Below are 54042 nucleotides of genomic sequence, written 5' to 3'. Positions count from 1 at the left end.
CAGCGAAATGTCGACATGCTGAAAATCGTGGATAACGATATTCGCTATAAAGCAGACAGCTTTATCTTCAACGTGGCCGGGGCACCGGAAGAGGTCAAACAGTTCAGCGGCATCTCGCGTCCGGAATCCTGGGGGCGCTGGTCTAATGCGCAGCTGGGCAGTGAAGTGAAGATTGAGTACGCGCATCCTCTGCCGGAAAAATTCGACCTGGTGATCACCGCCCGGGCCTATGGTCCAAACGCGAACCGTCCCATCCCGGTGCGTGTGGGCGATAAAGAGCAAACGCTGACGCTGGGAAATGACGTCACCACCACCACGCTGCATTTTGATAATCCTTCCCGCAGCAATACGCTGGTGATTGTTCCGCCGGAACCGCAGCCGACGAATGAGGGAAATATTCTTGGCCATTCACCGCGCGAGCTCGGCATCGGGATGGTAGAGATAAAAATTGTCAGTAAAGAGAGCTGATCCCTTCTGCGCCCGGCGTTCTGCTGGGCGCTTTATGTAAATATATAATCCTATAAAATCATTAAAAATAAGACAGAGACACCATATATCCATCATTTCTATTTATAAATTCACCAGAAAGAAATCATATCTCAGAATGTGTAACTCCTTACACCCAGAGAGAGTTACCCACTTTTTATCATGCTAACCGGCAATACGTTCGAATCCACCCTGGCACAGCGCAGCGGAGTACGACCAGCGCTACCAGGGGAAAAAACCCTGATGCCGCAGACACTGAATGCCGACTATAAGGTCATCGTTTTAAGCGGCAATGCCTTCTTGTGGCTGGGCCTGAAGACGTTCATCTCGCAGAGTGTGGACCCCTGCCCTGAAATTTTCTGGATTAACGACGTGAGCCCTGAGGGGATCCTACCCCTGCGGCAACTGATGTTGAATATCCGCGTCAAAAAAGGGTGGCTGGTATTCACCGATGCGTCCCGCGTCAACGATATTAAAATCATTCTGGGGGGTGAGCGTGTCCACGTGGTGGCGGGAAACCTGTCACTCGCGCAGCTCAGCCGCTGTTTTCAGAACACGCCGTTCGCAAGCGTAAAAAACGCCACGCTCACCTGCCAGGAGCTTCGGGTTTGCATGCTGTTCCGCAACGGGTTCAGCCCGGTTCGCATCGCGCAGATCCTGAATAAATCCCCGAAAACGATCTACACCCACAAGCGTAACGCGATGAACAAATTTCACTGCCAGAACCTGGCGGAATTCCATCGCAAACTCTTCCTGCTCGACTACCCGGCATCGTGTTTGTAACTGCACGGCTAATCACGTCGGGAAATAAGATCATGCGGCGTCATCTTCCCTGTCTCATTCTCTGGCTGTTGATGCTGGCGCTGCTGTCTCGCTATGCCCTTCCCGCCACGTTGGGATGACGTGGTAATCCGACTGCACGAGTAAATTGCTTTAAATCTTGTCTGGATCAATGTTATCGGTAACAATGGCGCTAAAATAGCCAGCGTGTTATGTCCGACAAGGCACAGCCTTATCTTCTTTTTTGTTATTTTTTCTGTATTACAATAACTTATGAAATACCTGCTTGCTGACGCCATCGTCTATAACGACGAAGACGGTTCTGTTTCTCTTATCAATGCACCCGATCTGGACAGACAAATCCTCACCTGTACCGCCAACGCCATCATGAAGCTGCTGGTTCAGCATCACGGCAACGTCGTCGAACGTGACACCTTTCTGAGTGATGTCTGGGATCAACGTGGGCTCCAGGGGTCCAACAATTCGTTAAATCAATACATCAGTATTGTGCGCAAAATGCTGTCGAGCCTGCTGCCCGACACCCTGTTTATCGTCACCGTGCCGAAAACGGGCTTTATGCTCAGTGCTGATATCGCGGTAACGCCCCTGGAGGACGATTTTCCCGTCGTGGAGTCGGTCCCGGCCTCACGACGCATTCAGCCAGAATGGCTATTCTGCGGTGTACTTACGCTGATGGTCGTGGCGCTGTGCATCGGCGCCTGTTTGACGAAACAGGCGCACCAGTACAGTGACACTCATCTGCTCACCCACATTGGCACCTGTCCGGTCTACACCTTCGCCCCGCTGGCAGATGTGTTTCACACTAAGGCCATGGCGCTGGCGCAGACGCTTCAGCGGGAAGGTAATCTGCCCTGCCTGAAAAACTCTATTTTCTATATGCACATCCAGAGAACACTTTTCTATGGCCACGAAGGGCGGCTGGTCCTTTCCCAGTGTTCTCTCACGGACGGTAAAGCCAGCGCCTGCCGAACGCTTTACTTTTACGAGTGGTGATATGAAACAAAAAAAAGTGTGGCTTATTCTGGCGCTCAATCTGTTGCTGATTGGCGTGACGCTGGCGTGGTACGTCTACACGCCTCCGCTGTCCGGAACCTGTGCAGGAAACCTGACATTTTCAGCCCGACATGACGATCATGATTTCTCCTTTGAAGGGGAGGTTACGCTGCGTTTTCAGCCCGACAACACAGGGTACCTTACGCTTAACGGCGACGTGGTTAACGAGCCACATCACTGGGATGTTTCCCGCCAGGAGATGTTCACGTGGCGGCACGTTGAGGGTTCACTCTATGAAATATTCATACAAAGCGTGGCGCGCTTTAGCCATGACACCCTGCCACCGGGAGTCTTTGAAAAGTACGTCGCCGGCCTGACGCCGGGGAACAAAAGACTTCTGAAGATTGAACGCACGCCGGAAGACGCGCTGGTGATCAGCAATTTCTATGCGCCGGTCCTGATTTGTTCAGAATAGGCGCGGCTGGTCGGGGTATACTTTCCGCCATGAACATTCTCTTTCGACCGACGACGCCCAAAGATGTTGCTGCCCTGCCCGCCATCGAGCGCGCGGCAGGCGAGCGTTTTCGGGACGTCCCCAAACTGGCCTGGCTTGCAGACGGCGACGTCATTTGCGCGGAACATCATCTTGATTACGCGAAACGCGGGTTAAGCTGGCTGGCGCTGGCAAACGACCTGCCCGTCGGGTTTATCCTTGCAGAAGCCCATCCGTCATCGCTGTTTATTGTCGAACTCTCGGTTCATCGGGAGTGGCAGGGAAGAGGAATAGGTCGGCGACTTATCGCCTGCGTCGCAGACCATGCCCGCACGCTGGGGCTGACATCGCTGACGCTTACCACCTTTTGCGAGGTGCCGTGGAATGCGCCGTTTTATGCGCGACTCGGGTTTGAAACGGTGACGATGCTAACGCCTGAACTGCGTCAGAAAAGAGAGGAAGAAGCGGCGCACGGTTTCGCGTATGACTCCCGCTGTGCCATGCGCCTGCCTCTTTGATATCGGCCTGCAAAACGCCCCATTACAGGCCGGGTCAGGCGTAGCCGCCCCCCGGCACTGTGGCAGGATTAAAACGTTTCCCAGTTTTCGCCCGCATCGGTGGTCGCGGCTTTACGCGCCATCATAGGGGCCGCAGCGGTTTTCGCTGAGGCCTGCTCGCGGGCTTTCATCTGCTCCTGCTGAATGCGGAACACGGCCACGGCCTGAGTCAGACGGCTCGCCTGCTCTTCCAGTGCCGCTGCCGCCGCGGCAGACTCTTCCACCAGCGAGGCGTTCTGCTGGGTCACGCGATCCATCTCAGCCACCGCCAGACCCACCTGATCGATACCGCGGCTCTGCTCATCAGACGCAGAGGCGATTTCACCCATGATGTCCGTCACGCGGGTTACCGCATTAACGATTTCACCCATGGTTTCGCCGGCGCTTTCTACCAGGGTAGACCCGACTTCCACGCGGCCAACAGAGTCTTCAATCAGGCTCTTGATCTCACGTGCTGCCTGGGCGCTGCGCTGTGCCAGGTTACGGACTTCCCCCGCAACAACGGCAAATCCGCGGCCCTGCTCGCCCGCACGTGCCGCTTCTACCGCGGCGTTCAGTGCCAGGATGTTGGTCTGGAACGCGATGCCGTCGATCACGCTGATAATGTCGGCAATTTTCTGCGAACTGCCCGCGATGTCACGCATGGTTTGCACCACGTTATCCACCACTTTACCGCCTTTCTGCGCGGTTTCAGACGCGCTCAGCGCCAGGTTGCTCGCCTGACGGGCGTTCTCGGCGTTCTGCTTAACGGTCGCCGTCAGTTGCTCCATGCTGGCAGCGGTCTCTTCCAGGGATGCGGCCTGCTGTTCCGTACGGGAAGAGAGATCGTTGTTACCCATCGCGATTTCGCTCGCGCCGCTGTAGATGGCATTAGCACCGTTACGCACATCGCCAACGGTACGGACCAGCTCGCCCTGCATATGACGCAGCGAGTCGGCCAGTTCACCCATCTCGTTAGCGCCCTGCACCTCGATGCGCTTCACCAGATCGCCGCTGGCGATATGACGAATGTTGTCGATAAGACGGGTAAGTGGCGAAATCAGCGCCTGCTTGATACCCAGCCACACGGCCACGATCACCACCAGCACCGCAATCAGTACGCTAATCAGCACCCAGATTGCCTGGCTGTAGGAGCTATTGCTGTTTTCCACCGCCATCTGATACAGCTTGTCGTTCTGCTGCAGATAGTTCACGTACTGCTTCTCAAAACCATCCTGATAGCTCTGGGTAGGTTGATCGAAGAAGGCGTTGATTTTGCCCGCGCCCAGCAGCTGGATCAGCTCCGCCAGTGCACCGTGGTAGATATCGTAGTTACGTTTGATCTCCGTCGCGTCGGCGTCGTTTTGACGCGGATCGCGTGGCAGGGCTTCGTATTCAGCCCAGTTTTTTTCTGCCTGTTTCAGGGAAGCCGCCGCAATTTGCATCAGATCGTTCACGGTCGCGCCGCTGCCGATATTGCTCTGATCCATCATGTAGCGGATACCCGCACGGTTCAGGGTATTACGGGTTTGCAGCAGGGCAACCCAGCTGGCGTTCAGCGTGGACTGTTGCTGGCGAATGGTTTGCAGGACGGTGAAATTCTCTTTGTCATGCTTGAGGGCATTGAAGAAAAGACCACCGGATGTGAGTTGTAAAAGGCCAAATATCGCTAATACCAGCATTAAGCTGGTGACAATCTTGATACGGTTTAACATGTTTTCGCTTTCCATCAGACAGATAACAGGATTTTCGGCCTGGAAAGGGAAAACTTTACGAAAATCATCCTTAAATTTGTGGTTTTTACTCTTCTTCGCGCGCTGTGATATGCCGGTTCCCCAGTTCAATAAACTCTTCCAGCAGCGCTGTCAGCTGTTGCATCTTCGCCGGCGTATATTCGGCCTCGATTTGCTGATACGCCTCTTCCACCTGCGCCTGGGCACGCTCGTATAGCCTGTTCCCCTCTTTGGTCAGCGACACGTACAGCTTGCGCTGATCGTTTACGGGCTTAAGGCGCAGCACCAGACCGTCACGCTCCATGCGCGTCAGAATGCCCGTCAGGCTGGGGCGCAAGATACAGGTGCGAAACGCCAGATCGTGAAAATCCATCGACGGATGTTCGGCCAGCACGCGCACGATGCGCCACTGCTGCTCGGTCAGGTTATGCCGTTTCACAATCGGGCGGAAGTAAGACATCGCCGCTTCCCGCGCCTGTAACAAGGCGATAGTTAATGAATCATGCATAGCCTCTCCCGGTAATCATTAACACATGAACAATTCAGTTCTGCTGGTTTTACACACAACGCGTTTTACGACAAAAAGTCTAACAGAAACAAGCCTGATTTATTAACGCAATGATAAATATAGCCTTTAATCTCTTTATGTAAATTTATTGTTATTCATATCACAAATTATTCACTTCTGGTTGCGAAATAAACAGCAAAGGCATACAACCAGATCATTAACATATTAATGAAATCACAGGCCGGACGTCCGGCCTGAGGAGTAAGTGAATGAAAGGTACTGTTTTTGCCGTAGCGCTGAACCACCAGAGCCAGCGCGATGCCTGGCGCGACGCGTTTGAAAAAGCCCCCTACAACACGCCGCCAAAAACCGCCGTGTGGTTTATCAAACCGCATAACACCGTGATCCGCACGGGCGACCCCATTCCCTTCCCGCAGGGAGAAACCGTGTTAAGCGGAGCCACGGTTGCGCTGGTTGTGGGTAAAACGGCGCGTAACGTTCCCGTGGACGAGGCGGCGGAGTACATCGCCGGTTACGCGCTTGCCAACGAAGTGAGCCTGCCGGAAGAGAGTTTTTATCGCCCGGCGATCAAGGCCAAATGCCGCGACGGCTTTTGTCCGCTGGGAGAGCTGGCCGCCCTCGACCACGTTGATAACCTGACCATTGTCACCGAAATTAACGGCCGGGAAGCGGACCACTGGAACACCGCTGACCTGCAGCGCAATGCCGCCGAACTGCTGAGCGCCCTGAGCGAGTTCGCCACCCTCAGTCCGGGCGATGCCATTCTGCTCGGCACCCCACACTCGCGCGTCCCGCTGCAGCCGGGCGATCGCGTACGCATTCTGGCGAAAGGCTTCCCGTCCCTGGAAAACCCGGTGGTTGATGAACGCGAGGTCGCCCATGCGCAAGGCCCACATCCGCACGCCACGCTGTTCGCGCTTGGTCTGAACTACGCCGATCACGCCAGCGAGCTGGCGTTTACGCCGCCAACGGAACCGCTGGTGTTTATCAAAGCCCCCAACACCGTGACCGGCGATAACCAGACCTCGGTCCGCCCGAACAACATTGAGTACATGCACTACGAGGCGGAGCTGGTGGTGGTCATCGGCAAAACGGCGCACAAGGTCAGTGAGCGCGAGGCGATGGACTATGTCGCGGGCTATACCGTCTGTAACGATTACGCCATCCGTGACTACCTGGAAAACTACTACCGCCCGAACCTGCGGGTGAAAAGCCGCGACGGATTGACCCCCCTCAGCCCGCATATCGTGCCGAAAGAGGCCATTCCCGACCCGCATAACTTAACCCTGCGTACCTTCGTGAACGGAGAATTGCGCCAGCAAGGGACCACTGCCGATCTGATCTTCAGCATCCCGTTCCTGATTGCCTATCTCAGCGAGTTTATGACCCTGCAGCCCGGCGACATGATTGCCACCGGCACGCCAAAGGGTCTGTCTGACGTACAGCCAGGCGACGAAGTGGTCGTGGAAGTGGAGGGCGTGGGCCGCCTGGTGAACCGCATTGTCAGTGAGGAGACTGCAAAATGAAAAAAATAAACCATTGGATTAACGGTAAGAACGTCGCAGGAAGTGATTACTTCCACACCACTAACCCGGCCACCGGAGAGGTGCTGGCGGAGGTCGCGTCCGGCGGTGAAGCTGAAATTCATCAGGCCGTGGCGGCGGCCAAAGAGGCATTCCCGACGTGGGCTAACCTGCCGATGAAAGAGCGCGCACGCCTGATGCGTCGCCTCGGAGATCTTATCGATCAACACGTTCCGGAGATTGCGGCCCTCGAGACCGCCGACACCGGCCTGCCGATCCACCAGACCAAAAACGTGCTTATTCCACGCGCGTCGCACAACTTCGCGTTCTTCGCCGAAGTGTGCCAGCAGATGAACGGTAAAACCTACCCGGTTGACGACAAGATGCTCAACTACACCCTGGTGCAGCCGGTGGGGGTCTGCGCGCTGGTGTCGCCGTGGAACGTGCCGTTTATGACCGCCACCTGGAAGGTTGCGCCGTGCCTGGCGCTGGGCAACACCGCGGTGCTGAAGATGTCTGAGCTCTCCCCGCTGACCGCCGACCGTCTGGGCGAGCTGGCGCTGGAGGCCGGTATTCCGGCGGGCGTGCTGAACGTGGTGCAGGGCTATGGCGCAACGGCGGGCGATGCGCTGGTACGTCATCACGACGTGCGCGCCGTCTCCTTTACCGGCGGCACCGCCACCGGGCGCAACATCATGAAAAACGCCGGACTGAAGAAATACTCCATGGAGCTGGGAGGGAAATCTCCGGTGCTGATTTTTGAAGATGCGGATATCGAACGCGCGCTGGATGCCGCCCTGTTCACCATCTTCTCCATCAACGGCGAGCGTTGCACCGCTGGCTCACGCATTTTCATTCAGCAGAGCATCTACCCGGAATTCGTCAGGCGCTTTGCCGAGCGCGCGAACCGTCTGCGCGTGGGTGACCCGACCGATCCGAACACTCAGGTTGGCGCGCTGATCAGCCAGCAGCACTGGGAAAAAGTCTCCGGCTATATCCGTCTTGGCATTGAAGAAGGCGCGACCCTGCTGGCGGGCGGCCCTGACAAACCCACCGATCTCCCTGCTCACCTGAAAAACGGCAACTTCCTGCGCCCGACCGTGCTGGCAGACGTCGACAACCGGATGCGCGTGGCCCAGGAAGAGATCTTCGGGCCGGTTGCCTGCCTGCTGCCGTTTAAGGACGAAGCCGAAGGGCTGCGTCTGGCTAACGACGTGGAGTACGGCCTGGCGTCATACATCTGGACCCAGGACGTCAGCAAAGTGCTGCGCCTGGCGCGCAATATCGAAGCCGGAATGGTGTTTGTAAACACCCAGAACGTGCGCGATCTGCGTCAGCCGTTTGGCGGCGTGAAGGCTTCCGGTACCGGGCGCGAAGGGGGCGAATACAGCTTCGAGGTGTTCGCTGAAATGAAAAACGTCTGCATCTCCATGGGCGACCATCCGATTCCAAAATGGGGGATCTGAGTATGGGCAAGTTAGCGTTAGCGGCAAAAATTACCCACGTTCCGTCAATGTACCTCTCTGAACTGCCGGGAAAAAACCACGGCTGCCGCCAGTCCGCCATCGACGGACATAAAGAAATCAGCAAGCGCTGCCGGGAGCTGGGCGTCGATACCATTATTGTGTTCGATACCCACTGGCTGGTGAACAGCGCCTACCACATCAACTGTGCGGATCATTTCTCCGGCATCTACACCAGCAACGAGCTGCCGCATTTTATCCGCGACATGACCTACGACTACGACGGTAACCCGGCGCTCGGCCAGCTTATCGCCGACGAAGCGGTGAAACTCGGCGTACGTGCCAAAGCGCACAACATCCCGAGCCTCAAGCTGGAGTACGGCACGCTGGTACCAATGCGCTACATGAACAGCGATAAGCACTTCAAAGTGATCTCTATCGCCGCGTTCTGCACCGTCCACGACTTCGCCGACAGCCGCAGGCTGGGCGAGGCCATCGTCAGCGCGATTCAGAAATATGACGGCACCGTGGCGGTGCTCGCCAGCGGTTCGCTGTCGCACCGTTTTATCGACGACCAGCGCGCCGAAGAGGGAATGAACAGCTACACCCGCGAGTTCGACCGTCAGATGGACGAACGCGTGGTGAAGCTGTGGCGTGAAGGCAAGTTCAGGGAGTTCTGCAGCATGCTGCCGGAGTATGCCCACTACTGCTACGGCGAGGGCAATATGCACGACACGGTGATGCTGCTGGGGATGCTCGGCTGGGACACATACGACGGCAAGGTGGAGTTCCTCACCGAGCTGTTCCCCAGCTCCGGCACCGGCCAGGTTAACGCCGTTTTCCCCCTGCCCGCGTCCGCGTAAGGAGCCACCATGCCGCACTTTATTGCTGAATGCACTGACAACATCCGCGAGCAGGCGGACCTGCCAGCACTGTTCGCCAAAGTGAACGACGCGCTTGCCGCCACGGGAATCTTCCCACTCGGCGGTATCCGTAGCCGCGCGCACTGGCTGGACACCTGGCAGATGGCCGACGGTAAGCACGATTACGCCTTTGTGCATATGACGCTGAAGATTGGCGCCGGGCGCAGTCTGGAAAGCCGGGAGGCGGTGGGAAAGGCACTGTTTGAGCTGATTAAAACCCACTTCGCCGACCTGATGGCATCGCGCTATCTGGCGCTCTCTTTTGAAATAGACGAGCTGCACCCGACGCTCAATTACAAGCAGAACAACGTGCACGCTTTGTTTAAGTAGCGCCCTTACCGGGCCGACAACGGCTTTGAACGCAAGCCGGGTGAGCAGCACGCCACCCGGCAACAACAGGAAATCGCCATGCTCGATAAACACACCCATACCCTGATCGCCCATCGTCTGCATCAGGCGGAGCAGTCCCGGGAGCAGATCCGCCAGATCTCGCTCGACTACCCGACGATCACCCTTGACGACGCCTACGCCGTACAGCGCGAATGGGTGAGCCTGAAAATCGCCGAAGGTCGCGTGCTGAAAGGCCACAAGATTGGCCTCACCTCCAAAGCGATGCAGGCCAGCTCGCAGATTAGCGAGCCGGACTACGGCGCTCTGCTCGACGACATGTTCTTCCACGACGGCGGCGATATCCCTGCCGACCGCTTTATCGTCCCGCGCATCGAAGTGGAGCTGGCCTTCGTGCTGGCAAAACCCCTGCGCGGCCCAAACTGCACCCTGTTCGACGTCTACAACGCCACGGATTACGTCATCCCCGCGCTGGAGCTGATCGACGCCCGCTGCCACAACATCGATCCCGAGACCCAGCGTCCACGCAAGGTGTTCGACACCATCTCCGATAACGCCGCCAACGCAGGTGTGATCCTTGGCGGTCGCCCGATTAAGCCCGACGAGCTGGATCTGCGCTGGATCTCCGCCCTGCTCTACCGCAACGGCGTCATTGAAGAGACCGGGGTCGCCGCGGGCGTGCTCAACCACCCGGCCAACGGTGTGGCATGGCTTGCCAATAAACTCGCGCCGTACGACGTTCAGCTGGAGCCTGGCCAAATCATCCTCGGCGGTTCGTTTACCCGCCCGGTGCCGGCCAGCAAGGGCGATACCTTCCACGTGGACTACGGCAAGATGGGCTCCATCAGCTGCCGTTTTGTTTAGGAGACCACCATGGAAAACAGATTCAAAGCGGCGCTCAGCGCCGGAAAACCGCAAATCGGCCTCTGGCTGGGGCTGACCAGCAGTTACAGCGCCGAGCTGCTGGCCGGTGCGGGGTTCGACTGGCTGCTGATCGACGCAGAGCACGCGCCCAATAACGTGCAAACCGTCCTGACCCAGCTGCAGGCGATCGCACCTTACGCCAGCCAGCCGGTGGTACGCCCGTCGTGGAACGACCCGGTCCAGATCAAACAGCTGCTGGACGTCGGGGCGCAAACCCTGCTGGTGCCGATGGTACAAAACGCCGATGAAGCCCGGCTGGCGGTGCGCGCCACGCGTTATCCACCGGCGGGGATCCGCGGCGTGGGCAGCGCGCTGGCTCGCGCCTCGCGCTGGAACCGCACGCCTGATTACCTGCAGCGCGCTAACGATGCCATGTGCGTGCTGGTGCAGATTGAAACGCGCGAGGCGCTGAAAAATCTGCCGCACATCCTCGACGTGGAAGGCGTGGACGGAGTGTTTATTGGCCCGGCGGATCTGAGCGCCGACATGGGCTTTGCCGGAAATCCGCAGCACCCGGAAGTCCAGGCCGCCATCGAGAAGGCCATTTCGCAGATCCGTGCGGCAGGCAAAGCGCCCGGCATCCTGATGGCTAACGAGCCGCTGGCAAAACGCTACCTCGAGCTTGGCGCGCTGTTTGTCGCTGTCGGGGTCGACACCACCCTGCTTGCACGCAGCGCCGAGGCGCTGGCGGCACGTTTTATCGATATCCCGGTTACGTCAGTAAATAACAATAAATCCGTCTACTAAACGTACGATGTGGAGCGCAACATGACGACCTCTACCCTGCAAACCCATGATAATAAAGCTGTAGAACACCGCGTTATTCAGAAGCTGTTTCGTCGTTTGATCGTGTTTCTCTTTATCCTGTTTGTCTTCTCGTTTCTTGACCGCATTAATATCGGCTTTGCCGGGCTGACGATGGGCAAAGATCTGGGCCTCACCTCGACCATGTTTGGTCTGGCCGCCACCCTGTTTTACGTCACCTACGTGATATGTGGGATCCCCAGCAATATCATGCTGGCGAAGGTCGGCGCCCGGCGCTGGATCGCCGGGATCATGGTGGTGTGGGGCATCGCTTCCACCTGCACCATGTTCGCCACCAGCCCGCAAACGCTCTATGTGCTGCGCATGCTGGTGGGCATTGCCGAGGCCGGATTCCTGCCGGGGATCCTCGTCTATCTCACCTGGTGGTTCCCTGCCTACCACCGCGCCCGCGCCAATGCGTTGTTTATGATCGCCATGCCGGTGACCATGATGCTCGGCTCGATCCTCTCCGGTTATATTCTGGCCATGGACGGGCTGTGGAACCTGAAAGGCTGGCAGTGGCTGTTCCTGCTGGAGGGGCTACCGTCCGTGGTGCTCGGCGTAGTGACGTGGTTCTACCTGAACGACACGCCGGATCAGGCCAGCTGGCTGGATGACGACGAAAAGCAGGCGCTTAAAACAATGATCGCCCGCGAGCAGGAGTCGGCCATCGCCCGCCCCGTCACGCCGCGTTCGACGTTGCGCGAAGTGTTTACCCCGGCCGTGCTGCTCTATACCCTGGCCTATTTCTGCCTCACAAACACCCTGAGTGCGATAAATATCTGGACGCCGCAGATCCTGCAAAGCTTCAACACCGGCAGCAGCAACATTGTGATTGGCCTGCTGGCGGCGATCCCGCAGTTTTGCACCATCCTCGGGATGATCTGGTGGAGCCGCCGCTCCGACAGGCTGAAAGAGCGAAAAAAGCACACCATTCTGCCGTATCTCTTTGCGGCGGCAGGATGGCTGCTGGCCTCGGCGACCCACCACAGCCTGATCCAGCTGCTTGGCATCATCATGGCCTCAACCGGATCGTTTACCGCCATGGCGATCTTCTGGACCACGCCGGATCGGGTTATTAGCCTGCAGTCGCGGGCGGTCGCACTGGCGGTGATCAATGCCATCGGTAACGTCGGATCCGCCGTCAGCCCGCTGTTGATCGGCATTCTGCGTGACAGCACCGGCAGCTTCAGCTCCGGGTTGTGGTTTGTTGCCGGCTTGCTGGTGGTCGGCGCGCTGGTACTGACACGTATCCCGATGACGCAGCGGGAGAGCCTTGAGCACGAGCCGGGTATGGCGGCGCAGAAAATCCCGTAAGGAGCGGCTATGTGCCAGAACCCGATCGCGAATATCGACATCAGCAAAGAGTACGACGAAAGTCTGGGAACGGATGATGTTCACTATCAGTCGTTCGCCCGCATGGCGGCCTTTTTCGGCCGCGACATGCAGGCTCACCGTCACGACCAGTATTTTCAGATGCACTTTCTGGATACCGGACAGATCGAACTGCAGCTCGACGATCACCGCTACTCGGTGCAGGCTCCGCTGTTTGTGCTCACACCTCCGTCGGTGCCGCACGCGTTTATTACCGAATCCGACAGCGACGGGCACGTTCTGACGGTGCGCGAGGATCTGATCTGGCCGCTGCTGGAAGTGCTCTACCCCGGCACGCGGGAAGCCTTTGGCCTGCCGGGGATCTGCCTGTCGCTGGCCGATAAGCCGGACGAACTGGCGGCGCTGAAGCACTACTGGCCGCTGATTGCCCGGGAATCGACGGCGCAACTGCCCGGGCGCGAACACACGCTGGTTCTGTTAGCCCAGGCGGTGTTCACCCTGCTGCTGCGCAACGCGAAGCTCGACGATCACGCCGCCAGCGGCATGCGCGGCGAGCTGAAACTGTTCCAGCGCTTTACCCAGCTGATTGATGTCCATTTTCATGAGCACTGGACGGTACCGGAATATGCCAGCGAACTGCACCTGACCGAATCGCGTCTGACCGATATCTGCCGACGCTTCGCCAACCGCCCGCCGAAGCGGCTGATTTTTGACCGTCAGCTGCGTGAAGCGAGGCGGATGCTGCTCTTCTCCGACAGCGCGGTCAGCGAAATCGCCTGGCAGCTGGGGTTTAAAGACCCGGCCTATTTTGCCCGGTTTTTTAATCGGTTAGTGGGGTGTTCGCCGAGTGCGTATCGGGCGCAAAAAGTACCGGTGTCGTCTGTTACCCCACCCCAGCCCTGACCCTCTCCCGGGTTCAGGGTGAGGGAAATCACACTCTGCGATCATATGCGAAAAGTACCAGCCGTTGTCCCAATCGTCCCTTCACGTTCACCCCCGCTCAGGCTTCAATTAAACAACAAAAACAAAACATAAATTTAACATCACTATTCCGATACGAGGTCCCTATGAAGCCTGAAGATTTCCGCGCTGATGCCAAACGTCCGTTAACCGGTGAAGAGTATTTAAAAAGCCTGCAGGATGGCCGCGAGATTTATATCTACGGCGAGCGCGTCAAAGACGTGACCACTCATCCGGCGTTTCGCAATGCGGCAGCCTCCATCGCGCAGATGTACGATGCGCTGCACAAGCCAGACATGCAGGACACGCTGTGCTGGGGCACCGATACCGGCAGCGGCGGCTACACCCATAAGTTTTTCCGCGTGGCGAAAAGCGCCGACGACCTGCGTCAGCAGCGTGACGCCATCGCCGAGTGGTCGCGCCTGAGCTACGGCTGGATGGGCCGCACCCCGGACTACAAGGCGGCGTTTGGCTGCGCGCTCGGTGCCAATCCGGCGTTCTACGGCCAGTTCGAACAGAACGCCCGCAACTGGTACACCCGTATTCAGGAAACCGGGCTTTACTTCAACCACGCCATCGTTAACCCCCCCATCGACCGTCACAAACCGGCGGACGAAGTAAAAGACGTCTACATCAAGCTGGAAAAAGAGACCGACGCCGGGATCATCGTTAGCGGCGCAAAAGTGGTGGCAACCAACTCGGCGCTGACTCACTACAACATGATCGGTTTTGGCTCCGCGCAGGTCATGGGCGAAAACCCGGACTTCGCGCTGATGTTCGTTGCGCCAATGGACGCCGAAGGCGTGAAGCTGATCTCTCGCGCCTCTTACGAAATGGTGGCAGGTGCGACCGGCTCTCCGTACGACTACCCGCTCTCCAGCCGTTTCGACGAAAACGACGCGATCCTGGTGATGGATCATGTGCTGATCCCCTGGGAAAACGTGCTGATCTACCGCGATTTCGATCGCTGCCGTCGCTGGACCATGGAAGGCGGTTTTGCCCGCATGTACCCGCTGCAGGCCTGCGTACGTCTGGCGGTGAAGCTCGATTTCATTACCGCGCTGTTGAAGAAATCGCTGGAGTGTACCGGCACCATGGAGTTCCGCGGCGTGCAGGCGGATCTCGGGGAAGTGGTGGCCTGGCGCAACATGTTCTGGGCGCTGAGCGACTCCATGTGTTCTGAAGCCACACCGTGGGTGAATGGTGCGTACCTGCCGGATCACGCGGCGCTGCAGACCTACCGCGTCATGGCCCCGATGGCCTATGCGAAGATCAAGAACATCATCGAGCGTAACGTCACCAGCGGCCTGATCTATCTGCCGTCCAGCGCACGAGACCTGAACAATCCGCAGATCGACCAGTATCTGGCGAAATACGTGCGTGTGGGGTGGAAATCATTTTGATACTGATTGTGCAAGCCTTGAATTCACCGCGAAGCCTTAAGTGGTGCGGCGTGAGAGGGATTTCAGCTATTTGATACACCGCGCGACAAAATGAGAAAAAATGTCTTTTTTTGAACGGTATTTGATATGAAATGATTGTAGTTAAAACACGTTTGATAGCCGTTTAAATCGTTTTTGATAGTTGAGCAAATTGCTAGCTAAGAATGTGAACTTGATCCTGAACGGGAGCTACCGTTTTTGCCGCTTCGTTCTACGCTCTTAACTAGCCCGCTTATCATTAGTCGCAGGATTATTTGCTGTATCTACATCACTACCGCCAGTAGCCCCCTTTTTGACCTGATTAAATAATCTAAGCGTTTGCGCTCTTTCGGCTTCGGTCATCTGCATGAAGTCCGCTAGGTCAGCCATTCCGTTCAGAGCAGCTATAATCCCCACCACGCCGTGCTCCAGTATAGCTTTTGTCAGTACATCCCTTTGCTCCTGTGAAAGCATGTCCAATACAGAGCCGCTCAGATTGGTATTTTTTTTATTTGATTCATCGATTTTATCTTCAATCTCTCTTGGCTGCTCGTTAATTCCTGACATTAGCCATACTGGAGAGCAGCCCAAGGCGAAGGCTATTGATGAAAGTCTGTCTAATGTTGGATATGTTTTTCCAATCAGATAGTTACGTATAACCGTATCAGACATTGAACACAGTTCCCCCATTTTGACGTTGGAAGTAATCCCTTTCTCTTCCATCGCCTGCTTCAGCCTCTCACCAAAGCGGTTTATTCCATATCTAATAAAAAACCGATCTCGGTTTTTATTGCTATCAACGGTTTTTTCTTCGTAAGTATCTGACATTAAACTAATTCCTTTGGATTTTCAGTGTCTGTGCCACCTCCAATAAAAAACCGAATTAAAAATTGACATCGGTTTTTTATTGGAATAAATTTAAACGTATCCGATAACCGTTTTCGATTATCGGTTTTGATAAACATTAGAGGATCACACAATGCAGTTGCTGAGACAAGATTTGGCAGATTTGTTTGTTGAGATCGGGCGCGACTGGCCGAGTAGTGCCGTTATCCTGGCACTCAAGCGCAAGGGCGTTACTCTCGGTGATATCGAAAGCGATCTGGGGGTGAAAGAAGGTTCAGTCCGTAACGTCTTCTATCGCAAGTGCGATCGTTATGAAGCAGCTATCGCACAAAAAATCGGTGTTACGCCGGATTTGATTTGGCCGAGTCGTTATCCTTCTGATGCTCGTCTGAGCGCGTAGCGGAGAGATGGATATGTCTGTCTGGTTAACAGCCAAGGAATGCGCATCGCTGCCCGGTATGCCCGGCAGAGAACACAATGTCCGCAATAAGCTGGATAAATATGCTGGTGGCAATACTGAATATCGCCGCCGCCGCGAAGGCACCAAGGCATTCGAGTATCACATTGATTGCCTGCCTGATGTGGCACGGGCTGCTGTTCAGTCTCGTATGGCGCGTCAGGTGCTGGCGGAGACCAGTACTGCGGTTCCTGCTGTTGTTGAGCGTCGCGGTGAGCTGGTTGTCGGTGGGGAAAAAGTACAGCTTGAGGTTGATCTCTATCGCAAGTGTCCGGCGCTACTGGATAAGCGACTGCGTGAGCTGACCGATAATCAGAAGGCTACTGGTGATGCGCGGATGGTGATCGTCCAGGAAGTTCTTCGCCTGATGGATGCGCATGATGGTCTCAATATGTCACGCAAGCAGGCTGTCGAATTCATCGCGACAGAGTCCAGAGCGGGAACATTGCCTGACCATGTACAGCGCGCGGCGGGTATCGCCAACGCAAAAAAAGGTGAAAACCGTTCGGGCCTGAGCGTTCCGACGCTGCAGCGCTGGCTGTCTGCGTGGATGGCAGCTGATACTGTCGGTGAGCGTATGGCGTTGCTGGCTCCGGGGAAGGTCAGCAAAAAAGAGGTATTCCAGTATCCGTGGATGCCTGATTTTCTGCGGTTCTACCGTAACCCCAATCGCCCGTCGGTCACGATGGCTTATGAAGAGTTTGCGATGTGGTGGTGTGAGCAGAACGCTGGTAATGAGCTGATGCTGGCCATGCTGCCGAAAGTCGATACCGTGCGCTATGCGCTGGATAAGCTGCCGAAAGCCGAACGTGAGCGCGGGCGCGTGACCGGGTCCGAGTATCAGGCGCTGCTGCCGTTCGTTCGTCGTGACTGGTCGGTGTTGCCTGTTAATGGCGTCTGGATTGGTGACGGTCACGGGATGAAGCTGGAAGTGATTAACCCGGATACCGGCAAGCCGTTTATGCCGGAGATCACCCTGATTATTGATGGCCGGACACGTGTTGTGATGGGGTGGAGCCTGGCGACGTCAGAAAGCCAGATTGCGGTTGGCGATGCCATACGTCATGCGGTCTCAAATTACGGGGTGCCGCTGATTTATTATTCCGATAACGGTGGCGGTGAAACTAACCGTGTATTTGACGCCGATATTACAGGTATTTTCTCCCGTCTTAAGGTGACCCACCCGACAGGCAGGCCGGGTAATCCGCAGGGGCGCGGTATTATCGAACGTATAAACCGTGAAATACCGATGCGCGTGGCGAAGAAGTTTGGCTCGTATGTGGGAAAGTCCGGCGACAAAGAGACGCAGCGTAAATACCGCAAGCAGATGATGTCGGCGGTGAACGCTATCGAGAAAGGCAAGCCGCTCAATGGCGTACAGAGTGCGGTCATGCGCAAGGTGCCAGGCTGGGAGCAGCTTATCGCGGAGATCGAAGTGCAGATTGCGCGTCACAACAACCGCCCTCACGACAGTCTGCCTAAGCGTGAATCCGGCGAGCACTGGTCGCCGCTGGCTTATCGTAAGCATGTGCTGGAGCTGGAGCAGACCGAGATTTCGTATCTCACCAGCGGCGAGCTGCACGAGATGTTCAGACCGGAGGTGGAACGTACCGCTATTCGTGGCGAGGTGCAGATATTCAACAACCGCTATTTCAGCAAAGAGCTGATGCAGGTCGAGGGTGAGAAGGTCCGGGTGTGCTTTGACATTCATGACCCGCAGACCGTCATTATCCGCCGCATAGACGGCAGCTGGGTATGCGATGCCGTATGGGATGGTAACAAAGTCGCCGCGTTCGCAAAATCCTACGTTGAGCAGGCTAAAGAGAAGAGCATCAGGCGCAGCGTCAAAAATCTGGAAACCCAGATTCAGCGTAAGCAGGAGCTGTTACGCCCTGCTATCGGGCAGCCAGGGGAAATTGACTTTAGTCTGTTTGCAGCACAGCAAATAAATAAAGAACCGGAGAAGGTTTATTTATTTGAGTCTGAATTAGAAAACGATTTAAAGAAAGCCGGTAATCACCGCTAAGGATATTTAAATGACAGTTAAAGAGAAATTAATCCAGTTGCTGGAGGGGAGCGGCTACACCCAGAAAAAGGTAGCCACAAAGACCGGCCTGAGTACGGCGGTTATTTCGCAGTACATCAACGGTGTCTACAACGGCAATATCGCCAACGTGGAAGCGGCGCTGGCGGACTTTATCAGCCGCGAAGAAGACCGTGCAAAACGCCGCGAAGTTAAGGAGTGTTTTGTTAAGACGCAGCTTTCGGGTCTGGTGCTGGGGCTTATCAGCAATACCCACATGGACGGCGATATCGGCGTTATTTACGGCCCTGCCGGTATGGGAAAGAGCATGGCGCTGCGTGAGTATGCCGCCACCAACAAGGGCGTGATCCTGATTGAGGCTGACCCCGGCTACACCGCCAAAGTGTTACTGCAGGAGCTATGCGCCCGCCTCGGTGTGAAAAAGACCGGCAATATCCATGAGTTAAGCGAGGAGTGTATTCAGGCGCTGAACGGCACCGGCTGGGTCATCCTGGTGGATGAGGCAGAGTTACTGCCCTACCGCGCGCTTGAGGTGCTGCGTCGTATACATGACCGTTCCGGGGTGGCCATCGTTCTGGCCGGAATGCCGCGTCTGCTGATTAACCTCAAAGGCTCTCGCGGTGAGTTTGCGCAGTTATACAGCCGTGTGGGTATGGCGCTGGATATCGAGGTGCACAAGCGCGAGACCGAAGTCGACGACTTCAACACTATTTTGTCCAGTCTGCTGCCTAAAGACAGCGGGCAGGACTACATCACCCAGCCGGGGCTTGCTGAAGCGTTTATGAAGCACTCGAAGGGTAATTATCGCCGTATGTTCAAGCTGGCTCGCGGTGTGGTACGGGCGAGCACCATTGGTGGCCAGGGGATTTCGACTGGTCTGGTTGAGCGTTACGCGCAGATGTTGATCCACTAAGGAGAAAGTCATGATTAATCAATTTGATGCGTTATCGGAGGCCCGTAAATCTCTGGAGGCCCAGGGTTGCGTTGTTCGCGGTTGTGTTCGCAAGCCGCAGCGTCCTGTGATTACGGCGGAATGTATGACCGGTCATATTCCGTGGCCTGTTGTTGAGGTGGTAGTGAAAGAGAAAGGCGTACAGCGCGTGGTGTGTACGTCCCGTATTAATGATTGTCAGGTTATATGGAGATAAATGTATGACTGCAAAAGTCGTTGTGACGATTAATCGCTGTAATAACGGATTTGATTTCGACATGAATGTTGAGGCCGGACAGGATTCTAATGAAGAGGAATCTGAGCTGGCGCAATACTTTGCCAGAATTTTTATCACTGGTGCCAGGCAGTTAAATGGACAGTCAGAGCACAGTGAATTGACTGAGGAGGAATAATTATGTCAGTCACCATCATTATAAAAGTCGTTCATACCGAACACGGGCTTGAGCTGGCCCCTGAGATTCAGGCTCCCGCCAGCGGTCACTGCGCATGCGAAATGATGTTTGCGACAACAACCGTTAAGGCGGCGATGAATGCTGGTAATAAATTTAATCAATTAGTTAAACGTTCAGGAGAAAATGACCATGTCCATTAATAACACTTCAGGCCCAAAAGCCACTATTCCTGCCGGATTCTGGGAAGACGCACGCGGTGCGCTGATTCCTGAGTCCGTTATCAAGCCAGTTGATAAAGAACGCGATGCGCTGGTGAAGTCTCTGGTTGAGCGTGCAAAGCCACTGCAGGAAGCGCTGCACAAGTTCAAGCAAGACGCGTTTGCTGACATTGAGGCGCTGATTGACCTGTCTGCTGAGCAGTACGGCGCGAAGGTCGGTGGGCGTAAGGGTAACGTCACTTTGTACAGCTTTGACGGGCGCTATAAGGTGCAGCGGGCCATGCAGGAGAGCATCGCCTTTGATGAGCGCATTCAGGCGGCTAAAGCCTTAATTGACGCCTGCGTCGCTGAGTGGACGCAGGACGCCCGTCCTGAACTGCTGGCTATCATCGACCGCGCGTTCTCTGCCGACAAGGCTGGCGAGATCAACCCGGCCCGTGTTCTCTCTCTGCGCCGTTATGAAATCACGGACCCGCGCTGGATTGAAGCCATGAGCGCGCTGTCTGAAGCAGTGCAGGTGGTGGGCAGCAAAAGCTATATCCGCCTGTATGAGCGTATCGGCGATACTGACCAGTACATTCCTATTTCTCTGGATATTGCAGGGGTATAAGTATGATTCGAATGCCTCCCAATACTGCTTCAGGCGATGTGCTGACTGAGTGGATGGTGATTTACGGCCTGAAGCGCCGCTGGTATGAATTTGATTTTCTGGCCCGCCGTCGTTTGATTAAGCATATAAAAAGGAACGGTTTTTTATGAATGCAGCAGAGTTCAACCGGTGTTATGTGGTCGGTAGTCTTTTCGTATTCAGGTCATATGGCATTGTTCGTGGTGGCAAGGTGATCAGGACCGTCAAGACTGTCGATGCTGCTCGTGACCTTAAATCGGCAGCCGTCGTTGAAATTAATGTTGAGCCTTATTTTGCCAATATTAATTCGCTGACTCCTGCTGGCTGAATTTAAAACTGATTTAAACAGATATTAATCATCGTTTAATTATGGCGTAAACCGTCAGGGGACTACTTACGTCTAGAATCAACTAAGGGTTATTTATGAATATTCGCTCTGATGTGCAAATTGATAAAGAAATACTGCGTACTCTCATTCGCTACCAGAGACTGGTTGCCAGCATGGCGACGCCAGTTAATGTGGTTCTGCTGCTGCCGCTTCCCCCTCTGGTGGTGATTGGCTATGAAGAGTTATCTCTCTCTTCGCAGGAGTCTGATAACTCTGATTGTGTTGATATTGCCGCTATGGTGTCGTGCTACGAGTCATATCAACGCGCGCTTCAGTCACTAAGGAAAATGACGTGCCGCAGCGCCTCTGTTGAAAATGCCGAGGTGCAGCGAACTATTGCTCGCTTTGAATATCTTCAGCGGTTTCAACGTACCAGTCGAGTGATTCAGCAATTGCACCATTCCCAATGTCACGATAGCGCTGCTGCATGCGAACCAACTCGCTGTGAACAGTGCGGGCATCAATTGCACCTTGGTTAGCCAGAACTGCAAGTAATGCGCTCCACGCAACATTATTTGCCATGATTGCTCCCGCGATTGGGTCTTTACCTTGTGTCATAAATATTTCTCTCTTGTGTGTGCCGAAATTGGCCAGGGAATTCTCTTTACGGGAGCTATCAAAAAATGATCGAAAGTGTAAGGAATATTGAGATGAATAAAGAAAAATATCTCGCCAAAATTAAAAAGCTGATGCGCCTGGCTAATGGTACGTCCAGCCCGGAAGAAGCGGCTAACGCAATGGCGAAAGTGCAGGCGTACATGCGCGAGTATGGTCTGAGTGAATCCGATGTGGAGTTTACCGAGATCAAAGAGGCGTCCAGTACCGGCGCACCGAGTAATGCGAAGAAATCCCCGGATTATATGCATTTTCTCGCAAAACTTGTCTGTCGCGCCTTTGGCGTTGAGGCTTATTTCGGTGGTGAGTGGCGTAAGACCGGGAGCCTTAAGCGCGTGGTGCGTTTCTACGGTCCCGGTGAGCGTGCGGAGATTGCGGCGTATGCCTTTGATGTTCTCTCCCGCCAGATGGTGCGTGCCCGCAAAGAGTACCAGGTTAAGCACTGCAAGCGCTGTAAGTCCGCAACGCGTATTGCCCGTGGCGACCAGTTCTGTGAGGGCTGGGTCGGTGGTGCTTCTGGTGTTATCACCGCTTTTGGCATCTCTCCTGCTGAGAAAGGTCTGCTGGAGCGTTATACGCAGCAACTTCATGAAAAGAACAGTTTCACTAAGGGGCAAGCGCGCCCGGCTAAATCCTGTCGCGGGTCTGAAGATGCCGTTGGTGCGGGTTATTGGGCCGGACAGAATGCGCGTCTGCACCACGGCGTTGGCGGTGCTGGTGACGAGCCGCTGCGTATCGGAGGTGGTATATGAGCGATAACAAACTGACAGAAGCACAGCTGCTTTTCCGTTTGCAGCAGTTCCATGGCGCAGAGCTGGAAGCCACGGAAATGGGTGACCACGAATTCGCGCACGAGTGTGCTGATGTGGCGAGCATCATTCGCGAGGTTCAGGAATACCGTAAAGCGGCTGGCGACCCCGAATTCGAATGCTATCGCAGGGCAAGGCAGGGAATTACAAACATAGGCATAGCACTTGAAGAAACGTTCGGCGGATTGCATGGCACGCACAGTGAGCCGGATATTTTGCTGGAGTATAAAGCCATCTGTGATGCCATTTACGGGGCTTACCGTCAGGCGGCAGGTGAACCTGTAGCTGATGTTGTGGCATGGTCATCGCCGCATGAAGAGCGAAAGTGTGATATTCGCTGGCGTCGTTTAGATGTTGCACCGGGTCCGTTGTTCACCTCCCCGCAGTTAATGCTGGTAGCCCCGGAGATCGTTCCCGATACATTGCGCGATGAGATTATCGACCTGTGCGCAGGTTACGAAATTGGTGATCAGGGTGCGCAAGAGATATGGGAGGCATGCCGCGCCGTCATATTCGCTTCCTCGTCTCGGGAGGTAACGCCATGAAACTGTTCTGGGTGCTGTATCTCACCGCGACTTACCTGTGGCTGGGTTATTGCCACGCCAGCGCCATGCAGGAGCTGGGTTTTGTGAGGCGTTCACCGCGTTATATCGGTTTTCTGGTCATGATGGTGCTGTGGCCTGTTAGCGTCATGATGCTTCCTGACTATATTCGTACAGTTAAGTCTGAGGGTGGTGAATGGTAATGGCGAATCTCATTAAAGTGATCCACACCGGCAAAAAATCGCTGGGCTGGGATGATGAAACCTACCGCGCCGTTCTGGCGCGGGTGACTGGTAAGCGCAGTGCGCGTGACTGTTCAGCATCGGAGCTGGAGAGCGTTGTGCTCTATATGCGTGGTCAGGGTTTTGCGCCTGCTGCTAATCATGGTCGCCGTCCGAAAGTGGCGGCAGCTAAGAAAGCGATCCTCGGTAAAGTCGAAGCGTTACTTGCTGATGCAAACCGCCAGTGGGGATATGCCGAGGGTATTGCCGATAAGATGTTCGCTCAGTCAAAGCTGGAGTGGCTGGACGTAAAACAGCTTAGTGCCGTGATGAATGCCCTGCAGTACGACGCGAAGCGCAAAGGGAGGCGGTCATGAATCTTGAAGATGTTCAGGGCTTGCTGCCTGATTCTGTTCAGGTCATTGCCGGTTTGATTGGTTTTGAGGCAACAGAGAAGCTGATTGAGCGACTTGGTGGTCGCTCGTTCCCGATAGGTAAGGCGATGTCCTCTCGTGGCGAGCGTCGCCTGAACCTTCTTCAGCAGGTCATAGGTGAGAGCAATACGACACTGATTTGTCGCCATTTTGGTGGAGCAACGCTCTATATCCCCCGCTGTGACAAAGCATTCAGCGAGTGGAGAAACAAGCGATTTGTCGACGAGATTGAACGACTTAAGTTGCAGGGTGTTTCCACACTGGAAGCAATCGAGACCTGCTGTTCTGATTTTGGTCTTACTGACCGTAAAGCATGGCGAGTGCTCAAGCGGTATCGGGATGGGGATTCAGGATTGCAGCAAGGTTCGTTGTTTTGAGAGAAACCGGCTTGATAGCCGGTTTTTTTTGCTCTAAACATCGTCACTGATGTGAGCAGAGATTAGCTTATCTCGTTTTTCAAAATAATTCGGAATAGTATAAATAATCTGCGAATGTATAACGAGACTCTCATCGCTAACAGACATCAATTCAACCGTATCATTATCAAAACTGACGTAATAATTGGAATTGGGAACTAAGTGCAGGTTCTTTTTGCTGGGGTATTCAGATTCTATGCCTGTTCCATATTTGTTACGCAAGGCCGCCAGTACGCTGTTGTAGTCATCGGAATCAATAACGATACCAATGCGTGATAGTTTTCCCTGTAAAAACAATGCAATTGCTCTAACTTTTTTATCTCCAAACTGAAAGTCATGGCAGTCATAATCGTCCTCTATAGCTTCATAAGTTGAATCATTAGATGGGTAATACTTGAAGGAGCATATATGAGAGTCGAGTACCTCTTTGATTGACATACCAAATTTGAGGTTCTTGTAACCATCAACCGCCATTGCTGATGCAGAGAATGCCAGGAGGACCGCTGCAAATAGCCATTGTCTTTTCATTTCTAAACCTATTAAATATTAGTGATTCCATAACGTTACCCACTGACACCCGTCAAGTATTCCCCTGACCAGTAAGCACGAGACAATGACCCTACCAATGTTAGAGGGTTGTTGTATATGTCTCGCTTTATCGACCTTATTGTCATTCACTGTGCCGCCTCGCCTGATGGCCACGCTCTGGGCAATGCCCATGAGACCGCCGCGCAGGTTATCGACCGCTGGCATGCTGAGCGCGGTTTTCACCGTGCGCATCCTTCCATTAATCCTGAGCTGACCGCCATTGGCTACCACTACGTCATCGACTGTGACGGCACCGTACTGACCGGGCGCGGTGAAGACGAAATCGGCGCTCACGTCGAGGGGCACAACGCCAGTTCGCTCGGTATCTGCATGGCTGGCACGCGCAGTTTTACGACGGCGCAGTGGCTGGCCCTGCATGACCTTGTTGCCCGCCTGCAGGACAAATACCGCAATGCCACACTTCATGGCCACCGCGAATACGAGAACAAGGAATGCCCCGGCTTTGATGTTGCTGAATGGGTTGCCGGTGGCTGCGTTCCGCTGTGCGGGCATCTGTTCCCGGAGAGCGTATGAGCCTGCTCCATGCCGTTCGCAACATGCTGACCGACCCGGACTCCGGGGCACTTTCGGTATCGGTGGTCATGACCGTTGGCGCGTTTCTGGTCAGCAGTGTGGTCGTGCTGGATGCGGCTTTCGCTCACACCATGACTGACTATCTGTTCGTCGGTTATCTCGCGGTATGGGCGCTGCACTGTCACGCCACGCGACTGATTTCCCTGACGCAGGGTAAGGCGGGAAGCGATGCGTAGTTTCTTTCCTGCGCTGTTGCTGGCGCTGGTTGTGGTCGGGTGTGCGGCGCTGCCCGCGCATCCGCTGCGCACCACCATTCGTCTGGCAACCGACCCGGACTTTGTGCGTCTGCTGACGCTGGCCCGCCATGCGGACACCGTCAACGGCTGGCTGCAGTTCACGGAGGCTTTGCACCATGAGCACTGAAATGGTCCTGCACGTGGCGCTGTGGCTGATTGCGGCGTTCGGCAGTTTCATTGTTGCCCAGCAGAAGTATGAGCTGCACAAGCTGCGCTCCATGCTGGAAGTGATGCAGCGCGAGTACATGCGCCGCGACGATGCCTGTGACCGTATGGACAACCTGAAAGATTTGGTGATCGAGATGCGTGATCGTCTCAATCGCATAGACGAAAAACTGGACCGCAAGGCGGATAAGCAAGGATTTTTATGAAAAATCAACGTAAACCAAAGCACCGCCGTCGCGGTAACAACCTGACTGAAATCCGTCTGCTGCAGGACATGAACGCCACGCTGGTGCGTATGGAAGATCGCCTCGACACCGTGGGTGACCAGTCCATCAGGCAGGGGGCGATTGCCGGGGCAGCTGCAGGTGGTCTGGTGTCGATGGTGGTCTCCGTCACCCTGCTGTACCTGAAGCTGCGTCACGGCGTCTGATATGGCGTATCCAGCGGAAGACCGTCAGAAGGTCCGCAATGCCTATATCAACAGCAACCTGACGCTGGAATTAATCGCGGTGCAGGCAGGTATTTCTGTTCCAACGGTCAGCCGCTGGAAACGTGAAGCTGCTGACCGTGGCGACAACTGGGATAAGCACCGCGCCGCCGTTCTGATGGCCGGGGGCGGGATTGAGGATATCAGCAGGATGATCCTGCTGGGTACGCTCACCGAGTACCAGGTCACGATGGAGCGCATCCGGGAAAACCCGGACATTCCCGCCGCTGAGCGCGTGGACATGCTGACCCGGCTGGGCGACTCGTTCAGCAAGTGCATTGCAGCCAGCAAGAAGGTGCTGCCGGAGACCAGCGAACTGGCGGTAGCAATGGAGGTGGTCAAGGTGCTGGGAGAGCTGGTATCTCGGCAATACCCGAAACACCTGTCCGCCTATCTGGAAATGTTGCCCGCGCTGGGCGATGAGGTGAAAAAGAAATATGGCTAGTCAGGTTAATGAAATTGCAGAGATTCAGGGCGTGATTTACGCCATCAAGGGCATGCTGTCGGAAGCTACGCCGGAGCAGCAACAGGCCTTTGCGGCCAGTAAGCAAATCATCGCTGAAATGCTGGACAAGTACAACGATATGGGGAGAGTGGCGCTGATGCTGGCCTCTCTCGAACTGGAGATTAAAGGGGATTTACCATGCGTTTAATTGAGGTTTTACAGCAGTTTAAGCCGGGGATGAGAGTCAGGCATGAGGATACCGCAGTAATATTTGGCGGAGTTACGCTTGCCAGCCAGGAAGAACTGGCTGAATTCCTTGCGGCACGCTCTCAGAAAGAGCTGCTGTCGGATGGATGGCGCATTCTGTTGCCTGAAGATGCCTTCTGGAAAAGCCATATTGTTCCCGAAGCATACGGCCATAACTGTCGCAGTGTGACGGTCCCTGTTATCAATGCTGCTGAGCCTGAAAAACTTCCCTTCAGCTCTGAACACCTGCTGACGGTATTGCGCCGTGAGCTGGATATCCCGGACCGCCGCGATGTGATCGTGCGTGAGCTGTGGCTGGCGATGCAGTTACTGGCAACACCGGAGAGCTGCGCCGATTTTATGCGGCGCAGTCTGGTCATAAATGGTTAACAAGCCCCAGGCACATGGCTGAACCCGTACTGCCTGCGAATGCCACTGAATACGGTTCCGCAGCACAAGCACCGGAGGTCGGAATGTTCACCCTGAACATCAACAGGATAAAGCAGCGCTATGGCTTTTTTATCTATACAGCGGGGGCAGGCATACATCGGTTCTGCTCCCGGTTGATTTGCCTCTTTCAGCTTGTACACCTTCAGGCCAGAAGCCGTTGTGTAAGGAAGGTAGCAGTCTATTTGATGGTCAAAATCGACGTTATCAGCACGCCAGTTGTTCCCTTTATCTGCCGGGTATGGCGAAAGCGATGTGAATGATGCCTCTCCAGACTGTACGGAGATCAGCGCATCAATAACGGCACGAATGTCCGTCAGAATCAGGGCCGCATTTTCAGCAGATATAGTGTCTTTGCTCATGATGTCTGCAGCGGACTTTTTTGCCCGGAGTAATTTCTCCAGTAACGCTTCTATATCGTGTGTTCTGGTCATTTTCTGGCTCCCGCCTTAGTTGATAACAAATCACATTCTCAACAATACCAGCGGGAGCTTCTTTTTTAAACAGGTTGCTATGGCTAAAAAATTCTCCGGTAAGGACTTCGAAAAAGAACTGGAAGAATACTCTGCCAGCCTTCGTCGTCTTATCGAGGCGGAGGGCGTCGGGCTTGACCCGTCACCGCTGGCAGTCCTCTCCCGCCGCGAATGCGTCATGCACCCGGTCAGCGGCTACGCATACTTTGTGGAGAACTACTTTCCGCACTACGTGCAGCATAAGGACCGCAGCCAGCTGCACGTTTATCTGTTTGAGCGCCTGCCGGAGATTGTCGCCAGCCCGAAAAGCGAGAATGACGCTATCGCTGCGCCCCGTGGTGAAGCCAAGTCAACGCTGGTCACGCAGCTGTTTACGCTGTGGAACATCATTACCGGGCGCAAGCATTATCCTCTGCTCATCATGGATGCCATCGACCAGGCGTATCCGATGCTCGAAGCCATCAAGACCGAGCTGGAGTTTAACCCGCGTCTGGCGCTGGACTTCCCTGACGTGGCTGGCAAGGGTCGCGTCTGGAACATGCACACCATTCTCACCCGCAACGACGTTAAGGTGCAGGTGGCCGGTTCAGGTAAGCGCCTGCGCGGTCGTCGTCACGGTCCGTATCGTCCTGACCTCGTTATCCTCGATGATATCGAGAACGACGAGAACGTCGAAAAGCCGGAGCAGCGCGACAAGCTGGATAACTGGCTGAAGAAGACCGTGCTGCCGCTGGGTGGGCCGGGTGCAAAGCTGGACGTGATCTACATCGGCACCATCCTGCACTATGACTCGGTGCTGTCGCGCACGCTCAGTAACACCTGGTGGCGCACAAAACGCTTTCAGGCCATCCTGGAATGGCCTGTCAATATGGAGTTGTGGGACAAGTGGGAAGAAATCTACCGCAACAACGACGAGAAAGGCGAATGGCTGGCGGCATCGTTCTATCAGGACAACTTCGATGAAATGAACGAGGGCGCGGTGGTGTCCTGGTCAGCCCGTCCGCTGGTCGAGCTGATGAAAATCCGCGCCCGTGACGGCCACAGTACCTTCGATGCGGAATACCAGAACGACCCGGTCAGCGGCGAGGATGCCATCTTTGCCGGTGAAGGCGTGTTTCACTTCTGGGTCAACCGCCTGAAGGAGTGGGTATTTTATGGCGCGGCTGACCCGAGCCTTGGTAAAGCCGGTAACCGGCGCGACCCGTCGGCGCTGCTGGTCGGCGGCATGAACCGCGAGACCGGGATACTCGACGTGGTCGAGGCCAGAATCCGCAAGCGCGTGCCGGACAAGATTATCAGCGACATCATCGAGCTTCAGAAAGAATACGGCTGTCTGGTCTGGGCAATTGAAGCCGTCCAGTTCCAGGAGTTCCTGCGCACCGAGCTGGTGAAGCGTTCGGCAGCGCTGCGCATCCCCGTTCCGGCCCGTGCGGTCACGCCGCACGCCGACAAGCTGCTGCGTATCGAGTCCCTGCAGCCGCATATGGTCAACGGGCTTATTCGCCTGCATGCCAGCCAGCAAACCCTTATCAGCCAGCTGAGACACTTCCCCAAAGCCGACCACGACGACGGGCCGGATGCGCTGCACATGCTGTGGGCGCTGGCGGTAAGCGGTGCCTGTCGCTATGAGTTTCAGTCCGTGCGCGGCGGCAGTGACCGCGATGATAACGATGACCGGTCACGCCGTGGGCGCTGGGACGGTGATGATGACGGCGATGATGACTGCCGTCGTGGTGCCTATTAATCAGGAGTATTTATTATGGCGCAGATAGTTGATGTGCACGGTAATCCCATTAAAACAGCGCCGCTGCGCGAGCCGCAGTCGGCTGACCTTATCAACCTGCGGCGCACCTTCTCAGAGCACCCGTCGCGCGGGCTGGATATCCGCAAGCTGCCGCGTATTCTGGAAGCCGCAGAGCGCGGTGACCTGCGGGCGCAGTCTGACCTGTTCTGCGACATGGAAGAGCGCGATGGCCATATCTTCGCGGAGATGTCCAAGCGCCGTCGCGCGCTGCTGACGCTGGACTGGTCCATCAAAGCCCCCCGCAACGCCACGGCAGCGGAAAAGGATATGGCGGCAGCGGCGAACGAATGGTTCCAGGATTTACCGAACTTTGACGAGTTTATCCTCGACATGCTGGACGGCATCGGGCACGGCTTCTCGCCGATTGAGATCGAGTGGAACTACACGTCAAAATCGCGCTTCTGGTTCCCGAAAGCCTTTCACAAGCGCCCGCAGAGCTGGTTCCGCACGCTGCAGGACAGCCGCGACGAGCTGCGGCTGGACGACTACAGTATGTACGGCGCACCGCTGCAGCCGCTTGGCTGGGTGGTTCACCGCCACAAGGCCAAGGCCGGTTACCTGCCGGAAACGGGTCTGCACCGGGTGCTGTGCTGGCCGTATCTGTTCAAGAACTTCTCGGTTCTCGATCTCGCTGATTTTCTGGATATCTATGGCTTCCCGATGCGCGTCGGCAAGTACGGTAACGGCGCGACAGAGCGCGATAAAAACACCCTGCTGCGTGCGCTGATGCATATCGGCCGTGATGCGGCGGGCATCATCCCGGACGATATGGCGATCGACTTTCAGGATGCGGTCAAGGGGGATGCAAAGAACTTCCAGGTGATGATCGACTTCTGCGACAAGACCATCTCGAAGGCAGTGCTCGGCGGGACGCTCACCTCGCAGGCTGACGGGCAGACCTCCACCAACGCGCTGGGCGGTGTGCATAACGAGGTGCGTCATGACCTGATGACTTCCGATGCTAAACAGACCGGGACTACCCTGACGCGCGACGTGCTTTACCCGCTGCTGGTGCTTAACGGGTATCAGGTTGATCCTCACCGGATGCCGCGCTTTGCGTTTGATACCCGTGAGCTGCTGGATCTGACGCTGTTCTCAGAAGCCATGCCAGCCCTGGTGAGCATGATGGACATCCCGGCCTCGTGGGCCTATGAGAAAACCGGTATCCCCCAGCCGCAGGACGGCGAACCCCTGCTGCGCGCGCCGTCAGCCTCAACAGCGACGCCACAGGGTGAAACGCTGCCGGTTGCTCCGGCGTCCCGTCAGTTGCCGGTAGCTATTGCAGCACTGACGCAGAACGGCCCGGAGGAGGTGCCGCCTGACCCGGCGCAGCAGGCGGTGGACGATGCCCCAGGTGCGGTATTCGCGCAGAACGTCAGCGCCGCCATGAAGGACATGCTGGCCCCGCTGATGGCAGCGCTCTCTGCAGGACAGCCGCCTGAAGTGGCGATGGAAAAACTGGTGGAGATGTATCCGCAGCTCAGCACCGCCGAACTGACGCAGCTGACCACGCAGGCGCTCTTCACAATGGACATCTGGGGGCGTCTCAATGCCTGATGTTGATCTGGGGTATGCCATCGGGCTGAAGCCTGAGCAGGCGATTAACTATTTCCAGGCGAAGAACTTCACTATCGGTTTTAACTGGCATGAGGTGGAGGCCGAGACCCACGCCTGCAGCTTCACCGTTGCCGGCATTCTCAAGATGGACGTGCTGGAGACCATTCACCAGAGCCTCGCAGATGCGCTGGCCACGGGGCAGAGTCAGGCGTCGTGGGAGAAAACCGTCCAGCCGGTGCTGGAGAAGAAAGGCTGGATGGGTGACGGCCTGAAGGCCGACGAGGACGGAGTGCTTGAGGGGAAACAGCTGCTGCCGTACCGCCTGGACACCATTTTTCGCACCAACATGCAGTCGGCCTACTCGGCGGGTCATTACCAGCAGCAGCTGGCGAACGTCAGCTTCCGTCCCTACTGGGAGTATGTGGCGGTGATGGACAACCGCACCCGCCCCACGCATGCCGCACTCAACGGCCAGACGTTCCGCTGGGACGACCCGTTCTGGGATGCGTGCTATCCGCCGAACGGCTACCGGTGCCGCTGCCGCGTGCGGACCCGTTCAGAAGGCGACATGCAGGGTAATCCGGTGGGCGTACAGTCCAGCGAAGGCCGCATGACCGTGATTCAGCAGCCGTGGGGTGACGGCACCACCCGCCCGGTACTGGCCTACAATGACCCGAAATCCGGGCAGCTTTTTGTGCCGGATGCGGGCTTTGGCCACAACGCTGGTCGCTCGTACCTGTCCTCGCTCGGCCAGCGCCTGATGGAAAAAGCCACGGTGGCCACGCCGCAGATTGCCGCGATGGCGTTGCGCGAAACGCTGGAGAACCCGATGCTGCGCCAGAGTATCGGCGCAGACCTGACCGGCTGGCAGCAGCGCATTGCGCAGCACCTGGAATTTACCGCCGACCGGCGCTACGTCGGTGGGCTGTCGCCGTCGCTGCTTGATGCGCTGCCGGAGCGCGGGGTGAAGCCTGCCTCTGCCACCATTGCGCTGGCCGGGCAGACCGTGGCGGATGCAGCCGGAGATAACGCGCCGGACTGGACGCAGTTGCCGGATTTGCTCTATTCCCCGGGCGCGGTGCTGTGGGATGCGGCGGCGCAGCTGCTGCACTACATCGCCCAGGACAACAGCCCGTACACCGCTGCCGTCCGGGTGAAAGACGGCCAGCCGGTGATTGCTGGTCTTACGCCGCTGGACAACCGCCAGCGGGCAACGCTGACCGGTCTGCCGGTTCTCTCTGGAGGGTGGAAGTGATGGATATTGACATCAAAATCGACGTGGGGGCCATTCAGGATAAGCTCGACCACATGCTGGGCTTCCTGACGCACCGCGAGCCGCTGATGCGGGAGATTGCGGCAATCATGCACGGCGCGGTCGAGGACAACTTCGCCGCACAGGGTCGCCCCGCGTGGCTGGGCCTCAAACGTACCGAATGGAAGGGTGAAAATGATAACCACAAGATTTTGCAGAAGTCCGGGCGACTGATAAACAGCATCGTCGAGTACAGCGATAACGACATGGCGGTCGTCGGGACGAATGTGGAATATGCCGCTATTCACCAGTTCGGCGGTGAGATCAAAAAGACTGCACGGCAGCATACGATGCACTTCCGGCGCAACAAAACCACAAAGGGACTGGAGATGACGAAGAAGCGCCATGCGGATATTCGTATTGATGCCACCATCGGTGCCCACGCGTTTATGATGCCTGCGCGTCCCTTCCTGATGCTGACCAACGAAGACGAAGAGAAGATTGTCACCACCGTCAGTGACTACCTGATCCAGTCGATTTTATAGCCCCGTCTCACAGACGCGCTGTATCGCCCGTAGCGCGTCTTTCTCATTTTATGGTAGGGTGATTCGACTCAGGGGGAGTTAAAAAAATTTAAACGGGATTTAAACGCCTTCCTGTGCATTCCTGATGTGCCTTTCCGCTTCGCTTTCTGCTTTCGCTGTTTTCTTCCTTTATATACCCACTGACACCCGTCAACTGTTTGCCTGCTTTTGCCCCCGACATACTGGCGGCATGAAAAAGACGTTTATCGCTTACTGCACACAAAAAATCTCCGCCACCGGCAACGAGTTCCTGCTCTTCCCGGCGGGCGAGTTCCGCGCCAATGACGGACGTCCGACGGAATGTGCCTGCTGGGTGATGAACGCCGCTAACGCACAGGTGCTGATTGCAGCGGCCAACGCCAAGGGGGTGGACTATGTAACCGACTATGAGCACCAGACCTATAAGTCCAGGCAGAACGGCAAGCCTGCCCCGGCCTCCGGCTGGTTTCATGAGCTGGAGTGGCGTGAGGGTGACGGCTTGTACGCCATCAACGTTCGCTGGACGGCTAACGCTGCCACCATGATAGCGGCTGACGAGTACCGCTATATCTCCCCCGTATTCTCCTATGACTATAACGGCAACATTACCGGGCTACTGAACGCCGCCCTGACCAACACCCCCGCGCTGGACAATATGGAAGAGGTGTTGCTCGCTGCCGCCTCGATGCTGTCCGGCGACATTACCGAGGAACCATCCATGAATGAAGAACTGCTTGAGCGGCTTCGCTGGCTGCTCAACATGCCGGAGGGGTCGACGGCGGAAGATATTTCCGCACAGCTCGACAAAATCAAAGCCCAGCTTGGCACCGCTGCCGCCAGTTTCAGTCTGGAAACCTTCCTGACCGACAGCACCACCAGTATTGCCGCGCTGAGTCAGCAGGTTGATGAGCTGAGAACGGCACAGCCGCAGGCGGTGGACCTTTCTCAGTACGTCCCGATTTCGGTTGTGCGTGAAAAGGATGAGCAGATCGCCGCGCTGTCTTCACAGCAGCAGGACGGCGAACTGGAGACCCTGCTGACGGCGGCGCTGTCCGATGGCCGCGTCGTTGGTAAAGCAACCGAAGACTGGCTGCGTGAGATGGGCAAAACCAACATGGCGGGCGTGCGCAACTACCTGGAGAACGTGGTGACGCCAGTTGCGGCACTGACCTCTCTGCAGACCAGCAAGACGAATGTGAGACGTGACCCGGCACCGACAGGCTCACCGGATAATCTGGATGCCGACCTTATCGCGGTCTGCAGCCAGCTAAGCACATTTGGTGTTGACCCGGTAAAGGTATCTGAAGAGCTGGCAGCACTGGAAAAATCAAGGAGGGCCGGAGCATGACGGCAACTGTAGCAGATCGTAATACCCCATCGCGTATGGGGGACATTGTGGCTTTTCAGGTCGCCGGTGGCGAGCTGATCCCCGCTGGCACCATAGTCTGTATCGGTGCGACGGGGTTAGCAGTCAGCGGCAAGCTGGCAGATGACCTTGTTTATGTTGGTCGGGCCAACGAGCGCGTGGACAACACGACCGGGCAGGATGGCGACATGACCGTTGAGGTCCAGCGTGGCCGGATGTTTGCCTGGGCGAATGATGGCTCTGTCACTCAGACCGAAATCGGCAAGCGCGTCTATATCGCGGATAACCAGACGGTCAGGAAAGACGACACAGGTGCCTCCTCTGCCGGGTACTGTGTGTTGATTAACGACGATGGTGTCTGGACCCAGAGCCTGTAAGGAACAAAGCAATGATTGTAAACCGTAAAAACCTCGACCTGGCGTTCGTTAACCTTCGAACCATCTTTAACAACGCCTTTACCAGCACCGATACACAGTGGCAGAACGTCGCCATGCTTATCCCGTCAACCACCAGTACGGAAGATTATTCCTGGCTCTCTGACTTTCCGCGTATGCGTGAATGGATTGGCGAGAAAGTGCTTCGTTCTCTGGCTGCCTTCAACTATGTACTGAAAAACCGTGACTTTGAAGCCACGGTGGAAGTCGATCGTAACGATATCAAAGACGACAGGCTGGGTATCTACGGCGTAAAGGCGCAGTCAGCCGGTCAGTCTGCGGCATTCTGGCCTGATGAGCTGGTCTTTGAGCTGGTGAATAAAGCGTTCCAGACGCGCTGCTTTGATAATCAGTATTTCTTTGATACCGACCACAAAGTGGCCGGGCAGTCTGTTTCCAACATGTTCACCAGACCGCTCTCTATCGCCACGCAGGCAGAGGCGCGCGCGTCCTTCGGTGCTGCGCGTACTGCCATGCGTAAGTTCAAGAATGATGAAGGCCAGCCGCTGAAGGTACGCCCGAACATTCTGCTGGTGCCACCGGCGCTGGAAGATATCGCTAACACCCTGATGACCACTGACCGCCTGGAAGATGGCAAACCAAACCTCTACAAAGGCGCGGCAAAAGTCGTGGTCAGCGATGAGCTTATCTCTGACACAGCCTGGTTCCTGCTGGACACCACCAAGCCGGTTAAGCCGTTCATCTTCCAGGAGCGCGAAAAGCCTGAATTTGTGCAGCAGACCGACATGAGTTCCGATGCGGTGTTCCTGACGAAAAAATTCCGATTTGGTGCTGAAGCGCGAGGTGAAGCAGGCTTCGGTTTCTGGCAGCTGGCTTTTGGTTCAACCGGAGATAATTCCTGATGCCTGTACGTATTACGTCTAAATCCGAAGGGTTCCGCCGTTGCGGTGTTGATCACACCTGTAAACCCACCACGTGGCCGGACGATAAGTTCACACCTGCGCAGCTTAAACAGCTGCAGGCCGAGCCGATGCTGATTGTCGATATCGCCAGTAATACCGCGCCAGAACCGACGTCAATTACGCAGGTGATGACGCTGGCTAATCTGATCCGCGAGGCTGACCTGTCCACGCTGCAGCTGGCTCGTATCGCGATTAGCGACCGTCTGGTCGAAAAGCTGGATGTGCCGGGGCTGCTGGCACTTCGTGCCGAAATAGACGACGCACTGGATGCTCAGGGGTATTCCGACCCGGCCGACCCTGCGCCTGCTGCAGGCGCGGTTGTGGAAAGTGAGCAACCGAAGCCAGAGCCAGAAAAAGCACCAGAGCAGCCTGAACCCCCGGTTAAACAGGATTCAGACGGCGTTAAAACTGCGGTTAAAGCCGCTAAAAACAGCGGTAAATAACGGGGGCGCGGATGGGTTACGCAACGTATCAGGACATGGTGGATTACTTCGGTGAGCGCGAGGTGCGTCTTATCAGCGACCGGGGAAACACCGGTACGGCAAACATTATTGTGATCGAGGATGGTCTTCGGACGGCTGACGGCGAAATCGACAGCTTCATCGCCGGGCGATATTCCCTGCCGCTTCGCGAGACACCGCGTGTGCTGGTCGGGATTGCCTGCGATATCGCCCGCTATCGTCTGACCGGCACCGAGCGCATCGAGAGTTCAGTCGTTCTTGAGCGTTACCGTATGGCCATCCGCTATCTGGAGAAAGTCGCGGCGGGTTCCGTCACGCTGGGCGCGGGCGTGAACACCGGCACGGTGGTGGAGTCCGGCGAGGACGCCGTGCAGTTCTGCGTCGGCGCTCCCCGCCAGTTCACCCGCCGCAGCACGGGCGGAGGGGCGTACTGATGACGCCGATGACCACGCAGGTGGAGCAGGCCATCATCGAGCGCCTCCGTCTTGGGCTGGGTCAGATGGCGATTCAGGTGGAGAGCTACGGCGGACAGCTTGATGACGATCTGGATAACGTCGTGCGTGCCTTTCCGTCAGTCTGGGTGACGTTCGCCGGTGTCACCAACACGAAAACGCACGGTTTATCCCGTAAAAATTTCGCCACTTACGTTCGTTTTGTGGTGATGGTCGGCGATTACAACGTGCGCAACGAGGGCGGCACCCGTATGGGTGGTCCGGCGCTTGATGAGGTCGGCAGCTATCGCATGGTACATGCCGTGCGACGCCTGCTCATCAACCAGGACTTTGGGCTGCCCATTGACTACCTGAAGCCGGGACGCGTGCGCACGCTCTACAACACCAGGCTTGGCGATCGTGCCGTCTCGGTGTTCGGGTGCGAGTTCGATACCTACTGGATTGAAGGGGCGCTGGAGTGCGGTCGCTGGCCGGAGCCGCAGGACAGTAACGACCCGGATTATGTCTTCGTGCAGTACCGGGGCAAAACCGATGCACCGTACCCGGACCTGACGTCCGTGGAGCTTCAGTACCATCTGACCAGTGCGCCCGATGGCGAAGTGGCAGCAGACGATACCGTAAAACTCAGGGAGGCCGACAATGGCTCTGATGAAAGTTAAGGCAAGACCCGGCGTCCGGGTGCCGAAAGAAGGCGCTCCGCGTGAGTACATCACGGATGCGGAAGCAGTGGAAGTCAGCCGCTCGCCGTATTACCTGCGCCGCCTGGCTGATGGTGATGTAGTACTGGTCACCACGGGTCAGGATGACGGTCAGCAGCCGATTGCCGGTGACGAGGCGGATGACGCCCAGACTGTGGGTGGCATAGCCGCCAGTGAGGTCGCCGCGCAGCCGCTTAAATCCCGTAAAACGTCTCAGGAGAAAACGTCATGACGGATATTGATTTTTCCCAGATCCCCGACGACAGGCGTACGCCGGGTGTTTATACCGAGTTTGATACCGCCACAGCGGTACGCACGCTCGCCAGTAACCCGCAGACGGTGGTGCTGCTGGCCCAGCGGCTGCCGTCCGGTACGTACCGGGACAATGAAGCGGTTCCTGTGTTCTCCGACGGTCAGGCGGCGACGCTCTTTGGTCGCGGGAGCCAGGCGCACCTGATGGTACGCGCAGCCATTAAAGCATACCGCTACCTGCAACTGTCCGTCATGCCGCTTGATGACGACAACACCGGCGGTGTTGCGGCGACGTCAACCCTCACGCTGACGGGGCCGTCAACCGGCACCGGACAGAACAGCGTATGGATTATGGGGCAGCGAGTCGACGTGGCCACCGTCTCCGGACTGGATGCGACAGCGATGGGCACCCGCCTTGCGGCGGCCATTAACGCGAACAAGGATTTACCGGTTACAGCAAATTCCTCTGCAGGTGTGGTGACGCTGACCGCGCGTAATAAAGGCACCTGGGGAAATCAGTTCTCCGTACGTACCTCAACGACGGTGCCGGGCGTCACCCTTACCGCCGCAGCGGGTACGGAAGGCGTCGGGGACCCCGATATCAGTCCTGCACTGGCGGCCATCTTCGGCGCGGGCTTTACCGTCGTTGCCGTGCCGTTCTCCGACGCTGACAGCCTCGATGCCCTGCGCGACTTTGTTGACGACGTCTCCGGTCCGCTGGAGCAGCGCGGCACCACCGGCGTGGCGGGCTGGAATGGTTCGCTGGCGACGGCCACCACCCTTGCCGGTGATGTCAATGAAGGGCGCATCACGCTCGGCTGGCACAACGGCTCGCAACTGCCGAACGGTATCATCGCCGCGTCTTATGCCGCGATTATCGCCAGCCAGGGCGACCCGGCGAAACCCTATGACGACCTGCCGGTGCCGGGACTGGATGTTACCCCGCTCAGCAGCCGTCCGGGTAAAAATGAGATTGAGAATGCGCTGTGGAACGGCGTCACGCCGCTGAAGGTCGGGGCCGGTAATCAGGTGCAGATCGTTCGGGCTATCAGCACCTACACCACCAGTGCTGACGGTGCCGCTGACCCGTCGCTGCTGGATATCACCAGCATGCGCACGCTGGACTATGTGCGTCTGGCCATCAACAACCGTATTGAGCTTCGCTTCCCTCAGCAAAAGAACACGCCGCGGGTAGCTAAGGCGGTTCGCTCGGAAATCCTCAACGTGCTGTATCAGCTTGAAGATATGGAAGTTGTCGAGAACGTGGACCAGTACAAAGATGGCGTGATTGTGCAGTCAAGTCCGACGGACAGCGGTCGCCTGAACAGCCGCATCCCGACCAACATTGTCAGCGGCCTGCACATCGTGGCATCCGTTATCGAGATGATCCTTTAAGGGGGAAGTATGGCCATTGATTACATGGGGGCAGTCGTCCTTGAGGTGAACGGTCGCGAAGTCGAAGTGGTTAGCTTTAACGTGACCAATAACACCGGACGCAAGCTGGTGAAGACGATGAACTCCACGGGCCGCGCCAAAGGCTTTTGCTCCGGTATTGAAACCTTTGAGCTGTCGCTGACGGTTGTAATGCCGCTGGGTGATACAGCCATTGACTGGCGAACGGTCAAAGGCGCCAAGCTGACGCAGTATCCTGAGGGGGGCGGTCAGCAAATCAGTTATCTGGACTGTGCCACCACCGAGGTGGGTGAGCAGTATGAAGTGGACAACGAAGCGCGCATCAACATCAAAATGAATGCCCTGGATAAGGTAAATGAATAATGACTGATAAGTTCACTCATGCAGGCACTCTGCCGTTTGGCGTGCTGCACAATGGTGTTATTCACCGCGACTTTGAAATCCGCCTGCAGACCGTAGGCGATGAGATTGACGTGGGTGACGACATCGGCAGCGACATTATCGATGTCAACTTTACTGTGCACCTCCTGGCCCGCACGCTGTTGCGTCTGGGGGAGATACCGAAAGAAGAGATCACGCCGCAGCTCCTTCGTGATGCGCTGGTGTACGAAGACTACAATGCGCTTCTGGTCGCTGCCGCAATGGCAAAAAAAAAGCTGAAGCCAGAGAAACCGCCAGAAGAGATTTCCGCATTTGCTGCGCCCTCCTCAGGGAATACGGATTCAGACAATCCGACATCCGGTGCATGAATGCAGTCGAGTTCGCCGCCGAACTCGACGCCATCAAATGCCTTCGTAACCCGAAGGCATATAACAAAGGTGAGCAAAACACCGTCATTTCGAAACGTATACCCCTCGACCAGTTGCGTAAGCAGAACGCCACGAACAAGCGTCAGAAAAACCGCGTTAAAAAGTCATCCCGGAGATAAGTCATGGACAGCAACCTGAAAGTTGGCCTTGAGGTCAAAGCTACCGACAACGCCACGCCGGTAGTGAAGTCGATGCGTAATGAACTGGATAAACTGGCAACCGCCCGCAGCACGCTGGGAGTACGTTCAGAGCATACCATTCAGCGGGAAATCCAGCGCACGCAGGCTTCGTATAACCGCCTGGCCAACAGCGGGAAAGCCTCTGCCGATGAGCTGTCCCGCGCCTATGCCAGCATGCGGAAGCAGGTTTCGACTCTGCGGGAAGAGATGGAACGGGAGGCTGATGTGTCCCGCAGCAGCTTTCAGCGTATGGCGACGGCCAGAACGGCGCTGGGTATCCGCTCCGAGAAAGACATCCAGCGGGAAATTCAGCGTACTGAGGCGGCTTATAACCGTCTCGCCCGCAGTGGTCAGCTCTCTGCCGCCGAGCAGGCCAGAGCCTACAGTGAGATGCAAAAGCGTGTGGCCGCGCTTCGGGCGGAGATGGAACACGAGGCTGTCCAGACACGTACTAACTACCAGCGAATGGCGGAAGCCCGTGAGATGCTGGGGATTCGTTCAGAGCAGATGATCCAGCGTGAAATCCAGCGCACCGAAGCGGCGTATAACCGCCTGGCAAACGCCGGTGTGTTATCTGCCGAAGAGCAGGAGCGCGCATTTGCAGCCATGCAAAGTAAAGTGGCCACGCTTCGCAAAGAGCTACAGGGGGCAGAGAAAGATACCCGTGGCTTTGGTTCGAAGATGATGTCGCTTGGTGCGGGTCTCTGGGGTGCGAAACAGGCGATGGCTCCGGTGTTTGATCGCCAGCTGGATTTTGGCGAACGGCTTGCCTACGTGTCCAACCGCGTTTACGCAGACCGGGGCGTTGAAGGGAGGCTTGAGGGGCAGAAGGAACTGGGCGAGATCGTCGCAAAGTCAGTCCGGTACGGTAACGGGAACCCCGACGATGTTCTTGAAGGTCTGGCGACTATGGCCACCTCAGGAGCGTTTAAGCTGGAAGATATTAAGGAACTGCTTCCTACCGTCACCGCTTACGCCACCTCATCAGGCAATAATCCTGCATTGCTTGCCCTAGTGGCGTCGTCCCTGAAGCGCACTGGAATTAGCGACCGAGAAATGCCAAACGCCCTTAGTGCTGCCGTTCGTGCCACTCAGATGGGAAGAATGGATCTCGGCACGATGGCTCACGATATGCCAAAACAGCTGGAGGGCGCGCGAAATCTGGGGCTTAAAGGCAGGAAAGCCCTGCAGTGGGTACTGACGGCCAACGAAACAGCAGCTATAACTGCTGGTACGGAGGATGAGGCTGCTACAAACGTCACGGACCTTTTTGCCGGATTGATGAGCAGTCATACCATCAATAATGCCAAAAGAATCAAGGTAAACGGTAAAGGTGTTGACTGGGTTGAGTCTATGCGTGGCGCAGTTTCGCATGGGGTTAGCCCGGTAGATGCGGCTATGCAGATCTTCAGGAGTATCGTCAACAGCGATAAGGGGTATCGTAATGTTCAGAACCGATTAAAAACTGAGAAAGATCCAGTAAAACGAGAGAACCTTGAAAGCGAAGCTGCAGTACTTGAAACTAAATACCTCGCAAAGTTATGGCCCAACCAGCAGGAACGTAACGCGGTTATCAGTTTTCAGCACTATCAGGGCGATGCCCAGCGTATCTATAAAGGCACCCAGGAAGAAATGGATGCCAAGCCCGGTCATCTTGCCGGTGAAGTTGATATGGCGACACTGAAAGAAAACCCCTCTTTCCAGCTTCGCCAGGTGAATAACGAAAAAGAACTCGACGAAAACGATCTGGTAGCACCGGTCAACAAAGCGCTGGGTTCTGTCGCCAGCGAAGCGACAAAAGTGGCTGAGGAGTTTCCTGGGCTGGCACATGCAGCTACCTTTGCGGCTGATGCGGTTAAAACCTTTGGTTATGCCCTGCTGGCATCTTCTGCGCTGAGTCTGGTGCAGGGTGGCGCGGCAGCGAGCACAGGTAAAAAAATCCTGACCAAAGCTGCAGGTGGGGCCATGAAGGCTCTCAAGTTCATGCCGGAGTATCTCGGGCGGCTCGGTGGGCCTGTTGTTGCCGCTGGTGTTGGCGTTTATGAAGCCCATGAGGTCAGCAAAGATGCCCATCTTACAGACAAGCAAAAAGACCAGAAGTATACGCAGATTGTCGGTGGTGCCACCGGGTCATGGGCGGGTGCTGAAGGTGGTGCTGCCGCCGGTACGCTGGTTCTGCCTGGTATCGGAACCGCCATTGGCGCTGCCATAGGTAGTATTGCCGGTTATTTTGCTGGCGACTGGCTGGGAGGAAAGCTGGGTAAAAATATCTTCTCTGATGATAAATCCAATCCGCAAACGGATCATATCCACCCTGAGACGGTACAGCCTGTGGTCAATAACGAGGTGCACGTCTATGTCGACAGCCAGGAAATTCAGTCCGTACTGGATGACCGCAACACCCGTAATGCACAGAGGAACTGACGATGTCCTGGAAAGACGATCTCCTCCCTGCATCCTTTCGCGGCATTGAGTTTGACTGCCTCGATGCCAGCGACATGCTGGCCCGTGACGTTGCGCAGTACCGCTACCCCTACCGGGACGGCGCTGACGTGGAAGACCTCGGCGGCAAGCCTGATAACATCCGCATGACGGCGATCTTCTTTGGAGAAGATTACGAGACCCGGATGCAGGCGTTCATCAGGGCCGTCAACACACCGGGATACGGTGAACTTATCCACCCGGTTTTCGGCTCGTACCCGAAGGTGCAGCTGCTGACCTGTGCGATATCGCACAAGGCTGACGAGGTGGACTGCGCCCGGCTGAAGATGGCCTTTGTGGAAGCAGCCCCTGACCAGCAGTTCTTCAGCCGCCAGTACCCGACACAGCAGGCTGACGCTATCGATCTCAATACCGACAGCCTGCTCGATGAGGCGCTGGCGGCATGGAACAAGATGATGGCCTCCCTGCAGCAGCTGCAGTACACGATGGAGCGTTACCGCAATCTGGCCAACACCGCCGAATTCATGATCCAGAGCCTGTCTGCGCAGATTAACGGCGTTACGATGTCCGGGCTGGACTACCTGGACGAGCCGGGTAAGTTTGTCTCCGACCTTAAAGGGCTGATGACCACCTTCAGCGACAGCCTGTCATTCACCGGCAACCGGCTGACCTCGGACTGGCGCTCCCTGACCTCAATGAGTACTGCAGTGGTGGCGATGCCCGCACAGCGTGCGCGTCAGGGAGTGGCTGATCCTAACAGTAACGGCGGCAACATCATTACCGTTCCGGCGATGGCCACCACGTCGGTGATGCCGGACGAAGACCTGCAGCAAATCACCGAGACCAGCCGCCTGACGGTCATCACGGAACTGGGCAGCACGGCGGGCATGATTCTGGGTGGCGAGCTGCAGACGCCGACGCTCACCACCGACCAGGTCAGCGACGTCCTTTCTGATGTCCGGGGCTTCATTAATGACGCCATTGACGCCGAACGGGCGCGGGAAGAGCTGATGCAGCAGGCGTCGCTCATCAGCAACACCACCGCCGATACAGGCGACAACGCCGCGATTGTGGAAACCCTGAAAACGCTGGCGCTGCAGCTGCAGGAGCTGGCGCGGGTGGTCATTCTTGCTGCACCGCCCCTGGTCTGCCGCGTTGTTCCCGGCAACTGCAACCTGCACCTGCTGGCCCATATCTGGTATGACGACTACACCCGCGCTGACGAGCTGCTGCGCCTTAATCCCTGGCTGAACAGCCCCAATAAAATCGAAGGAGGCACCGTCCTCAATGCCTACGCAAAATAACGCAGCGGGTAACACCGCATCCTCCACCGTCCCCGCCCGAGACAAGCTAGCCCTGCTGGTCGGTGATGTAATGCATGACGACTGGCAGCGCTACGAGGTGGATTCAGACCTGCTGACCCCGGCGGATGGCTGGATGGTCACGCTGGGCTTTCCCAGCGGTAAGCGCCCGGCGGGCATAAAAGCCGGTGCACGTGCGCTGCTCAAACTCGGCAGCGACACCATCATGACCGGGCGTATCGATACCCTGCGTCACGGCGTGGGTGAGAAGCGCCACATGCTGATGATGTCCGGGCGCGATGCCAACGCCATACTGGTGGACTGCTCCGCGCCGGTCTTCTCCGCGCGTGAAATGAACCTGAACGACGTTATCAGCAAGATAGTGAAGCCGCTCGGCGTGACCCGCATTCGTATCGCCGCCACCAAACCGCTCACCAGCTCGAAAGTCACCATCGAGCCGGGTATGACCGCGTGGGATGCGCTGACGCAGGCAGCTGAAGCCAGCGGCCTGTGTCCGTGGACGGACCCTGACGGCACACTGGTCATCGGCGGGCCGGATTACACCACCCCGCCCGTGGGCACGCTGGTGATGCGCCACGACGGCAAGGGAAACAATATCGTTGATCTGATACACGATGAGTCCATCGCCCGCCGGTACTCGCAGACCACCGTGCTGGCGCAGTGCCACGGCAGCGAGGAAGAGGACGGTAAGAACGCCATGAAGGCCACGGTCAGCGACCCACAAATCGCGCTGTACCGGCCCAAAATCATCGTCACCCACGATGCGCAGAGCCAGCAGGAGGTTGACTTCCGCGCCCGTAAGGCACAGGCCGACGCACGACTGGCCGGTTTTACGCTGACCGTTATCGTCAAAGGCTTACGCGCGCCCAACGGCCAGCCGTGGGCACCGGGCCAGCGCGTCCATCTGGTCAGTGAGCCTCACGGTCTCGATGCGATCTTCTTCCTCATGAAGCGTAACTTCACGGGCGGCAGCCTGGGCGCGGGTGAAAAGACCACGCTCACCCTGAAAGAGGACGGCGTCTGGATACCGGATGCGTATCCGAAGCGCAAGCGCCACAAACATCACGGTGGACTTATCATTATCCCTGTCGATAAGCCACAATACTGAGGTCTCGTAATGAACATCAAACTTATCGACGAGCGAGTCAGCCGACTGTTATCACGGGTTCGCCAGGCATTCCGGGGAAAGCTGGCCCTGACGGAGACCGGCGGCGGCGTGCAGCTGTCGCAGGTCAGCGGTCTCCCCGGCGAAGACCTGCCGGGGATTGAGCTGTTTCAGCACTACGGCTTCACCAGCGCCCCGCCAGCAGGCACAATGGCGGTGCTGGTTCCGGTGGGCGGGCGCACCTCACACTGCGTGATTGTCGCCACCGAGAACAGCGCCTTTCGTCTGCAGGGGCTGGAAAACGGCGAGGTGGCCATCTACACCGACGAGGGGAGCAGTATCGTGATGAAGCGCGGAAAAATCGTCGAGACCACCTGCGATGAGTACCGTGTGAAATGCAAAAAATACAGCGTCGATGCCTCGGATAATGCCATTTTCACCACCCCGGAGCTGAAGGCAAGCGAACAGGTTACGGCTGACGGCTCCATCAACGGCAATGGCGGCATGAGCATTAAGGGTGGTAACGGCACGGCATTTGAGGGTAATGTAGAGCAGAAATCCGGTAACTTTACCTCTCAGGGTAAAGTGATCGCCGCCAATCTGCCAGACGACCACATCCACGACACCCCGGATGGCCCGTCAGGCCCGCCGCGTAAATCCTGATAGTTCCCCTCTTTATATACCCACTGACACCCGTCAACTGTTTGCCGTTTCGTCCATGCCATACCGTACTGGCATGGACGCACTCATCGATACCAGAACCGGCAACTACACCGGCAGCCAGACCAGCACGCTACAGAACGCGGTTTACCTGCGTCTGACGGTGCCGATCGGCTCGTGGTGGGCTGACCCGACACTCGGCTCCCGCCTCTACCTGCTTAAGCGGGAAAAGGATGTGGCACGGGTGCGCACGCTGGCGCGCCAGTATGCGGAGCAGGCATTACAGCCCATCCTCGACGACGGTCGCGCCAGCAGCATCACCGTCACCGCGAACCATCCGGCGAACGGCTTGCTTATTTTGCTGATTGAAGTGACCCAGGCGAATGGTGAAGTGATGCCGTTTACACACTATGTACAGGTGGGTTAAGGGGACGTTATGCCGCATTTAATCCCGTCGGTCAGCGACATCCGCGACTCCATTCTGCGCGATATCAAAAACCTGCGCCCGGAAGCCTTTACCGGCCCGGACAGCGACTATTTTGTCCGGGCAAGCTCCGTTGCCAGCACCGTGCGCGGCACCTATCAGGACCAGCAGTGGATTGCCCGTCAGATATTCCCGGACACGGCAGACCATGATTTTCTGCTGATGCACGCCAGCCTGCGTAACCTGACCCCGAAACCGGCAACACCGGCAGGCGGTCAGCTGCAGATTACCGGTACGCCGGGCACCACGATTTCCTCCGGGCTTACCTTCAGCTACGGCAACGGCCAGACCGGTCTGACGATAACGCCGGCCACCACCGGTGCTGACGGCAACGCCACGGTATCGGTAGTGGCCACTTCCACCGGCACAGACAGCAATGTCCCGGATAACACGCCTGCCACGCTGGTGCAGGCTCCCTCCGGCATCAGCTCAAAGGCCGTTCTGCTCACCATGTCCGGCGGCACAGACACGGAGAGCGATGACTCACTGCTGGCGCGTCTGCTGGAGGTGATTCGCCGCCCGCCAGCCGGGGGCAACAAATACGACTATCACCGCTGGGCAATGGAAATTCCCGGCGTTACGGCAGCCTACGTGTACCCGTTGCGACGGGGTCTCGGTACTGTGGATGTGGTTATCACCAGTGGTAACGACCTGCCGTCCCCGGAGACTATCGCCGCCACACAGGCTCACATTGACGACATGCGCCCGGTGACCGCAAAAAACAGCCTGGTACTGGCCCCGACACCGCGCAACGTGGATTTTGTTATCCAGGTCGCACTCTCCGGGCTGACGCTCGCCGATGCGAAAACCCAGATTAACAGCGCCCTGGTCAGCTACTTCTCTCAACTGGCTCCCGGTGCTCCGGCAGTGCTGTTCCAGATTGGTGCGCTGATATCAGCGATACCGGGTATCACTGACTGCCAGATAGTGACGCCTGCAGCCAACGTCGTGCCGCTGGTTAACGAAGACGTCGTTGAATGGGTTCGCATGGGGAGTCTGGACCTGGGGAACCTGCCATGAATTACCGCGAGCTGCTCGGCCTTCTGCTACCGGCAGAAGCCTACGACCCGAACGGTGAGCAAATGGCTGCCGAACATGAGGCTGAAGGCAACGCCCTGCAGAAGGCTGAAGACGCCGCTGACCGGGTGGCTCAGGGCGTGGTGCCGCTTAACCCAAACGAGCTGCTGCCGGACTGGGAGCGCCTTCTTGGGCTGACACCGTCTCCCGGCGCTACCGTTCAGGAGCGACTGGCGCTGGTTAAGGCGATGATTAACGCCACCGGCGGCCTGTCGATTCCGTACTTTATCAATCTGGCCAGAAGCCTCGGCTACACCATCACCATAGACGAGCCGCAACCTTTCCGGGTGGGAGTTAACCGTATGGGCGATGCCCTTTATACCCGCGACACCATCTGGATATGGCGGGTGAACGTCTGGAACACACAAAACCCGGTTTACCGCTTTCGCACGGGCCGCTCTGCGATGGGAGAGCGCCTGCTTTCCTTCGGTAAGTCGCATCTGGAAGAAATATTTCAGGACTTAAAACCGGCCCATACATTTTGTCACTTCGTTTATAAGCAGGTGTGATATGCAGAATTTAATGCCACCGGTCAATACACCGGATAATTTATTCCACGACGGTGACGAATCCACCGGCGTGGAAGGCACCATTCTTTACGCTGAATTTATGAATAATGAGCAAAGCGCTATTCAGGATATTCAGCATGAAGTCATAAATGTTCTGGCTGAAGCCGGATTTACACCCGACCCGGCAAAGCAAAATCAGCTATTGCTGGCTATTCAGAAAATTATTTCCGATGGTGTTACCGACGGGATAAAGGGCACAGTAAAAACTGTCAACAGTGAATCTCCCGACGATGCTGGCAACGTAAAGCTGGGCAGTGCAGCAGATGCAGATATCGTCACCTCCATGACCGATACGACAGCAGGGCGGGTGCCTGTTGTCGGGTGGATGGGTACAGGCGGGCCGGAGATACCCATTCCGGATGGCACCGATATCTATAAATATTTTGCCACGGCAGCCAGTGGTAATTATGGCGGTGGCGGTAATCTTGTTAATAAAGTGACCAGTAGCGGCTGGGTTAGCTTTAAGTGGCAACAGCATGGCTCAGACAAGAGATATGGCGTTCTTTTTGAGCAGTCCAGCGGCGGTAAGATGGCACTGCATATCTACAACAACCAGAACGGGGACATGACCAGCCCGGAAAAATACTGGAGTAACTCCGGGCTGTTATTTTCTGAGAAAAACCCGCCCACAGCGGCACAGGCGGGGGCGCTGCCAATAACTGGCGGCAAACTAACCGGTAATCTGGAAATAAACGATAACGCACCGATTATTCAGTTTTCGGAAGCTGATACCGGGAAAAAATACTTCATCGTTGTTGACGGCAGCGGCCTTCGTATTGACGAAGATTCAACTGCGGGTAATTCGATACTTTCATATGCCGGCGCCAGCAAGCAGATGAAAACGGTGGGCCAGTTTGTCCCGGGGGATTACGGTAATTTTGATTCCCGCTACCTGAAGCTGACCGGCGGGACACTAACCGGCAATCTTACAGTGCAGAGCACGATTCAGGTTGGTGGTATTGGCTCAGGCGTTTTAAATATTGGTGATAATGATTCTGGCCTGCGTAGCTCAAAAGACGGGCAGGTTGACCTTTGGGCCAACAGCAAAATGATGGGGTACTGGAACACGACGACATTTTCTTTCACTGGTCAGATTGTTCCGACGGATTACACCAACTTTGACGACCGCTATAAAACTAAATACCCGACACTGTTCCGCGTAGGAGCCAGGGTGACCTACAACGGCAGTGACTTTGGCAGTCATGTACCTCAGGGCGCGGTAAACATCAACAACTACACCAATAACGATGACCGTATCAACGGTGTCGTATATGCCTATCTCCAGTACAACCTTAACGGCAACTGGGTCAACTTTGCATAAGGATAAAACAGTGAATAACTTAGGAACATTCAAGCGCTACACCCCGGAGTCACCGGAGATTCCGGGGGCCACTTACGTCAAAAACGCGAACGACGTGGACTGGTATTCCATCGCATGGGATAAGGAGCGTATCGCGGGCAATATTTATGCCGGTACTGATAATGAGGGGCAAATCCTGTGCGTTACCGATGATGGCAGTGCCATGTTTCCTGCCGATATGACCGTCTGGGAAATTCCCGCCGATGAAGCCCCCGACAATATTCTGACCGAGGGTTACCAGGCAAAAATCATCGACGGTGATTATATCCTTGACCATGTGACCATCGCTAAAGGCACACAGCGGCAACTGCTGGCGGAGGTCAGAGAGAAAATTGCCATTCTCCAGGATGCGGTTGATCTCGGTATGGCAACAGAAGACGAAAAGTTTCAGCTTATCGAGTGGAAAAAATACCGCGTACTGCTGACGCGTATTAAGCCGGAAGATGCGCCAGAGATTGAGTGGCCGGATAAGCCAGAGTAAAAAAAACGGCGGCGCAAAGTGATGCTTCCGGGGGCGCCGCCGTGGATTGCAAATACCTCGTTAGGGATGTGGCGCAGCATCAACTGCCCGTCAAATGCTGCACCTTTGTCCGGTAAACCGGTCAGGAAACCGGACGAGGTGATACTCATCACGGGAGTTATATAAAACAAGAGAAAAATGGTGGCGGCGCTAACCAGAATGACGATAACGATGAAAAAACAGGGATCTGGAAAGCACCACCATAGAGGGTGGCGGTGTAATTTTGGGGTAACCGATCAGCGCAAGATGAAAGGTAAAACCACACCGCCATTGATAACGATATTGCACAGCACCGCGTCCATGCGGAATCCTGTTAGCTGTGCTGTGTCTGGAAACCGATGAAGAAACCAGACAGATTCATCTTCAGAACGGATGTCCTGAATGTCAATAAAGGGCATAAATGCTGCGTCAATAACGAAGGGGATCACTTTGAAAAACCATTCTGCATTACCGGTAATACCCTGGGTTGGTGGTAAGCGTAAACTGGCAAAAACCATTTTGCCATTGTTCCCTGAGCACACCTGCTACGTCGAGCCGTTCTGTGGCGGCGCAGCGATGTTCTTTATGAAAGAGCCATCGGATGTTGAGGTGCTGAACGATATCAACAGCGATATCGTTAATTTATACCGTGTCGTGCAGAATCACCTGGAAGAGTTTATAAGGCAGTTTAAATGGGCTTTAACCAGCCGGGAAATATTTACCTGGGCGAAAGTGACTCCACCGGAAACCCTGACCGATATCCAGCGCGCAGCCCGCTTCTATTACCTGCAAAAACTGTCCTTCGGTGCCAGGGCTGACAGCCGGGCTTTCGGAACCAGCGCCACCAGTCCTTCCAGCCTGAACCTGATGCGCCTGGAAGAAACGCTGTCCGATGCCTGGCTGCGCCTGCAGCGCGTGACGATTGAACATCTGGACTGGCAGGAGTGCATACGTCGCTATGACCGCCCCGGCACGCTCTTTTATCTCGACCCGCCGTACTGGCAAACACAGGGCTACGGTGTACCCTTCGGTATCGAGCAGTACCAGTTCATGGCGGAAACGGTAAGAGGGATAAAGGGGAAAGTGATAATTTCAGTGAACGACCACCCGGACATGCGGGCGGTGTTTGACGGGCTGGATATACGCAGCACCAGTACTACTTATTCGGTTGGCGGTAATAACGGCCACAGGGCGGCAGAGTTGCTCATCTGTAACTTTACCCCAGCCTGACTTTAAGCGCCGGGGTTACAGCGCCGTGCCCCCGGACTGAGTGAGCATGTAGTGGCCCCAGCGTGTTTTCTTCAAATAACCGGCCAGCTCCATCTGGGTAACGATGAATTCTGCGTTACCCACTTCGATGCCAGCGCAGTCGGCCAGATCGCTAAGTGGCCATGTACTGCGAACGCCAGCCCTGACCATCGAATCTCTGATGCAGCGAGCAGTATCGGTCATAGGGCGGTTTTTAGCGGTCTGGATGGTCATGTTGTGCTTCCCATAGCGTGTTTTCGTTGGGTCAGACACTAACTCTGGTTGCGGCATCTATCCAGTCCAGTCTGGCGAGAACGCAGAGACATGCATCACGAATCTGCACTCGTTCAAAATTCAATCATTTTGAAGGGTATTTGATTTGAAATTCCTGTGAAAAATCAAATCAAATACCCTTCAAATCAGTATCAAAAAATTTTCCGCGCTACATGCGCGGCTCCAACGGCATGGATCACGTGGAACGTATTAAGATTTTGAAACTGATGTGGGATGCCATCGGCAGCGAGTTTGGTGGTCGTCACGAGCTGTATGAGATCAACTACTCCGGCAGCCAGGACGAAATCCGTCTGCAGTGTCTGCGTCAGGCACAGAGCTCTGGCAACATGGACAAAATGATGGCAATGGTCGACCGCTGCATGTCCGAGTACGACCAGCATGGCTGGACAGTGCCGCACCTGCACAATAATTCCGATATCAACATGCTGGATAAGCTGCTGAAATAACGCAGCGGGAGGTTTCAATGCATACAGAACAACGCCTGCGTTTTCGCGATGCGATGGCCAGCCTGTCGGCGGCGGTTAACGTTGTCACCACCGAGGGCGATGCAGGACGCTGCGGTATCACCGCCACCGCCGTCTGTTCAGTCACGGACACCCCACCATCGCTGATGGTCTGCATCAATGCCAACAGCGCCATGAACCCGGTTTTCCAGGGTAACGGTAAGCTGTGCGTCAACGTGCTGAACCATGAGCAGGAGATCATGGCCCGCCACTTCGCCGGGATGACCGGCATGGCAATGGACGATCGCTTTGCCCTCTCCTGCTGGCAGAAAGGTCCGCAGGGGCAACCGGTGCTGAAGGGCGCGCTGGCAAGCCTTGAAGGCGAGATTAGCCAGGTGCAAACCATCGGCACCCATCTGGTTTATCTCGTTGAAATTAAAAACATCATTCTGAGCGAAGCGGGACACGGCCTGATCTATTTTAAACGCCGTTTCCACCCCGTCATGATGGAGGCTGAAGCCGCAGTGTGACCCCCTCCTGCGCTGGCCGTTTCCCGGCCAGCGCCAATTTCCACAAAAATTCCTAAGGTTTCCGCTTAATCACGCCGTTATATAGCCATAAGAGAAATTTTCTGTGTCTGAATACTGACAATACATGTCAGTGCTACCCGCATCATTCAGCGCATACCCTAATATACAGGAAGACCTTATGGCTAAATCGACGCGGAGCCGCTCGGCTGAACGTCTGGTCGATATTCTGGTTGAGTTACATTTAAATGGTGTGGTAAACCGCAGTGCGCTCATGGAAAAATTTAAAATTACCGAGCGCACCGTCTACCGGGATTTAAATGCGCTTTCACCTATTGTGGAACATACCGGTAACGGGCTGTATCGTCTGATCCACTCCGCACAATCTCCCGGTGGACAAGGATTACATCACACGATTGCTAACTTCCTGAATGCCGATAGCTTTTTCCCGGAAAGAAATACGGAATTCTGGCAGAAACTTGAAACACGCGTTGACGAAAATCATATTCTTATTCTTGGCAACGAAGCAGAGCACACGGTAGAACGTGATATTCGTCGCTATTTATCGAAAATCGAGAAATCGATTAAGAATCGTAATGTATGCCAGATCGTTTATAAGGGTAAAACCCGCCTGATTAATCCCTATAAACTCATTAACAATAAAAATATATGGTATTTACAAGCCACCGAGAATAGCCGCCTAAAATCCTTCTCGTTGAGTCAGATTAGCTGGTTTGATATTCAACAAAAAACCTTCACGCCGGAAGAAAATGCGCTCGGGCTGCTGGAAAAAAGCCGCGATCCGTGGGTGTCGGAAGACACTTTCGAAGTGAAAATATTCATTAAAGATACTATTTCACATTACTTTATGCGCCGCGACCTGCTGCCGGAACAAGAGCTTGTCGGTGAGCAGCACAACGGCGTCACGCTGCGCTGTCAGGCGGCACACGAGAACCAGATCCTGCCGCTGCTGTTCTACTGGCTGCCGAACATTCAAATCCTGGAGCCCAACTGGCTAAAAGAGAAGCTGCTTAAAACGCTGGAAAATTATCTGGCGGTAGAGCGCACAGCAGATAACCACGTGATCTCAATCACATAATTTCTCCCGGCGGCGGCGAGACGGAACCACTCGCCGCCCTCTTTGACCGCTCACCTGGCCCTTTCAACCGCTCATTCATTTACCTGTCTTTACACGCGCGTGGTTCTGGCACGATCGCTCCAGCATTAATCAATACCTCCTCATAACGAACCCTGACCCTTTTTCATTACATAAAAAACCAGGTCTTACTATGGATACGAAAAAACTACTGAAGCACGTGCCCTGGGCGTTACTCGGGATCCTCGGCGCTTTTTGTCTGGCGGTTGTCGCACTACGCCGGGGCGAACACGTAAGCGCCCTGTGGATCGTCGTTGCGTCTGTCTCCGTCTATCTTGTTGCTTATCGCTACTACAGCTTATACATCGCGCAGAAGGTCATGAAACTCGACCCGACGCGTGCCACTCCGGCGGTCATTAATAATGACGGCCTCAACTACGTGCCCACCAACCGCTACGTGTTGTTTGGTCACCACTTTGCCGCTATCGCCGGTGCGGGTCCGCTGGTCGGCCCGGTTCTGGCCGCGCAGATGGGCTACCTGCCTGGTACCCTGTGGCTGCTCGCGGGCGTAGTGCTGGCCGGGGCGGTGCAGGACTTTATGGTGCTGTTTATCTCTTCTCGCCGTAACGGCGCCTCTCTGGGTGAGATGGTGAAAGAGGAGATGGGCCGCGTGCCGGGGACCATCGCACTGTTCGGCTGCTTCCTGATTATGATCATCATCCTCGCGGTGCTGGCGTTAATCGTGGTGAAAGCGCTGGCCGAAAGTCCGTGGGGGGTCTTCACCGTCTGCTCTACCGTGCCGATTGCGCTGTTCATGGGTATCTACATGCGCTTTATC

69 protein-coding genes and 2 pseudogenes (2 of these 71 only partly in view) are annotated in these 54042 nt (G+C 56.0%); 64 read left to right on the top strand and 7 right to left on the bottom strand.

The genetic code is table 11. The annotated features are described in order from the left end of the window. From opgB to AAIR21_RS18365, 5 genes are all read left to right on the top strand, one after another. Positions 1-468, top strand: partial view of a phosphatidylglycerol--membrane-oligosaccharide glycerophosphotransferase gene (gene opgB / locus AAIR21_RS18385; RefSeq protein WP_183516782.1) — the 3' end only. It extends 1824 nt beyond the left edge of the window; 468 of the gene's 2292 nt are visible here — the last part of the coding sequence; its start codon lies off the left edge, out of view; its stop codon occupies positions 466-468. Between the two features lie 261 nt (positions 469-729). Continuing rightward, positions 730-1269: a helix-turn-helix transcriptional regulator gene (locus AAIR21_RS18380; RefSeq protein ID WP_040018564.1), complete on the top strand. Its 540-nt coding sequence runs from the start codon at positions 730-732 to the stop codon at positions 1267-1269. Positions 1270-1539: 270 nt separating this feature from the next. After that, positions 1540-2280, top strand: coding sequence for a winged helix-turn-helix domain-containing protein (locus tag AAIR21_RS18375; protein ID WP_032679574.1), 741 nt, complete (start codon positions 1540-1542; stop codon positions 2278-2280). Between the two features lies 1 nt (position 2281). Then, positions 2282-2755: a hypothetical protein gene (locus AAIR21_RS18370; protein WP_020885303.1), complete on the top strand. Its 474-nt coding sequence runs from the start codon at positions 2282-2284 to the stop codon at positions 2753-2755. 29 nt (positions 2756-2784) lie between these two features. After that, the gene (locus AAIR21_RS18365; RefSeq protein ID WP_181239621.1) at positions 2785-3291 is read left to right on the top strand and encodes a GNAT family N-acetyltransferase; all 507 of its coding nucleotides are present in this window, start codon (positions 2785-2787) and stop codon (positions 3289-3291) included. Between the two features lie 68 nt (positions 3292-3359). Here the strand turns inward: AAIR21_RS18365 and tsr are convergent, their stop codons facing one another. Both tsr and hpaR read right to left on the bottom strand, forming a co-directional pair. Next, complete coding sequence (gene tsr / locus AAIR21_RS18360) at positions 3360-5024, bottom strand: methyl-accepting chemotaxis protein (protein ID WP_032682055.1); 1665 nt, start codon at positions 5022-5024, stop codon at positions 3360-3362. A gap of 85 nt (positions 5025-5109) precedes the next feature. Next, positions 5110-5550, bottom strand: a complete 441-nt coding sequence (hpaR, locus tag AAIR21_RS18355; RefSeq protein ID WP_014168494.1) for a homoprotocatechuate degradation operon regulator HpaR — start codon at positions 5548-5550, stop codon at positions 5110-5112. 269 nt (positions 5551-5819) lie between these two features. On the opposite strand from hpaR, the gene hpaG reads away from it, so the two are divergent. The 9 genes and pseudogenes from hpaG to hpaB form a co-directional block, all read left to right on the top strand. Continuing rightward, on the top strand, positions 5820-7097 hold the full coding sequence (gene hpaG, locus AAIR21_RS18350) for a 4-hydroxyphenylacetate degradation bifunctional isomerase/decarboxylase (RefSeq protein WP_049023608.1): 1278 nt from the start codon (positions 5820-5822) through the stop codon (positions 7095-7097). Further along, positions 7094-8560 carry a 5-carboxymethyl-2-hydroxymuconate semialdehyde dehydrogenase gene (gene hpaE / locus AAIR21_RS18345; RefSeq protein WP_014168491.1) on the top strand — a complete coding sequence of 489 codons (1467 nt, stop codon included), beginning with the start codon at positions 7094-7096 and terminating at the stop codon, positions 8558-8560. The genes hpaG and hpaE overlap by 4 nt, the downstream gene beginning before the upstream one ends. 2 nt (positions 8561-8562) lie before the next feature. After that, on the top strand, positions 8563-9420 hold the full coding sequence (gene hpaD, locus AAIR21_RS18340; RefSeq protein ID WP_020885307.1) for a 3,4-dihydroxyphenylacetate 2,3-dioxygenase: 858 nt from the start codon (positions 8563-8565) through the stop codon (positions 9418-9420). A gap of 9 nt (positions 9421-9429) precedes the next feature. Next, positions 9430-9810 (top strand): 5-carboxymethyl-2-hydroxymuconate Delta-isomerase, encoded by a 381-nt coding sequence (locus AAIR21_RS18335; RefSeq protein ID WP_020885308.1) that lies wholly within the window; start codon positions 9430-9432, stop codon positions 9808-9810. 78 nt (positions 9811-9888) lie between these two features. Next, on the top strand, positions 9889-10692 hold the full coding sequence (gene hpaH / locus AAIR21_RS18330) for a 2-oxo-hept-4-ene-1,7-dioate hydratase (protein WP_020885309.1): 804 nt from the start codon (positions 9889-9891) through the stop codon (positions 10690-10692). A 9-nt stretch (positions 10693-10701) separates the two neighbouring features. Further along, positions 10702-11499, top strand: a complete 798-nt coding sequence (gene hpaI / locus AAIR21_RS18325; RefSeq protein WP_047356939.1) for a 4-hydroxy-2-oxoheptanedioate aldolase — start codon at positions 10702-10704, stop codon at positions 11497-11499. 21 nt (positions 11500-11520) lie between these two features. Further along, a complete protein-coding gene (gene hpaX / locus AAIR21_RS18320) occupies positions 11521-12873 on the top strand; it encodes a 4-hydroxyphenylacetate permease (RefSeq protein WP_183516784.1) in 1353 nt (450 codons plus the stop codon). Positions 12874-12882: 9 nt separating this feature from the next. Further along, positions 12883-13794, top strand: a complete 912-nt coding sequence (hpaA, locus tag AAIR21_RS18315) for a 4-hydroxyphenylacetate catabolism regulatory protein HpaA (protein ID WP_032681716.1) — start codon at positions 12883-12885, stop codon at positions 13792-13794. Positions 13795-13958: 164 nt separating this feature from the next. Then, a pseudogene (gene hpaB / locus AAIR21_RS18310) lies at positions 13959-15233 on the top strand (4-hydroxyphenylacetate 3-monooxygenase, oxygenase component); the annotation flags it as partial. A gap of 279 nt (positions 15234-15512) precedes the next feature. On the opposite strand, the gene AAIR21_RS18305 reads toward hpaB, so the two are convergent. After that, complete coding sequence (locus AAIR21_RS18305; RefSeq protein ID WP_422713125.1) at positions 15513-16100, bottom strand: helix-turn-helix domain-containing protein; 588 nt, start codon at positions 16098-16100, stop codon at positions 15513-15515. A 172-nt stretch (positions 16101-16272) separates the two neighbouring features. Here AAIR21_RS18305 and AAIR21_RS18300 point away from each other — a divergent pair, with 172 nt between their 5' ends. The 9 genes from AAIR21_RS18300 to AAIR21_RS18260 are packed head-to-tail and all read left to right on the top strand — an operon-like array spanning position 16273 to position 21137. Continuing rightward, positions 16273-16518: a helix-turn-helix domain-containing protein gene (locus AAIR21_RS18300; RefSeq protein ID WP_422713124.1), complete on the top strand. Its 246-nt coding sequence runs from the start codon at positions 16273-16275 to the stop codon at positions 16516-16518. Between the two features lie 13 nt (positions 16519-16531). After that, a complete protein-coding gene (locus AAIR21_RS18295) occupies positions 16532-18601 on the top strand; it encodes a Mu transposase C-terminal domain-containing protein (RefSeq protein WP_434681881.1) in 2070 nt (689 codons plus the stop codon). A gap of 10 nt (positions 18602-18611) precedes the next feature. After that, positions 18612-19532 (top strand): AAA family ATPase, encoded by a 921-nt coding sequence (locus tag AAIR21_RS18290; RefSeq protein ID WP_434681878.1) that lies wholly within the window; start codon positions 18612-18614, stop codon positions 19530-19532. A gap of 10 nt (positions 19533-19542) precedes the next feature. Next, positions 19543-19767: a hypothetical protein gene (locus tag AAIR21_RS18285; RefSeq protein ID WP_434681876.1), complete on the top strand. Its 225-nt coding sequence runs from the start codon at positions 19543-19545 to the stop codon at positions 19765-19767. Between the two features lie 4 nt (positions 19768-19771). Then, positions 19772-19963 (top strand): hypothetical protein, encoded by a 192-nt coding sequence (locus tag AAIR21_RS18280; protein WP_434681874.1) that lies wholly within the window; start codon positions 19772-19774, stop codon positions 19961-19963. A gap of 2 nt (positions 19964-19965) precedes the next feature. Continuing rightward, positions 19966-20163 carry a hypothetical protein gene (locus AAIR21_RS18275; RefSeq protein WP_434681872.1) on the top strand — a complete coding sequence of 66 codons (198 nt, stop codon included), beginning with the start codon at positions 19966-19968 and terminating at the stop codon, positions 20161-20163. After that, positions 20153-20791 (top strand): DUF3164 family protein, encoded by a 639-nt coding sequence (locus AAIR21_RS18270; protein ID WP_434681870.1) that lies wholly within the window; start codon positions 20153-20155, stop codon positions 20789-20791. The genes AAIR21_RS18275 and AAIR21_RS18270 overlap by 11 nt, the downstream gene beginning before the upstream one ends. Positions 20792-20793: 2 nt before the next feature. Further along, positions 20794-20940, top strand: a complete 147-nt coding sequence (locus tag AAIR21_RS18265; protein WP_434681868.1) for a hypothetical protein — start codon at positions 20794-20796, stop codon at positions 20938-20940. Next, positions 20937-21137: a hypothetical protein gene (locus AAIR21_RS18260; protein ID WP_434681865.1), complete on the top strand. Its 201-nt coding sequence runs from the start codon at positions 20937-20939 to the stop codon at positions 21135-21137. Before AAIR21_RS18265 ends, AAIR21_RS18260 begins: the two co-directional genes overlap by 4 nt. Positions 21138-21530: 393 nt before the next feature. Here AAIR21_RS18260 and AAIR21_RS18255 read toward each other — a convergent pair whose 3' ends face one another. Beyond that, complete coding sequence (locus tag AAIR21_RS18255) at positions 21531-21755, bottom strand: hypothetical protein (RefSeq protein WP_434681863.1); 225 nt, start codon at positions 21753-21755, stop codon at positions 21531-21533. 92 nt (positions 21756-21847) lie between these two features. Between AAIR21_RS18255 and AAIR21_RS18250 the strand changes: the two genes are divergently transcribed. The 5 genes from AAIR21_RS18250 to AAIR21_RS18230 are packed head-to-tail and all read left to right on the top strand — an operon-like array spanning position 21848 to position 24195. Next, entirely contained in the window at positions 21848-22564 is a 717-nt protein-coding gene (locus AAIR21_RS18250; protein ID WP_434681860.1) for a DUF2786 domain-containing protein, read from the top strand. Further along, positions 22561-23166 carry a hypothetical protein gene (locus AAIR21_RS18245; RefSeq protein ID WP_434681859.1) on the top strand — a complete coding sequence of 202 codons (606 nt, stop codon included), beginning with the start codon at positions 22561-22563 and terminating at the stop codon, positions 23164-23166. Before AAIR21_RS18250 ends, AAIR21_RS18245 begins: the two co-directional genes overlap by 4 nt. Then, a complete protein-coding gene (locus tag AAIR21_RS18240; RefSeq protein ID WP_434681857.1) occupies positions 23163-23366 on the top strand; it encodes a hypothetical protein in 204 nt (67 codons plus the stop codon). Before AAIR21_RS18245 ends, AAIR21_RS18240 begins: the two co-directional genes overlap by 4 nt. Beyond that, a complete protein-coding gene (locus AAIR21_RS18235; RefSeq protein WP_434681855.1) occupies positions 23366-23761 on the top strand; it encodes a gp16 family protein in 396 nt (131 codons plus the stop codon). Before AAIR21_RS18240 ends, AAIR21_RS18235 begins: the two co-directional genes overlap by 1 nt. Then, entirely contained in the window at positions 23758-24195 is a 438-nt protein-coding gene (locus AAIR21_RS18230; protein ID WP_422713317.1) for a Mor transcription activator family protein, read from the top strand. The genes AAIR21_RS18235 and AAIR21_RS18230 overlap by 4 nt, the downstream gene beginning before the upstream one ends. Positions 24196-24228: 33 nt before the next feature. Here AAIR21_RS18230 and AAIR21_RS18225 read toward each other — a convergent pair whose 3' ends face one another. Further along, a complete protein-coding gene (locus tag AAIR21_RS18225) occupies positions 24229-24762 on the bottom strand; it encodes a hypothetical protein (RefSeq protein WP_422713316.1) in 534 nt (177 codons plus the stop codon). Positions 24763-24879: 117 nt separating this feature from the next. Between AAIR21_RS18225 and AAIR21_RS18220 the strand changes: the two genes are divergently transcribed. From AAIR21_RS18220 to AAIR21_RS18185, 8 genes are read left to right on the top strand one after another with little or no spacing between them, the layout of a single operon-like run. Then, a complete protein-coding gene (locus AAIR21_RS18220; protein ID WP_434681852.1) occupies positions 24880-25356 on the top strand; it encodes an N-acetylmuramoyl-L-alanine amidase in 477 nt (158 codons plus the stop codon). Further along, positions 25353-25592 (top strand): hypothetical protein, encoded by a 240-nt coding sequence (locus tag AAIR21_RS18215; RefSeq protein WP_434681850.1) that lies wholly within the window; start codon positions 25353-25355, stop codon positions 25590-25592. The genes AAIR21_RS18220 and AAIR21_RS18215 overlap by 4 nt, the downstream gene beginning before the upstream one ends. Then, on the top strand, positions 25585-25779 hold the full coding sequence (locus tag AAIR21_RS18210) for a hypothetical protein (RefSeq protein WP_434681847.1): 195 nt from the start codon (positions 25585-25587) through the stop codon (positions 25777-25779). The genes AAIR21_RS18215 and AAIR21_RS18210 overlap by 8 nt, the downstream gene beginning before the upstream one ends. After that, the gene (locus AAIR21_RS18205) at positions 25769-26023 is read left to right on the top strand and encodes a hypothetical protein (protein WP_434681846.1); all 255 of its coding nucleotides are present in this window, start codon (positions 25769-25771) and stop codon (positions 26021-26023) included. Before AAIR21_RS18210 ends, AAIR21_RS18205 begins: the two co-directional genes overlap by 11 nt. After that, positions 26020-26247 carry a hypothetical protein gene (locus tag AAIR21_RS18200; RefSeq protein WP_434681843.1) on the top strand — a complete coding sequence of 76 codons (228 nt, stop codon included), beginning with the start codon at positions 26020-26022 and terminating at the stop codon, positions 26245-26247. Before AAIR21_RS18205 ends, AAIR21_RS18200 begins: the two co-directional genes overlap by 4 nt. Position 26248: 1 nt before the next feature. After that, positions 26249-26749 carry a DUF1804 family protein gene (locus AAIR21_RS18195; RefSeq protein WP_434681840.1) on the top strand — a complete coding sequence of 167 codons (501 nt, stop codon included), beginning with the start codon at positions 26249-26251 and terminating at the stop codon, positions 26747-26749. Continuing rightward, positions 26742-26957 (top strand): hypothetical protein, encoded by a 216-nt coding sequence (locus AAIR21_RS18190; protein ID WP_434681839.1) that lies wholly within the window; start codon positions 26742-26744, stop codon positions 26955-26957. Before AAIR21_RS18195 ends, AAIR21_RS18190 begins: the two co-directional genes overlap by 8 nt. Beyond that, positions 26948-27385, top strand: a complete 438-nt coding sequence (locus tag AAIR21_RS18185; RefSeq protein WP_434681837.1) for a hypothetical protein — start codon at positions 26948-26950, stop codon at positions 27383-27385. Before AAIR21_RS18190 ends, AAIR21_RS18185 begins: the two co-directional genes overlap by 10 nt. Here AAIR21_RS18185 and AAIR21_RS18180 read toward each other — a convergent pair. Next, complete coding sequence (locus tag AAIR21_RS18180) at positions 27382-27876, bottom strand: hypothetical protein (RefSeq protein ID WP_422713351.1); 495 nt, start codon at positions 27874-27876, stop codon at positions 27382-27384. The two genes, AAIR21_RS18185 and AAIR21_RS18180, sit on opposite strands and share 4 nt — an antisense overlap. A gap of 79 nt (positions 27877-27955) precedes the next feature. Between AAIR21_RS18180 and terL the strand changes: the two genes are divergently transcribed. The 24 genes from terL to AAIR21_RS18060 all read left to right on the top strand — a co-directional run bounded on the left by terL (position 27956) and on the right by AAIR21_RS18060 (position 50826). Then, positions 27956-29659, top strand: a complete 1704-nt coding sequence (gene terL / locus AAIR21_RS18175; RefSeq protein WP_434681835.1) for a phage terminase large subunit — start codon at positions 27956-27958, stop codon at positions 29657-29659. Between the two features lie 15 nt (positions 29660-29674). After that, a complete protein-coding gene (locus AAIR21_RS18170; RefSeq protein ID WP_434681833.1) occupies positions 29675-31276 on the top strand; it encodes a DUF935 domain-containing protein in 1602 nt (533 codons plus the stop codon). Then, a complete protein-coding gene (locus AAIR21_RS18165; protein WP_434681831.1) occupies positions 31269-32531 on the top strand; it encodes a phage head morphogenesis protein in 1263 nt (420 codons plus the stop codon). Before AAIR21_RS18170 ends, AAIR21_RS18165 begins: the two co-directional genes overlap by 8 nt. Then, complete coding sequence (locus tag AAIR21_RS18160) at positions 32531-33073, top strand: phage virion morphogenesis protein (RefSeq protein ID WP_434681902.1); 543 nt, start codon at positions 32531-32533, stop codon at positions 33071-33073. Before AAIR21_RS18165 ends, AAIR21_RS18160 begins: the two co-directional genes overlap by 1 nt. Positions 33074-33302: 229 nt before the next feature. Then, a complete protein-coding gene (locus AAIR21_RS18155; protein ID WP_434681828.1) occupies positions 33303-34439 on the top strand; it encodes a phage protease in 1137 nt (378 codons plus the stop codon). Further along, positions 34436-34834, top strand: coding sequence for a hypothetical protein (locus AAIR21_RS18150; RefSeq protein WP_422713247.1), 399 nt, complete (start codon positions 34436-34438; stop codon positions 34832-34834). Before AAIR21_RS18155 ends, AAIR21_RS18150 begins: the two co-directional genes overlap by 4 nt. A gap of 11 nt (positions 34835-34845) precedes the next feature. Then, the gene (locus AAIR21_RS18145; RefSeq protein WP_422713099.1) at positions 34846-35754 is read left to right on the top strand and encodes a Mu-like prophage major head subunit gpT family protein; all 909 of its coding nucleotides are present in this window, start codon (positions 34846-34848) and stop codon (positions 35752-35754) included. Further along, on the top strand, positions 35754-36257 hold the full coding sequence (locus tag AAIR21_RS18140; protein WP_422713248.1) for an HI1506-related protein: 504 nt from the start codon (positions 35754-35756) through the stop codon (positions 36255-36257). Before AAIR21_RS18145 ends, AAIR21_RS18140 begins: the two co-directional genes overlap by 1 nt. Positions 36258-36268: 11 nt before the next feature. Further along, positions 36269-36709 (top strand): gp436 family protein, encoded by a 441-nt coding sequence (locus AAIR21_RS18135; RefSeq protein WP_422713249.1) that lies wholly within the window; start codon positions 36269-36271, stop codon positions 36707-36709. Then, on the top strand, positions 36709-37386 hold the full coding sequence (locus AAIR21_RS18130; RefSeq protein WP_434681824.1) for a DUF1834 family protein: 678 nt from the start codon (positions 36709-36711) through the stop codon (positions 37384-37386). Before AAIR21_RS18135 ends, AAIR21_RS18130 begins: the two co-directional genes overlap by 1 nt. Then, positions 37367-37657 (top strand): DUF2635 domain-containing protein, encoded by a 291-nt coding sequence (locus AAIR21_RS18125; protein WP_422713251.1) that lies wholly within the window; start codon positions 37367-37369, stop codon positions 37655-37657. Before AAIR21_RS18130 ends, AAIR21_RS18125 begins: the two co-directional genes overlap by 20 nt. Further along, the gene (locus tag AAIR21_RS18120) at positions 37654-39072 is read left to right on the top strand and encodes a phage tail sheath subtilisin-like domain-containing protein (protein ID WP_434681822.1); all 1419 of its coding nucleotides are present in this window, start codon (positions 37654-37656) and stop codon (positions 39070-39072) included. The genes AAIR21_RS18125 and AAIR21_RS18120 overlap by 4 nt, the downstream gene beginning before the upstream one ends. A 9-nt stretch (positions 39073-39081) precedes the next feature. Beyond that, the gene (locus tag AAIR21_RS18115; RefSeq protein ID WP_422713253.1) at positions 39082-39453 is read left to right on the top strand and encodes a phage tail protein; all 372 of its coding nucleotides are present in this window, start codon (positions 39082-39084) and stop codon (positions 39451-39453) included. After that, on the top strand, positions 39453-39839 hold the full coding sequence (locus tag AAIR21_RS18110; RefSeq protein WP_422713254.1) for a hypothetical protein: 387 nt from the start codon (positions 39453-39455) through the stop codon (positions 39837-39839). The genes AAIR21_RS18115 and AAIR21_RS18110 overlap by 1 nt, the downstream gene beginning before the upstream one ends. A 182-nt stretch (positions 39840-40021) precedes the next feature. Continuing rightward, entirely contained in the window at positions 40022-42502 is a 2481-nt protein-coding gene (locus tag AAIR21_RS18105) for a hypothetical protein (protein ID WP_434681818.1), read from the top strand. 2 nt (positions 42503-42504) lie between these two features. Further along, the gene (locus tag AAIR21_RS18100) at positions 42505-43824 is read left to right on the top strand and encodes a DNA circularization protein (RefSeq protein WP_422711123.1); all 1320 of its coding nucleotides are present in this window, start codon (positions 42505-42507) and stop codon (positions 43822-43824) included. Continuing rightward, positions 43808-44950: a phage baseplate assembly protein gene (locus AAIR21_RS18095; RefSeq protein WP_422711122.1), complete on the top strand. Its 1143-nt coding sequence runs from the start codon at positions 43808-43810 to the stop codon at positions 44948-44950. The genes AAIR21_RS18100 and AAIR21_RS18095 overlap by 17 nt, the downstream gene beginning before the upstream one ends. A gap of 9 nt (positions 44951-44959) precedes the next feature. Continuing rightward, positions 44960-45610: a phage baseplate assembly protein V gene (locus AAIR21_RS18090; protein WP_422711120.1), complete on the top strand. Its 651-nt coding sequence runs from the start codon at positions 44960-44962 to the stop codon at positions 45608-45610. A 73-nt stretch (positions 45611-45683) separates the two neighbouring features. Continuing rightward, complete coding sequence (locus AAIR21_RS18085; protein WP_422711134.1) at positions 45684-46034, top strand: phage GP46 family protein; 351 nt, start codon at positions 45684-45686, stop codon at positions 46032-46034. Positions 46035-46043: 9 nt separating this feature from the next. Further along, the gene (locus AAIR21_RS18080) at positions 46044-47111 is read left to right on the top strand and encodes a baseplate J/gp47 family protein (protein ID WP_422711118.1); all 1068 of its coding nucleotides are present in this window, start codon (positions 46044-46046) and stop codon (positions 47109-47111) included. Continuing rightward, on the top strand, positions 47108-47677 hold the full coding sequence (locus AAIR21_RS18075) for a YmfQ family protein (protein ID WP_434681814.1): 570 nt from the start codon (positions 47108-47110) through the stop codon (positions 47675-47677). The genes AAIR21_RS18080 and AAIR21_RS18075 overlap by 4 nt, the downstream gene beginning before the upstream one ends. Before the next feature lies 1 nt (position 47678). Then, positions 47679-49058, top strand: a complete 1380-nt coding sequence (locus AAIR21_RS18070) for a hypothetical protein (RefSeq protein WP_434681812.1) — start codon at positions 47679-47681, stop codon at positions 49056-49058. 10 nt (positions 49059-49068) lie between these two features. Then, positions 49069-49578 carry a tail fiber assembly protein gene (locus AAIR21_RS18065; protein ID WP_434681810.1) on the top strand — a complete coding sequence of 170 codons (510 nt, stop codon included), beginning with the start codon at positions 49069-49071 and terminating at the stop codon, positions 49576-49578. Positions 49579-50046: 468 nt separating this feature from the next. Next, positions 50047-50826 carry a DNA adenine methylase gene (locus tag AAIR21_RS18060; protein ID WP_434681808.1) on the top strand — a complete coding sequence of 260 codons (780 nt, stop codon included), beginning with the start codon at positions 50047-50049 and terminating at the stop codon, positions 50824-50826. A 15-nt stretch (positions 50827-50841) separates the two neighbouring features. Here AAIR21_RS18060 and AAIR21_RS18055 read toward each other — a convergent pair whose 3' ends face one another. Then, positions 50842-51078: a hypothetical protein gene (locus AAIR21_RS18055; protein WP_434681805.1), complete on the bottom strand. Its 237-nt coding sequence runs from the start codon at positions 51076-51078 to the stop codon at positions 50842-50844. Positions 51079-51287: 209 nt separating this feature from the next. On the opposite strand from AAIR21_RS18055, the pseudogene AAIR21_RS18050 reads away from it, so the two are divergent. From AAIR21_RS18050 to AAIR21_RS18035, 4 genes and pseudogenes are all read left to right on the top strand, one after another. After that, positions 51288-51584, top strand: a pseudogene (locus tag AAIR21_RS18050) (4-hydroxyphenylacetate 3-hydroxylase C-terminal domain-containing protein); the annotation flags it as partial. A 17-nt stretch (positions 51585-51601) separates the two neighbouring features. Then, on the top strand, positions 51602-52111 hold the full coding sequence (locus AAIR21_RS18045) for a 4-hydroxyphenylacetate 3-monooxygenase reductase subunit (protein ID WP_020885312.1): 510 nt from the start codon (positions 51602-51604) through the stop codon (positions 52109-52111). 178 nt (positions 52112-52289) lie between these two features. Further along, positions 52290-53207: a helix-turn-helix transcriptional regulator gene (locus AAIR21_RS18040; protein ID WP_047366576.1), complete on the top strand. Its 918-nt coding sequence runs from the start codon at positions 52290-52292 to the stop codon at positions 53205-53207. A gap of 190 nt (positions 53208-53397) precedes the next feature. Beyond that, positions 53398-54042 carry the 5' end (the start) of a carbon starvation CstA family protein gene (locus tag AAIR21_RS18035; RefSeq protein WP_014168479.1) on the top strand. 1509 nt of this gene lie beyond the right edge of the window, so 645 of the gene's 2154 nt are visible here — the first part of the coding sequence; the start codon lies at positions 53398-53400; the stop codon falls past the right edge of the window.

Source organism: Enterobacter sp. PTB, from assembly GCF_051130085.1.
GTDB classification, from domain to species: Bacteria; Pseudomonadota; Gammaproteobacteria; order Enterobacterales; family Enterobacteriaceae; genus Enterobacter; species Enterobacter ludwigii.
Note: the sequence above shows the minus strand (reverse complement) of the source record. Positions and strands in the feature narration are given on the sequence as shown.

Bases quoted from the DNA above. Each gene is read 5' to 3' on its own strand.
- AAIR21_RS18220 (WP_434681852.1), top strand. From the start codon at position 24,880: ATGTCTCGCTTTATCGACCTTATTGTCATTCACTGTGCCGCCTCGCCT.
- AAIR21_RS18110 (WP_422713254.1), top strand. From the start codon at position 39,453: ATGACTGATAAGTTCACTCATGCAGGCACTCTGCCGTTTGGCGTGCTG.
- AAIR21_RS18055 (WP_434681805.1), bottom strand. From the start codon at position 51,078: ATGACCATCCAGACCGCTAAAAACCGCCCTATGACCGATACTGCTCGC.
- AAIR21_RS18265 (WP_434681868.1), top strand. From the start codon at position 20,794: ATGATTCGAATGCCTCCCAATACTGCTTCAGGCGATGTGCTGACTGAG.
- AAIR21_RS18075 (WP_434681814.1), top strand. From the start codon at position 47,108: ATGAATTACCGCGAGCTGCTCGGCCTTCTGCTACCGGCAGAAGCCTAC.
- hpaE (WP_014168491.1), top strand. From the start codon at position 7,094: ATGAAAAAAATAAACCATTGGATTAACGGTAAGAACGTCGCAGGAAGT.
- AAIR21_RS18185 (WP_434681837.1), top strand. From the start codon at position 26,948: ATGCGTTTAATTGAGGTTTTACAGCAGTTTAAGCCGGGGATGAGAGTC.
- AAIR21_RS18190 (WP_434681839.1), top strand. From the start codon at position 26,742: ATGGCTAGTCAGGTTAATGAAATTGCAGAGATTCAGGGCGTGATTTAC.
- AAIR21_RS18225 (WP_422713316.1), bottom strand. From the start codon at position 24,762: ATGAAAAGACAATGGCTATTTGCAGCGGTCCTCCTGGCATTCTCTGCA.
- hpaA (WP_032681716.1), top strand. From the start codon at position 12,883: ATGTGCCAGAACCCGATCGCGAATATCGACATCAGCAAAGAGTACGAC.
- AAIR21_RS18235 (WP_434681855.1), top strand. From the start codon at position 23,366: ATGGCGAATCTCATTAAAGTGATCCACACCGGCAAAAAATCGCTGGGC.
- AAIR21_RS18140 (WP_422713248.1), top strand. From the start codon at position 35,754: ATGCCTGTACGTATTACGTCTAAATCCGAAGGGTTCCGCCGTTGCGGT.
- terL (WP_434681835.1), top strand. From the start codon at position 27,956: ATGGCTAAAAAATTCTCCGGTAAGGACTTCGAAAAAGAACTGGAAGAA.
- AAIR21_RS18250 (WP_434681860.1), top strand. From the start codon at position 21,848: ATGAATAAAGAAAAATATCTCGCCAAAATTAAAAAGCTGATGCGCCTG.
- AAIR21_RS18130 (WP_434681824.1), top strand. From the start codon at position 36,709: ATGACGCCGATGACCACGCAGGTGGAGCAGGCCATCATCGAGCGCCTC.
- AAIR21_RS18070 (WP_434681812.1), top strand. From the start codon at position 47,679: ATGCAGAATTTAATGCCACCGGTCAATACACCGGATAATTTATTCCAC.
- hpaD (WP_020885307.1), top strand. From the start codon at position 8,563: ATGGGCAAGTTAGCGTTAGCGGCAAAAATTACCCACGTTCCGTCAATG.
- AAIR21_RS18135 (WP_422713249.1), top strand. From the start codon at position 36,269: ATGGGTTACGCAACGTATCAGGACATGGTGGATTACTTCGGTGAGCGC.
- AAIR21_RS18115 (WP_422713253.1), top strand. From the start codon at position 39,082: ATGGCCATTGATTACATGGGGGCAGTCGTCCTTGAGGTGAACGGTCGC.
- AAIR21_RS18090 (WP_422711120.1), top strand. From the start codon at position 44,960: ATGAACATCAAACTTATCGACGAGCGAGTCAGCCGACTGTTATCACGG.
- hpaH (WP_020885309.1), top strand. From the start codon at position 9,889: ATGCTCGATAAACACACCCATACCCTGATCGCCCATCGTCTGCATCAG.
- AAIR21_RS18245 (WP_434681859.1), top strand. From the start codon at position 22,561: ATGAGCGATAACAAACTGACAGAAGCACAGCTGCTTTTCCGTTTGCAG.
- AAIR21_RS18275 (WP_434681872.1), top strand. From the start codon at position 19,966: ATGTCAGTCACCATCATTATAAAAGTCGTTCATACCGAACACGGGCTT.
- AAIR21_RS18370 (WP_020885303.1), top strand. From the start codon at position 2,282: ATGAAACAAAAAAAAGTGTGGCTTATTCTGGCGCTCAATCTGTTGCTG.
- AAIR21_RS18200 (WP_434681843.1), top strand. From the start codon at position 26,020: ATGAAAAATCAACGTAAACCAAAGCACCGCCGTCGCGGTAACAACCTG.
- AAIR21_RS18285 (WP_434681876.1), top strand. From the start codon at position 19,543: ATGATTAATCAATTTGATGCGTTATCGGAGGCCCGTAAATCTCTGGAG.
- hpaR (WP_014168494.1), bottom strand. From the start codon at position 5,550: ATGCATGATTCATTAACTATCGCCTTGTTACAGGCGCGGGAAGCGGCG.
- tsr (WP_032682055.1), bottom strand. From the start codon at position 5,024: ATGTTAAACCGTATCAAGATTGTCACCAGCTTAATGCTGGTATTAGCG.
- AAIR21_RS18270 (WP_434681870.1), top strand. From the start codon at position 20,153: ATGTCCATTAATAACACTTCAGGCCCAAAAGCCACTATTCCTGCCGGA.
- AAIR21_RS18210 (WP_434681847.1), top strand. From the start codon at position 25,585: ATGCGTAGTTTCTTTCCTGCGCTGTTGCTGGCGCTGGTTGTGGTCGGG.
- AAIR21_RS18100 (WP_422711123.1), top strand. From the start codon at position 42,505: ATGTCCTGGAAAGACGATCTCCTCCCTGCATCCTTTCGCGGCATTGAG.
- AAIR21_RS18125 (WP_422713251.1), top strand. From the start codon at position 37,367: ATGGCTCTGATGAAAGTTAAGGCAAGACCCGGCGTCCGGGTGCCGAAA.
- AAIR21_RS18290 (WP_434681878.1), top strand. From the start codon at position 18,612: ATGACAGTTAAAGAGAAATTAATCCAGTTGCTGGAGGGGAGCGGCTAC.
- AAIR21_RS18335 (WP_020885308.1), top strand. From the start codon at position 9,430: ATGCCGCACTTTATTGCTGAATGCACTGACAACATCCGCGAGCAGGCG.
- AAIR21_RS18380 (WP_040018564.1), top strand. From the start codon at position 730: ATGCCGCAGACACTGAATGCCGACTATAAGGTCATCGTTTTAAGCGGC.
- AAIR21_RS18295 (WP_434681881.1), top strand. From the start codon at position 16,532: ATGTCTGTCTGGTTAACAGCCAAGGAATGCGCATCGCTGCCCGGTATG.
- AAIR21_RS18365 (WP_181239621.1), top strand. From the start codon at position 2,785: ATGAACATTCTCTTTCGACCGACGACGCCCAAAGATGTTGCTGCCCTG.
- AAIR21_RS18150 (WP_422713247.1), top strand. From the start codon at position 34,436: ATGACGGCAACTGTAGCAGATCGTAATACCCCATCGCGTATGGGGGAC.
- AAIR21_RS18145 (WP_422713099.1), top strand. From the start codon at position 34,846: ATGATTGTAAACCGTAAAAACCTCGACCTGGCGTTCGTTAACCTTCGA.
- AAIR21_RS18165 (WP_434681831.1), top strand. From the start codon at position 31,269: ATGCCTGATGTTGATCTGGGGTATGCCATCGGGCTGAAGCCTGAGCAG.
- hpaI (WP_047356939.1), top strand. From the start codon at position 10,702: ATGGAAAACAGATTCAAAGCGGCGCTCAGCGCCGGAAAACCGCAAATC.
- hpaG (WP_049023608.1), top strand. From the start codon at position 5,820: ATGAAAGGTACTGTTTTTGCCGTAGCGCTGAACCACCAGAGCCAGCGC.
- AAIR21_RS18105 (WP_434681818.1), top strand. From the start codon at position 40,022: ATGGACAGCAACCTGAAAGTTGGCCTTGAGGTCAAAGCTACCGACAAC.
- AAIR21_RS18155 (WP_434681828.1), top strand. From the start codon at position 33,303: ATGAAAAAGACGTTTATCGCTTACTGCACACAAAAAATCTCCGCCACC.
- AAIR21_RS18280 (WP_434681874.1), top strand. From the start codon at position 19,772: ATGACTGCAAAAGTCGTTGTGACGATTAATCGCTGTAATAACGGATTT.
- AAIR21_RS18120 (WP_434681822.1), top strand. From the start codon at position 37,654: ATGACGGATATTGATTTTTCCCAGATCCCCGACGACAGGCGTACGCCG.
- AAIR21_RS18375 (WP_032679574.1), top strand. From the start codon at position 1,540: ATGAAATACCTGCTTGCTGACGCCATCGTCTATAACGACGAAGACGGT.
- AAIR21_RS18170 (WP_434681833.1), top strand. From the start codon at position 29,675: ATGGCGCAGATAGTTGATGTGCACGGTAATCCCATTAAAACAGCGCCG.
- AAIR21_RS18095 (WP_422711122.1), top strand. From the start codon at position 43,808: ATGCCTACGCAAAATAACGCAGCGGGTAACACCGCATCCTCCACCGTC.
- AAIR21_RS18240 (WP_434681857.1), top strand. From the start codon at position 23,163: ATGAAACTGTTCTGGGTGCTGTATCTCACCGCGACTTACCTGTGGCTG.
- AAIR21_RS18045 (WP_020885312.1), top strand. From the start codon at position 51,602: ATGCATACAGAACAACGCCTGCGTTTTCGCGATGCGATGGCCAGCCTG.
- AAIR21_RS18260 (WP_434681865.1), top strand. From the start codon at position 20,937: ATGAATGCAGCAGAGTTCAACCGGTGTTATGTGGTCGGTAGTCTTTTC.
- AAIR21_RS18160 (WP_434681902.1), top strand. From the start codon at position 32,531: ATGGATATTGACATCAAAATCGACGTGGGGGCCATTCAGGATAAGCTC.
- AAIR21_RS18180 (WP_422713351.1), bottom strand. From the start codon at position 27,876: ATGACCAGAACACACGATATAGAAGCGTTACTGGAGAAATTACTCCGG.
- hpaX (WP_183516784.1), top strand. From the start codon at position 11,521: ATGACGACCTCTACCCTGCAAACCCATGATAATAAAGCTGTAGAACAC.
- AAIR21_RS18205 (WP_434681846.1), top strand. From the start codon at position 25,769: ATGAGCACTGAAATGGTCCTGCACGTGGCGCTGTGGCTGATTGCGGCG.
- AAIR21_RS18255 (WP_434681863.1), bottom strand. From the start codon at position 21,755: ATGACACAAGGTAAAGACCCAATCGCGGGAGCAATCATGGCAAATAAT.
- AAIR21_RS18230 (WP_422713317.1), top strand. From the start codon at position 23,758: ATGAATCTTGAAGATGTTCAGGGCTTGCTGCCTGATTCTGTTCAGGTC.
- AAIR21_RS18305 (WP_422713125.1), bottom strand. From the start codon at position 16,100: ATGTCAGATACTTACGAAGAAAAAACCGTTGATAGCAATAAAAACCGA.
- AAIR21_RS18040 (WP_047366576.1), top strand. From the start codon at position 52,290: ATGGCTAAATCGACGCGGAGCCGCTCGGCTGAACGTCTGGTCGATATT.
- AAIR21_RS18080 (WP_422711118.1), top strand. From the start codon at position 46,044: ATGCCGCATTTAATCCCGTCGGTCAGCGACATCCGCGACTCCATTCTG.
- AAIR21_RS18085 (WP_422711134.1), top strand. From the start codon at position 45,684: ATGGACGCACTCATCGATACCAGAACCGGCAACTACACCGGCAGCCAG.
- AAIR21_RS18215 (WP_434681850.1), top strand. From the start codon at position 25,353: ATGAGCCTGCTCCATGCCGTTCGCAACATGCTGACCGACCCGGACTCC.
- AAIR21_RS18195 (WP_434681840.1), top strand. From the start codon at position 26,249: ATGGCGTATCCAGCGGAAGACCGTCAGAAGGTCCGCAATGCCTATATC.